A 56,946-nucleotide genomic window follows, 5' to 3' on the forward strand; every position below is an offset into this window, starting at 1 on the left:
AGCGGCGACAGCAGTCCCAGCACCGGCGCGGCCCAGCTCCACGGATGGGCCGCATAGTTGGCGAACCAGGCGCCGGCCGCCACTTCGGCCGTCTTGAACATGGGGTTCGACGGACCGGCCACGGCAATCGCGCTGGTAATGCGGTAGCCATCGACCCTGGCCCACAGCGCCACGCCGGCGGCCGCATACAGCGCCACGGTGGCGAGCGCGGCCACGCTGCCAAAGGCGCGCGCCCGCTCGGCCACGGCACCATCGGTTTTCAGCTGCAGCCAGGTGGCGCCGTGCATCACCAGCATCGCCACCGACACCAGGCCGGCCAGCAGGGCAAACGGATTGAGCAAGCCGAAGAAGCTGCCTTCATAAAAGATATGCATGTCGTCGGAAAAGCGGAAAGGCACGCCTTGCAGCACATTGCCCATCGCCACGCCGAAGATCAGGGCCGGCACGAAGCCGCCGATAAACAGGGCGATATCCCAGCGCGCGCGCCAGGCCGGGTCTTCGCGCTTGCTGCGGAATTTAAAGGCGACCGGGCGCAGGATCAGCGCCACCAGGATCACGAACATGGCCAGATAAAAGCCCGAGAACGACACCGCATACAGCTGCGGCCAGGCGGCGAAGATGGCGCCGCCGCCCAGGATCAGCCACACCTGGTTGCCTTCCCATACGGGGCCGATGCTGTTGATGATGACCCGGCGTTCCAGGTCGGTCTTGCCGGCAAACGGCAGCAGGATGCCGGTGCCGAGATCAAAGCCGTCGGTGACGGCAAAGCCGATCAGCAGCACGCCGATCAACAGCCACCAGATCAGGCGCAGGGTTTCATACGATAACAATTCATGCAGGATCACGATGCGGCTCCTCAGGCGGGTTGTATGGCGGCGGGTTGAACGGCGGGCGGCACCGGCGGCGCGGCAGGCGCATGCTGGTCCGGCCCTTTGCGGATGGTTTTGAGCATCAGCTTCATTTCGATGACCAGCAGCACCGTATAGATGGCGGCAAAGCCGGCGATGGTGATCAGCAAGGTCGTCACGCCCAGGTTCGACACCGCCACGGCGGTCGGCAGCACGCCTTCGATGACCCACGGCTGGCGGCCCAGCTCTGCCACGATCCAGCCCGCTTCAGCGGCCACCCATGGCAGCGGGATGGCGCACACGGCCACTTTCAGCAGCCAGCGATGGGCGTCCAGCCTGCGGCGCACGGACAGCACGAAAAACGTCCCCGTCAGCAGGATGAAGAACATGCCCAGGCCGACCATCACGCGGAAGGACCAGAACAGCGGCGCCACCGGTGGCACCGTGTCCAGCGCGGCCCTGGCGATCTGCTCTTGCGTGGCCAGGCGCGGATCGTCGACATAGCGTTTCAGCAGCAAGGCGTAGCCCAGCGACTGGCCTTTCGATTCGAACATGGCCGTCGCCGCTTCCGGCACCACGCCGCCGGGCGGCACGGCGCGGATGGTTTGCAGCGCGTCATAGGCCTTGATACCGTCGCGTATCAGCAATTGGCCGCGTTCGACCAGCTGCGCGATGCCGGGAATCTCGGTATCGAGCGAACGCGTGCCGATCAGGCCCATCACCATCGGAATATGCAGGGCATAATGGGTTTCGCGCGCGGCCTGGTCGGGAAAACCGATGGCCGTAAACGCCGCCGGCGCCGGTTCCGTTTCCCACATCGCTTCGATGGCGGCCAGTTTCATCTTCTGATGCTCGGACGCCAGGTAGCCGCTTTCATCGCCGAGCACCGCCACCGACAGCGACGCCGCCAGGCCGAAGGAAGCGGCCACTGTCATCGAGCGCTTGGCCAGCTGCACATGGCGCCCCTTGAGCAAGTACCAGGCCGACACGCCGAGCACGAAAATGGCGGCCACCGTATAGCCGGCCGACACCGTGTGCACGAACTTGGCCTGCGCCACCGGATTGGTCAGCACGGCGCCAAAATCCGTCACTTCCATGCGCATGGTTTGCGGATTGAAGGCCGCGCCGACCGGATTTTGCATCCAGCCGTTGGCGATCAAAATCCACAGGGCCGAGAAATTCGAGCCGATGGCGACCAGCCAGGTGGTCACCAGGTGGCCGCGCGCCGACAATTTATCCCAGCCAAAAAAGAACAGGCCGACAAAGGTCGCTTCGAGGAAGAAGGCCATCAAGCCTTCGATCGCCAGCGGTGCGCCGAAAATATCGCCCACATAATGGCTGTAATAGCTCCAGTTCATGCCGAACTGGAATTCCATCACGATGCCGGTGGCCACGCCCATGGCGAAGTTGATGCCGAACAGCACGCCCCAGAATTTGGTCATGTCGCGCCAGATGGTGCGGCCCGTCATCACGTACACGGTTTCCATGATGGCGAGGATCACCGACAAGCCGATGGTCAGCGGAATGAAAATGAAGTGGTAAAGCGCCGTCAGCGCAAATTGCAATCTTGATAGTGCAACAATATCGAGGTCCATGATGTTCCTGTTTGTTTCCTGTATTTACTTCGTTAAACCGCTTGTACTGCAAAAAAAATGCTCAATCGGCGCGCATGCCATCGAGCGCACGGTCGAATGCCGGCGTGCCGCGCCGCGCTTCGGCCACGATGCGCCCATGGCGCAGCGTCAGCAGCCGGTCCGCCAGTTGCGCCTCGCGCCGCAGATGCGTGGCGATCAGCAGGCTGCGCCCGCTGCTGCGCTCGGCGAGCCGGCGCAGCACATCGCTGGCGGTGGCGGCATTGAGCGCCTCGGTGGCTTCGTCGAGCAGCCACAGGGGAGCGTCGTGCAGGAACAGCCGCGCCAGCGCCAGGCGGCGCGACTGTCCACCCGACAAGCCCAGGCCGCCCTCGCCCAGCGGCGTGTCGAGGCCGTGGGTGAGTGCCCGCACCTCGTGTTCCAGGCCGGCCGCCTGCAAGGCTTCCCACAATTGGCCGTCCGTGGCGCCGGGGTCGGCCAGGCGCAGGTTGTCGCGCAGGCTGTCCTGGAACAGTTCGGTTCTTTGCGTAAACAAGCAGGCACGCGGCGCGCTGAGCGTGCCCGACAAGGGCGCGATCTCGCGCGCGGCCAGGGCCAGCAGGGTCGACTTGCCAGCGCCGCTGGGGCCGATCAGCGCGACTTTTTCGCCGGGCGCCACCACCAGGCTGACGCCATGCACGATGGCGGCCTGGCTGCCGGCGTGCGCCGCACTGACCGCTTCCAGGCGCAGGCCGCTGCTCGCCGGCGCCGCCGGCGGCAGCGCCGTTTCCGCCACGCGCGGATCGAGCCGGCGCAGCGCCAGCAGCATGCGTCCCGCTTCCAGCGCGCCACGGCGCAGGCCGGCAAACGGTTCCATGGCGGTCAAGGCCACCAGCACCGCCAGCGCCGCGGCCGGCACGCCGATCCGCTGGCCATCGACCAGGGCGGCGCTGGCCAGCACGACGCCAGCCAGGGTGATGCTGCCCAGCACGCCATAGGCGGCGCCGGCGCTGGCGTCCAGGCGCTGCAGCGCGATATCGGTGGCGGCCAGCGACTGGTCGGTCCGCGCCAGCAGCTGGCATTGCGCGCCCAGGCGCCCGGCCATCGCCAGGTCGGTCTGGCCGGCCACCAGGTCGATCGCGCCCGAGCGCAGCTGTTCGAGGGCGCGCGACCGTACCATGGCGTGGCGGCGCGCGCGGCGCAGCAACAGCGACGCGATGGCGCCGCCGCCAAGCAACAGCCAGGCGGCAAACACCAGGCCCAAAGCAAGGTCGAGAAACGCCAGCGCCAGGCCGGCCAGCAGGGCCGCGCAGATGGCGGCAAACACCGGCACCAGCAGGCGCAGATACAGCGCTTCGAGCGCGTCGATATCGGCCGTCAGGCGAAACAGCATTTTGGCCGGCTGGCGCAGCAGCCGGTGGCCGGCCGCCGGCAGCGACCAGCGGCGAAACAGCCGCACGCGCAAGGCGGCCAGCGCGGCAAACGTCGCGTCATGGGTAAGCAGGCGCTCCGCATAGCGAGTGCCGGTACGGCCGATCGCCAGCAGGCGGATGCCGGCCGATGGCGCAAATACATCGAACGCCAGCGCGGTGCTGGAAGCCAGCCCGGCGATCGAGGTGGCGCTGATAAACCAGCCGGACAGGCCCAGCAGCGCCATGCCGGCCACCACCGTGAGGGCCGACAGCGCGGCCCCCAGCAGCATCTTGCGCGGCTGGTCCAGCAACAGCTGGCGCAACACGGGATGGGATAGCAACCTGGTTTTCATGCCTGCAGCTCCTGCGTTTGCGCGCCCAGCAGCACACGGCGCGGCAGGCGCGCCGCCAGTACCGGGTCGTGGGTGGCGACGATCATGGTCTTGCCTTGGGCCAGCTTCAGCAGCGCGTCGGTCACGCGCGCCGCCGTTTCGCTGTCGAGGTGGGCGGTCGGCTCGTCGACCAGCAGCAGATCGGCCTGCGGGTGGATGGCCACGCGGGCCAGCGCCAGGCGCACAGCCTCGCCACCGGACAGGCCGTGGGCGCCGTCACCGAGCATTACACCGGGCTGCGCCTGGGACACCGTGGCCAGTTCGGCCAGGCGCAGCGCCGCACTCACCGCCGCCACGTCCGCCAGCTCCCGGCCCAGCGTGATGTTCTGGCTGACGGAGGCGGCAAACACGTGTGGCCGCTGCCCCATCCAGGCCATGCGCTGGCGCAGGCCGCCAACCGTGGCGTCGTCCAGCGCCACGCCGTCAATATGGATGATGCCGCTGCCTGCCGGCAGCAAGCCGGCGATCAGCGACAGCAAGGTGGACTTGCCGGCGCCGCTGGCGCCCAGCAGGGCCACGTGTTCACCGGGGCGCACCTGCAAGTCGAGACCGTCGAACAGCGGCGCTTCGCCGGGATGAGCAAACTGCACGTGCTGCAAGCGCACTGCCGGCGGTGCGGCGGGCGCCGCAGAGGACGCGATGGCGTCTGCTGCGGCATGGCCCGGCATGGCGACGCCGCCGTCGGCCAGGTCAGCCAGCGCGGCCAGGCCCGCCTCGCCGGCCGCCTTGTCGTGCCAGACGGCCGCCAGTTCGCGCAGCGGCTCGAAAAAGGCGGGCGCCAGCAGCAGGATGAACAGCCCTTCGTTCAAGCGCAGTTTGCCGCCCCAGCTGCCGAAATGGAAGGTGCCCAGCAAGGAAAAGCCGATATACGCCGCCACCATCGCCACGCCCAGGGCGGAAAACAGTTCCAGCACGGCGGAAGACAGAAAAGCGATGCGCAGCACGGCCATGGTGCGGCGGCGCAGCGATTGCGCGCTGGCGTCGAGCCGCCCGGCCGTGGCGTCGACGGCGCCGACGGCGCGCAAGGTGGCCAGGCCGCGCAGGCGGTCGAGCAAAAAGGCATTCATGCCGCCCATCTCCACCATCTGCGCGCGGCTGGCCGCCTGCGCCCCCATGCCAACCAAAGCCATAAAGACGGGAATCAGGGGCGCGGCGACCAGCAATATCAGGGCGGCAAGCCACGACAGCGGCGCAATGGCGGCCACGATCGTCAAAGGCACCAGCAGCACTTTCCAGCGCGTGGGCCGGTAGCGCACCAGATAGGGCACGATGGCTTCGGCCTGCTCGGCAATCACGCTGGCGGCCTGGCCGGACTGGGCGCGCTGGCGGTCCAGCGGCGAGCGCTGCGCCAGCGCCAGCGCCACCTGCGCGCGCAGGGCCGACAGATGGGTACGCGCGGCCGCATACACGGTGCACGCGCCCCACGCCTCGGCGCCGGCGCGCAGCAAGCCCAGCAAAACAATGCCGGCCGCCGGCGGCACTGCCCCATGCCAGCCGGTGCCCGCCGCCATGCTGGAAATGGCCGAGGCCAGCAGGGCAGCCTGGGGCAGCCACAACAGGGCGGCGCCGCCCTGGACCAGGCTGGCAAGACGGGGCAGGACGAAACGCGGCAAGGCAGGAAGCGGGGTGGCCATGAAAAATTCTCTCTTGCTTGTACTTATTGAGTTTTCAGTAATTTCTGTAAATTCGATTTTTTGTATAATACTGCGAAACCTGTCGAATATCAATTGACCCGCCGCAAATAGAGTGCAAAACTTCCAGTTAATTATGAAAACTCATCACATTGAAATGACGCCGCTGATCCTGACCTTCGTCAGTCACTTTGGCGAAATGGGCAGCCGCTGGGGTTTCAACCGCACGGTGGGCCAGGTCTATGCGCTGCTGTTCGTGTCCGAGCAGCCGCTGCATGCCGACGAGATCGCCGAGCACCTGAGTTTTTCGCGCTCGAACGTCAGCATCGGTCTGAAGGAATTGCAGGGCTGGGGCTTGATACGCCTGACGCGCATACCGGGCGACCGGCGCGAGTATTTCTCGTCCCTCGGCGACGTCTGGCAGATTTTCCGGGTGGTGGCGGCCGAACGGCGCCGCCGCGAAGTGGCGCCGACCTTGACGGTGCTGCGCGAATCGCTGATGGCGCCGGCCAATGAGCCGGGCGACAAGTATGCCCAGGAGCGCATGCGCGAAATGTATGAGCTGGTGGACCTGGCCAATACCTGGTTCGACGACCTGCAGCGGCTGTCGCCGGAATCGATGGCGCAGCTGATGAAGATGGGCGCCAAGGTGCAAAAACTGTTGAACGCCAAGGATCGCCTGTTTGGCGCGGGCAATAAAGAAGAATAGATGTGGATGCAAGAGCGCATCGAGGGCCAGCGATCGCTGGTCCGCCCAGAGGGAATCGAACCCCCATTCACGGTTTAGAAGACCGTTGTCCTATCCGTTGAACGATGGGCGGAAAGGTGCAGTATTTTAACTGATGCAGGAATGGCGGCAACTAACGCCATCCACAATTGAAAACGGGCTGTCATTTCTGACAGCCCGTTCATGACTTTGGTCGGAGTACAAGGATTCGAACCTTGGACCCCCTGGTCCCAAACCAGGTGCGCTACCGGGCTGCGCCACACTCCGAAGACAAGATAATAAGGCCTGGCAACAATTTCGTCAATTGCCAGAGGCAAATTAGATGAAAATAACTATCGCCAGGCCCTGGTGGCGGCAAATTATGCCGTCAACTTGTCGGCGATGCGGCGGGCCATGGCTTCCGCCTTCTCGTTGTCCTTCGCTTCGACCATCACGCGTATCAGCGGTTCCGTGCCCGAGGCGCGGATCAGCACGCGGCCGGTGTCGCCCAGTTCGGCTTCCACCTTGGCCGTCTCGGCCACCATGGCGGCGTTCTGCGTCCAGTCGGTGCCGGGCGCCACGCGCACATTGATCAGGGTCTGCGGGAACAGGACCAGCTCGCTGACGCACTGCTGCAGGCTCTGGCCGCTGCGCTTGAGGGCCGACAGCACTTGCAAGGCCGATACGATGCCATCGCCGGTGGTGTGCTTGTCCAGGCACAGCAGATGGCCGGAGCCTTCGCCGCCCAGGATCCAGCCCTTCTCTTTCATCACTTCCAGGACGTAGCGGTCGCCGACCTTGGCGCGCGCAAAACCGATGCCCTGCTGCCTGAACAGCACTTCGAGCGCCATATTGGTCATCAGGGTGCCGACGGCGCCCGCCACCGGGCCGGTGGCCAGGCGGTCCTTGACCATCACGTACAGCAGTTCGTCGCCGTTGTACAGGCGGCCAGTGGCGTCGCACATGATCAGGCGGTCGGCGTCGCCGTCGAGGGCGATGCCGAGATCGGCGCCGTGCTCGACCACGGCCGCGGCCATCGCCTTGGTGGCGGTGGCGCCGAAACCGTCGTTGATATTGAAGCCGTCAGGCTTGTTGCCGATGGCGATGACTTCCGCACCCAGCTCATGCAGCACATGGGGGGCGATATGGTAGGCCGCACCGTGTGCGCAATCGACGACGATCTTCAGGCCATGCAGGTCGAGCTCGTTTGGAAAGGTGCTCTTGCAAAACTCAATGTAGCGGCCCGACGCGTCATCGAGGCGCGTGGCGCGGCCGAGCTTTTCGGACGACACGCAATCCATCGGCTCATCTAGCGCCGCTTCGATTTCCTGCTCCAGGCTGTCGGGCAGCTTGGTGCCCTGGCCGGAAAAGAACTTGATGCCATTGTCATGGTAAGGGTTGTGCGAGGCGGAAATCACCACGCCGGCCGTCAGGCGCAGCGCGCGCGTCAGGTAGGCAATCGCCGGCGTCGGCACGGGGCCGGCCAGCATCACGTCCACGCCGGCGGCGGCCAGTCCCGCTTCGAGCGCCGCTTCCAGCATATAGCCGGAAATACGCGTGTCCTTGCCGATCAGCACGGTGGGATGCACCTTGCTGTTTTGCGCCTTGACCAGCACCTTGCCGGCCGCGTAGCCCAGGCGCATCACGAAATCAGGGGTAATCGGGGCCTTGCCCACCAGGCCGCGGATGCCATCGGTACCAAAATACTTGCGTGTCATATTCTTCTCTTTTATTGTATATAGTAAATTTTACAAACTCAATGTGCCGTGCGCCAGACCTGCAGCGCATCGACGGTTTCACCCACATCATGTACCCGCACGATCTGCGCACCGTGCGCGACCGCAGCGAGCGCGCCGGCGATACTGCCCGCCAGGCGCTGCTCGACCGGACGGCCGGTGACGGCTCCGATCATCGATTTGCGCGACAGGCCGGCCAGTACCGGCAGGCCCAGTTCACTGCGTAACTGCGCAGTTGCGCGCAGCAAAGCATAATTTTGCTCGACCGTCTTGCCGAAGCCAAAGCCGGGATCGATGCACAGGCGCTCGCGCTCGATGCCGGCCGCCACCATCGTGTCGACCCGCTCGCGCAAGAATTCCGTGACTTCGCGCACCACGTCCTCATAGTGCGGCTGGTCCTGCATGGTCTGCGGCACGCTTTGCATGTGCATGATGCACAGCGCACAGTCGCTGCCGCGCACGGCCTCGATGGCGCCCGGCGCGCGAAAACCGTTGATGTCGTTGATCATGTCGGCGCCGGCCAGGATGGCTTCGCGCATCACTTCAGGCTTGTAGGTATCGACCGAGAGCGGCTTGCCACAGTCGCGCAGCGCGTACAGCACCGGCATCACGCGCTGCAACTCGTCGGCCAGCGGCAGCGGCGGCGCGCCAGGGCGGCTCGACTCGCCGCCGATATCGATGATGTCGGCGCCGTCAACGATCATCTGCTCGGCGCGCGACAGGGCAAACTCCAGGTGCTGGAATTTGCCGGCGTCGGAAAAGGAATCGGGGGTGATATTCAGGATGCCCATCACCAGGGCGCTGCCGCCGGGCGCCTGCCCCTGCAGCTGGAAGCCGAAGCGGCCACATTGTAAATACTGTCGCATGTCACTTGAAAGGTGGAGGATGTGGAGTGGCAACGAAAAAGGGCAAGGATTGCTCCTTACCCTTTCCTGCCATTGCCGCCTGTTATCAGGCAGTCACAATCAGGCTGGCGCCGTCACGTTCGGCGAGATGCCGCCGGCGCCGCTGTCGCCCGCATTGCGGCGTGGTGGAATGACCTTCGGCGGACGCGGCTCCAGGCCGGCCATGATGTCGTTGATCTGCTCGGCATCGATGGTTTCCCATTCCAGCAGCGCCTTGGTCATCATTTCGACCTTGTCGCGATTGCTTTCCAGCAACTTGCGCGACAGTGCATATTGCGTGTCGAGGATGCTGCGGATTTCGGCGTCGACCTTTTGCTGGGTCGCTTCCGAGATCGTCTTGGTGGCGCCACCGAAGAAGCCTTCGTTTTCGCTGTCCTCGTAGACCATCACGCCCATGCTGTCGGACATGCCGAAGCGGGTGACCATCGAGCGGGCCAGCTTGGTGGCGCGCGAGAAGTCGTTCGAGGCGCCAGTCGACATCTGGCCGACGAAGATTTCTTCAGCGATACGGCCACCGAACAGGATGGAAATTTCTTCCAGCATCTTGTCCTTGTAGGCCGACAGGTTGTCGTGTTCCGGCAACTGCCAGGTCAGGCCCAGGGCCCAGCCGCGCGGCATGATCGTCACTTTATGGACCGGATCGGCTTTCGGCAGCAGCTTCGCCACCACCGCGTGGCCGGACTCGTGATACGCGGTATTGCGGCGCTCTTCCTCGCGGATGATCATCGACTTGCGCTCGGGACCCATGTAGATCTTGTCTTTTGCGTCTTCGAAGTCCGACATTTCCACCAGGCGCTTGCTGCGGCGCGCGGCGAACAGGGCTGCCTCGTTGACCAGGTTGGCCAGGTCCGCGCCCGAGAAACCAGGCGTGCCGCGGGCCAGGATATCGGCCTTGACATCGGTGCCGATAGGCACTTTGCGCATGTGCACGTTCAGGATCTGTTCACGGCCGCGGATATCGGGCAAGCCCACCGACACCTGGCGGTCGAAACGGCCAGGGCGCAACAGTGCTTTGTCGAGCACATCGGCACGGTTGGTGGCGGCCACGACGATCACGCCGGAGTTCGCTTCAAAACCGTCCATCTCGACCAGCAACTGGTTCAGGGTCTGTTCGCGCTCGTCGTTGCCGCCGCCGGTGCCGGCGCCACGGTGGCGGCCGACCGCATCGATCTCGTCGATGAAGATGATGCAAGGCGAGTGTTTCTTGGCGTTTTCAAACATGTCGCGCACGCGGGACGCACCCACGCCGACGAACATTTCCACGAAGTCGGAGCCCGAGATCGAGAAGAACGGCACCTTGGCTTCGCCGGCGATGGCGCGCGCCAGCAGGGTTTTACCGGTACCCGGAGGACCGACCATCAGCACGCCGCGCGGAATGCGGCCGCCCAGTTTCTGGAACTTGCTCGGATCCTTGAGGAAGTCGACCACTTCGTTGACTTCTTCTTTCGCTTCGTCGCAACCGGCGACGTCGGCGAAAGTGACCGTGTTGCTCGCTTCATCCATCATGCGGGCTTTCGACTTGCCGAACGAGAATGCCCCGCCCTTGCCGCCGCCCTGCATCTGGCGCATGAAGAAGACCCAGACGCCGATCAGCAACAGCATCGGGAACCAGGATACGAAAATTTGTTGCAGGAAAGATGCTTCCTCGGGCGGACGCACATCGAAATGCACGCCGTTGTCGCGCAGGTCGCCGATCAGACCCTTGTCGAGGCTGGTAGCAGTGGTGCGCACCTTGGTGTCATCCGACAGCTTGGCGGTGATCGAGGAACCTTCGATCACGACATCCTTGACGCGCTTGGCTTTGACTTCATCCAGCAAATCGGAATAAGCGATGGGCTTGCTGCCGCCCGTGGCGCCATGGCTGTCGAACTGCTTGAACAACATGAACAGCAGCAGCAAGACGACTACCCAGATGGCAGATTTGGAAAACATGTTATTCACGAAGACTCCTTGGATGCAGTGCGCATCTTTTTGCTATAGCTAGAAACACGATTTTACTCGCAATAAGCGGGCCGTGCCAAAGCCCGGCTATCCGTGTGCGGCAAAAAAACCGCGCTCACGTCAAGAAATGAAATGCAGTATAAACAATTTGGCTGCATTCACCAGTGTCAGTACCGCACTTCTCGCTCCCATGTGCGGGTTCCAGCTTAAATATCAAGAGCGGAATCGTCTTCTTCAGGGGCATTTTTCATGGGGTGTTTGATGCCCCGGCCCATCAGGAAGATTTCCGACGACTTGTCGCGGCTGGCCTTCGGTTTCTTCTGTACCACGACCTTGAATTCGGTGCGGAATTTTTCCACGATCTGGCTGAAGCCCATATCCTTGAAGCACTTGACCAGCAAGACGCCGGAAGGTTTCAGGTGCAGCTGAGAAAATTCGATGGCCAGGTCGATCAGATGCTCCATGCGCGCGGCGTCCGCCGTGGCGATGCCCGACAGATTGGGCGCCATGTCCGACAGCACCAGATCGACTTTGCGCCCCTGCAGCACCACTTCGAGCTGGCGCAGCACGCGCGCTTCGCGGAAGTCGCCCTGGATGAAATGGAAGTCGGCGATCGGCTCCATTTCCAGCATGTCCAGGCCAATCAGCGTACCATTGACGCCGCCGCCATCCTTGCCGGCCAGCTTGCGGCGCGTGTATTGCGCCCAGCTGCCGGGAGTGCAACCGAGGTCGACAATTACCTGACCAGGCTTGATCAGTTTCTCGTCTTCATCGATTTCCTTGAGCTTGTATGCGGCCCGGGCACGGTAGCCCTCTTTTTGCGCCAACTTCACATATGGGTCATTAATGTGGTCGTGCAACCAGTTTTTGTTTAATTTCTTCTTTGCCATTCGCGTAGAATACTGCTTTTAAGGGAATTACTAAAAATTATTATGCTAAAACTTACACCCGTTGAGCGCAGCGCACTGCGCGCCGAAGCACACGCGCTGAAGCCTATCGTCATTATCGGCGAAGCGGGCTTGACACCTGCTGTCCTCAAAGAGATCGACCTGGGCCTCGATTCACACGGCCTGATCAAAGTACGCGTGTTCGGCGACGACCGCGAAGCGCGCGTCGGAATGTACGAGACGATTTGCGGCAATCTCGGCGCCGCTCCCGTACAACACATAGGCAAACTGCTGGTAATCTACCGTCCGAAAAAAGAAGTGGTGAAGGAGAAGGTCAGTTCCGGCAAGGGCATGCGCGAAGTGACCATCGTCAAAGCCAGCGCCAGCGGCACCAAGCGCCCGAGCGTGACGAAAGTCATGATCAAGGGCAATGAGCGCGTCACCGAAGGCGGTTCGATCAAGCGTGCCAAGCCGCGCCAGAAGAGCGCCAAGAAAAGCGCCTTGGGCAGCAAGTAAGCCCAACCCCAGCCGCCGCCAGGCGGTTGAAACAGAAAGCGGAGCATGGAACTTCCATCGCTCCGCTTTTTTATTGCCATTCCTGCATGCAGATTGTCGGATTACGCGCTGCGCGCTAATCCTACCTACGGTATCGGCTGGTAGGTCGGATTAGCGCGGCCGCAGGCCAGGCGTAATCCGACAACACCGCCAACGCCTACCGCTGTTTCCAGATCAGCACACCCGCCAGCAAGCTCTGCACCCCAAACACCAGCGTCGACACCGCGTGCAGCATGCCGAAGCGGCTGCGCATGGCGTCGTCCATGATGCCCGACGGCGCTTGCGCCTTGAGTTCGCTCATCAGCGGCGTAATGCCGAAATGGCTGACCAGCGCGCACACCAGCATCGACAGCACCAGCGCGCCCAGCAGGCGGCGGCGCTTGGGCTCCAGTGCGCCGGGCGCCCATTGAAGCAAGGCCAGCAGAATCAGCGCGCAGGCGATCGACAGCCACGCTTCCACACGGAACAGACTGCCGGCTATATTGCCTGCCAGCACACGGTCGCTCAGGGTGCCGAACAGCGTCGGCGCCACCACAAAGCCGATGGTCCACAGGCTGCCGGCCCACAGGGTGGCAACCAGGATGCGCACGCGGCCCAGCATCAGATGTACAGCACTTCCAGGATTTCGTATTCGCGCGGGCCGGACGGCGCCTGCACTTCGACCACGTCGCCGGCGTATTTGCCGATCAATGCGCGCGCGATCGGTGAAGTGACGGAGACCTTGTTCAGCTTCAGGTCGGCTTCGTCGAGGCCGACGATCTGGTACGTCACTTTCTGGCCCGATTCCAGGTCTTCCAGGTTCACGGTCGAGGCGAACACCACGCGGCCTTCCGCGTCCAGGGTGGCCGGGTCGATGATCTGGGCCGCGCCCAGCTTGCCTTCGAGTTCGGCGATACGGCCTTCGACGAACGCCTGGCGCTCCTTGGCGGCGTCGTACTCGGCGTTTTCCGACAGGTCACCGTGCGAGCGCGCTTCGGCGATCGCATCGATGACGATACGGCGTTCCTTGGTCTTCAAATGATGCAGCTCTTCCTTCAGAAGTTCTGCGCCGAATTTGGTCAATGGGACTGAAGTCATGTTATCTCTACTATCTGCTAGTTATCGGTGTCGCTGTTAATGCCTGCACCAAGTGAAAACCACAGAGGCCGCGCGCTGCTCTGCACGGAACTCTGTGGTTGATAAGCATGCAGTGTACCGCCTAACGGCGGCCACTGCAAATAACACTCGATACGCTCTTAATGCAGGGTCTTGTGCAGGCCTTGCAGATCGTAGACGCGCAGTTCATCGATGTGACGGATGCCTTCGACGGCCGCTTCCGCGCCGGCGATGGTGGTGTAGGTCGTCACGCGCGAGGCCAGGGCCGAGGTGCGGATGGCCCGCGAATCGACGATGGCGCTGCGTTTTTCTTCGACAGTGTTAATCACCAGCACGATCTCGTGGTTCTTGATCATGTCGACCACGTGCGGACGGCCTTCGATCACCTTGTTCACTGGCGTGACGGCGATGCCGGCCGCCGCGATCACGGCAGCGGTGCCCTTGGTGGCGACCACCGTGAAACCGGACTCGACCAAGTCGCGCGCCACTTGCACGGCACGCGGCTTGTCCGACGATTTCACGCTGATGAAGACCTTGCCGGTCTTCGGCAGGTTCACGCCGGCGCCCAGCTGCGACTTGACGAACGCCTCGCCGAACGTCAGGCCCACGCCCATCACTTCGCCGGTCGACTTCATTTCAGGGCCGAGGATGGTGTCGACGCCAGGGAATTTGACGAACGGGAACACGGCTTCCTTGACGCTGTAATACGGCGGCACGACCTCCTGGGTGATGCCTTGCGAGGCCAGGCTCTGGCCAACCATGCAGCGGGCGGCAATCTTGGCCAGCTGCAAGCCGGTGGCTTTCGAGACGAAAGGCACGGTGCGCGAGGCGCGTGGATTGACTTCCAGCACGTAGACCACGTCTTTCATGACGCCATCGATCTCCTGCTTCTGGATCGCGAACTGCACGTTCATCAGGCCAACCACATTCAGTCCCTTGGCCATCAGCGCCGTCTGGCGTTTCAGCTCGTCGATCGTGTCGGCGGCCAGCGAGTACGGCGGCAGCGAGCAGGCCGAATCGCCCGAGTGCACGCCGGCTTGCTCGATGTGCTCCATCACGCCGCCGATAAAGGTGGTTTCGCCGTCGGAGATGCAGTCGACGTCGCATTCGATGGCGTCGTTCAGGAAGCGGTCCAGCAGCACCGGCGAGTCATGCGAGACCTTGACCGCTTCGCGCATGTAGCGCTCCAGGTCGCGCTGCTCGTGGACGATTTCCATCGCGCGGCCACCGAGCACGTAGGAAGGACGCACCACCAGCGGATAGCCGATTTCCTGCGCCAGCGCCAAAGCGTCGGCTTCGGTGCGCGCGGTGCGGTTCGGCGGCTGGCGCAGTTCCAGCTTGTGCAGCAGTTGCTGGAAGCGCTCGCGGTCTTCGGCCGCATCGATCATGTCGGGCGAGGTGCCGATGATCGGCACGCCGTTCGCTTCCAGGTCCAGCGCCAGTTTCAATGGCGTCTGGCCGCCGTACTGCACGATCACGCCGACCGGTTTTTCGATGGCGACGATTTCCAGCACGTCTTCCAGCGTCAGGGACTCGAAGTACAGGCGGTCCGAGGTATCGTAGTCGGTCGACACGGTTTCCGGGTTGCAGTTGACCATGATGGTCTCGTAGCCGTCTTCGCGCATGGCCAGCGCGGCGTGGACGCAGCAATAGTCGAACTCGATACCCTGGCCGATACGGTTCGGGCCACCGCCCAGCACCATGATCTTTTTCTTGTCGGTCGGATTCGATTCGCACTCTTCGTCGTACGTCGAATACATGTACGCCGTGTCGGTCGAGAACTCGGCCGCGCAGGTGTCGACGCGCTTGTAGACCGGGCGGATGTTCAGCGCATGGCGCTGCTGGCGCACGGCCGTGTCGGTCGTCTGCAGCAAAAAGCCCAGGCGACGGTCCGAGAAGCCTTTTTGTTTCAGCTTGTACAAGGTGGTTTTATCGAGGCTTTCCAGCTTCTGCGTGTCCAGCCACAGTTCCAGGTCAACGATTTCCTTGATCTGGATCAAGAACCATGGGTCGATCTTGGTCAGCTGGTGCACTTCTTCCAGGGTAAAGCCCTGGGCAAACGCGTCGCCCACGTACCAGATGCGCTCGGGACCAGGCTCGCCCAGTTCCTCTTCGATCTTCTCGCGATCCTTGGTTTTTTCGTTCATGCCGTCCACGCCCACTTCCAGGCCGCGCAAGGCTTTCTGGAACGATTCCTGGAAGGTACGGCCGATCGCCATCACTTCGCCGACCGACTTCATCTGCGTCGTCAGGTGGTGGTCGGCGGTCGGGAATTTCTCGAACGTAAAACGTGGAATCTTGGTGACGACGTAGTCGATCGACGGTTCGAACGAGGCCGGCGTGGCGCCGCCCGTGATTTCGTTGCGCAGCTCATCCAGGGTGAAACCGACCGCCAGCTTGGCGGCGATTTTGGCGATCGGGAAACCGGTGGCTTTCGACGCCAGGGCCGACGAACGCGACACGCGCGGGTTCATTTCGATGACGATCATGCGGCCATCGGCCGGGTTGATCGAGAACTGCACGTTCGAGCCGCCGGTGTCGACGCCGATCTCGCGCAAGACCGCCAACGAGGCGTTGCGCATGATCTGGTATTCCTTGTCGGTCAGCGTTTGCGCCGGCGCGACCGTGATCGAGTCGCCCGTGTGCACGCCCATCGGGTCGAGGTTTTCGATCGAGCAGATGATGATGCAGTTGTCCGCCTTGTCGCGCACCACTTCCATCTCGTACTCTTTCCAGCCCAGCAAGGATTCTTCGATCAGCAATTCCTTGGTCGGCGAGGCTTCCAGGCCGCGCTTGCAGATGGTTTCGAATTCTTCCTCGTTGTAGGCGATGCCCCCGCCACTGCCGCCCATGGTGAACGACGGACGGATAATGGTCGGGAAGCCGACCGTGCGCTGCACGGCCCACGATTCTTCCATCGAGTGCGCCACGCCGGAACGGGCCGAACCGAGGCCGATCCTGGTCATCGCGTCCTTGAACTTGGAACGGTCTTCGGCCTTGTCGATCGCTTCCGGCGACGCGCCGATCAGCTCGACGTTGTACTTTGCCAGCACGCCATTGTTGAACAGGTCCAGCGCGCAGTTCAGCGCCGTCTGACCGCCCATCGTCGGCAGGATCGCGTCAGGACGCTCCTTGGCAATGATGCGTTCGACCACCGACCAGGTAATCGGTTCGATATAGGTGACGTCGGCCATTTCCGGATCGGTCATGATGGTCGCAGGGTTGCTGTTGACCAGGATGACTTTGTAGCCCTCTTCGCGCAGGGCCTTGCACGCTTGCGCGCCGGAATAGTCGAACTCGCAGGCCTGGCCGATCACGATCGGGCCAGCGCCAATAATCAGAATACTTTTGATATCTAAACGTTTAGGCATTTTTCTTTTTCTCCTCCGCGTCCATCAGCTTGATGAAGCGGTCAAACAGGTAAGCAACATCCATCGGGCCCGGCGACGCTTCAGGGTGGCCCTGGAAGCAGAAGGCCGGCTTGTCCGTGCGGGCAAAGCCCTGCAGGGAGCCGTCGAACAGCGATTCATGGGTCACGCGGCAGTTGGCCGGCAAGGTGGCGGCATCCACGGCGAAACCGTGGTTTTGCGAGGTAATCAGAACCTGTTTCGTTTCCAGGTCCTGCACCGGGTGATTGGCGCCGTGGTGACCGAACTTCATCTTCAGCGTTTTTGCGCCCGAAGCGATCGCCATGATCTGGTGGCCGAGGCAGATGCCGAAGGTCGGGATGCCCTTCTCGATCAGCTCGCGGGTGGCGGCGATCGCGTAGTCGCATGGTTCCGGATCGCCGGGGCCGTTCGACAGGAAGATGCCGTCAGGATTCAAGGCCAGCGCATCGGCAGCGCTCGCTTGCGCCGGCAGCACTGTCACCTTGCAGCCGCGCGCCGTCAGCATGCGCAGGATATTGCGCTTGACGCCGTAGTCAAACGCGACCACGTGGTATTTCGCGTCGGCGTCGGCCAATTGGCCGTAGCCCTCGCCCAGCGTCCATTCCGTTTCGCGGTATTCGTAGGCGGTCTTGGTCGAGACGACCTTGGCCAGGTCCATGCCCGACAAGCCGGGGAAGGAGCGGGCCAGGTCCAGCGCTTGCGAAGCGGACGGTTCATTGCCTTGCGTGCCGACCAGGATGGCGCCGCCCTGCGCACCTTTTTCACGCAGGATGCGCGTGAGCTTGCGTGTATCGATGCCGGCGATGGCGACGATATTTTCAGCTTTCAGGTAATCGGACAGGGAAAGGGTGGAACGGAAATTGGATGCCAGCAAAGGCAGGTCACGAATGATGAGGCCGGAAGCATGAACCTTGGAAGATTCGACGTCTTCCGGATTGACGCCGGTATTGCCGATATGCGGATAGGTCAGGGTGACCATCTGGCGGCTATAGCTGGGGTCGGTGAGGATTTCCTGATACCCGGTCATCGAGGTATTGAAAACAACCTCGCCCGTGGTATGACCGGCGGCGCCGATCGAAAAACCTTTGAAGATCGTTCCATCAGCAAGCGCTAATATGGCTGGAACGGCAGGGCCAGAAAAAAATGGCGGCAAGGGCAACTCCTGATAAAGTTACCGTAGCTGCGCCACGTCAGACCGACCGCCAAGATACCCGAGCTGCCTGCGCTCAGGGTGTTTCAACGGTCATTTTGAATGATGGGATGGGTAGTCGCTACGGTATGTGTGTGATTGGCTAAACCTTTGAATTATAACCAAAAGGCAGCTTTTCCACAAGGAAGAAAATACAGCAATGCGCGGCGAACCATTTTCAAGCCGGCATAAAACCCTCGCCCAAGAAAAAAGCCGTTCGGCAGGCGCGAAACGGCTTTTCTGGCAATCGCGGCTACTACTTAAGCCGTCAGCGCGGCAATCCCTGCTTTCGCGATCTGCGCATCTTCGTTCGAGCGCACGCCCGACACGCCAACCGCGCCCACATAGTGGCCTTCATAAATGATCGGCACGCCGCCTTCGAGCAGGCCGTCGATTTCCGGCGCGCTCAGGAACGACACGCGCCCGCCATTGATCATCTCTTCATAGATGCGCGATTCGCGGCGGCCCAGCGCGGCCGTCTTGGCTTTCGATGGCGCGATATGCGAGGAAATCGGCGCCACGCCGTCCATGCGCTGCATCCACACCAGGTGGCCGCCATCGTCGACGATGGCGATCGCTACCGCCCAGTTGTTCCTGACCGCTTCCGCTTCGGCGGCGGCGGCGATTTTCCTGACGTCTTCCAGAGTCAAAATCGGTTTCGATTGCATGATGCTTCCTTGTGATGGTGTTTCGGTGGTTCAAAATTGTAGCTGAAGTGGCCGTACTACCAATAGTATTACTGCTCGCGCCTGGCTTTCAGTTTTTGCTTCAGTTGCGCCATCACCGCAAAAGTGGCCTGTTCGCCGGCCAGGATGGCCTGGTTGCGGCTGGCGAAATCGTTGCCTTTCATGGTGCCCAGGCTGGGCTGGATCACCACGTCGGCGTCCTTCAGTTCGAACTGGTTGATGCGCTGGCCCATGATGGCGAAGGTCTGCATGATCACTTCCATCGAGCTGATGGCTTTTTGCGTATCGGTTTGCGACGAGATATTGACGGCGATAATGAAGTCGGCGCCCATGTCGCGTGCGAAGCGCACCGGCACCGGCGCCACCAGGCCGCCGTCCACATAGGTGTGGCCGCCAATTGCCACCGGCTGGAACACGCCGGGCACGGCCGAGGACGCGCGCACGGCCATGCCGGTATTGCCGCGCTGGAACAGGATCGGCTGGCCATTTTTCAGGTCGGTCGCCACCACGCCAAACGGGATCTTGAGTTTTTCCAGCGGCACGCCGCCGACCGCCTTGTTGACATAGCTTTGCAGCGCCTCGCCCTTGAGCACGCCGGACGACTTGCCGAACAGCGGCAGGGCCCAGTCCGATATGGCGGCTTCGTCCATGTCAAACGCCATCTTCTGCAGCGCAAAACCGGAGTTGCCGGCCGCATACAAGGCGCCCACCACGCTGCCGGCGCTGGTGCCGGTGACGATGTCGGCATCGATGCCCTGCGATTCGAGCGCCTTGATCACGCCGATATGGGCAAAGCCGCGCGCGGCGCCGCCGCCCAGCGCCAGCCCGATCTTGATCTTGCGCGGCGCGGCGGCCACCGGCTCGGGCGGCGTCAGCACTTGTACGGGTTTGGTGGCGGTGGTATCGCAGCCGGCCAGCACAAAGGCGGCCAGGGCAAGCAGGGTCAGGCGTTTAGGGAGCATGGTAGACAGGAAAGACCGCGCACGGCGGTGACAGCAAAAGGAAGCGCCGATTGTAGCGCAAGCGGACCGAAGCGGGATGAGTCGGCGCTTAAAGAAAAGGCCAGGCATGGTTTGCAGCCGTCGACGCCCATCGATATTGCATGAATCAACTATGAATGCAAATGATTCTCATTTATAATTCTATTTTGTTACAATTCATGCCACTCAGCCGATGCCTATCAAGCAAACAGATCCAGGTTTTTCCCGCTCCACTCACACGCTGGCGCTGGCCGCCATGCTGGGCGCTTGCCTTGCCCCGCAGGCCCGGGCGCAAACCAGCGCCGAAGCACAGCCCGATCTGCCCATGGTGCGCGTCAATGGCCAGAGCGAGCCCGATTTGGGCGGACAGATCGCGAAAAGCGCACGCGCCGGCCTGCTGGGCGAGAAAAACCTGCTCGATACGCCCTTCAGTGTCAGCAGCTACACCAGCGAACGCATGCTCGACCAGCAAGCACTGACGCTGGCGGAGGTGCTCGGCGGCGATGCCTCGACGCGCTTTACCGGCCAGATCGGCGGCGTCACCGACTCCTTCTTCATCCGCGGATTTCCTCTGAACGAAGGCAATCTGAGCGAAGTGGCATTCGATGGCGTGTATGGCGTCTCGCCCAATTACCATTTGTTTACGGAGTACCTGGAGAGCGTGGAAGTGCTGAAAGGTCCGGCCGCCCTGCTCTACGGCATGTCGCCAAATGGCGGCGTGGGGGGCGTGGTCAATGCGGTACCCAAGCGCTCGTTGCCGCGCGACCTGACGCGGCTGACGCTGGACTATGGCTCGGATACCCAGCTGGGCGCCGCGCTTGATGTCAGCCGCCGGTTTGGCGCGGAGCGCCGCTTCGGTGTGCGCGTAAACGGCCTGCATCGCCAGGGGCGAACGCCACTCGATCACCAGCGCTCGCGGGCCGAAGTGGCTGCCGTGGCGCTCGACTACCGTGGTTCACGCCTGCGCGCCTCGTTCGACCTGATCGAACAATATCAATGGATAGACGCGCCGACGCGTCCGTTTCTGGTCGCCGCCAGGCTCCCGGTTCCGCAAGCGCCCGACGGCCGGCGCAATATCACGCAATCCTGGGGCTGGTGGAAATCCAGCGATCTGGCTGCGCTGGGCAAACTGGAATACGACCTCGACGATAATATCAGCGTGTTCCTGGACGCCGGGGGAACCCGCTCGGATGTGCTGCGCTACTCGGACCAGACACCGACCATCACGACCGCCGCCGGCGATATGACGGTCACCCCGATGAACTGGAAATTCCGCGTGCGACGCGCCAGCGGCGACACCGGCGTGCGTGCGCGCTTTCGCAGCGGCGAGATTCAGCATGCACTGGTGGTGATGGGCAATATCTATCGCGACGAGTTTGGCAGTATCAGCCAGGCCGGCAAGCTGATCACGTCGAATATCCATGCGCCCGTCGCCGTCGCCGATCCCGGCGTGCCGGCACCGGGCCGCACGCCGAAACTCTCCGCGTCGACGCTGTCGAGCCTGGCAGTGGCCGATACGCTCGGCATGCTGGACGGGCGTGTCCAGCTGACACTGGGCATGCGCCGCCAGCTGGTCGAATCGAAGAACTACAACGCCGCCAGCGGCGCTCTGCAGACGCGGTACAAGCAAGGCGCGCTGACACCGCTGGCGGGCCTGGTGGTCAAGCCCTGGCGCCATGTTTCGCTGTATGGAAATTATATCGAAGGCCTGAGCAAGGGCGATATCGCCCCCAATATCGCCAGCAACGCGGGGCAGGTATTTGCGCCGTACAAGAGCAGGCAACATGAGCTCGGCGCCAAGGCGGACATGGGCGAGGTACTGGCCACCATCGCGCTGTTCCAGGTCAGCAAACCCAGCGGCCAGCTCTACGGTTCGGTGTATCGCATGGACAGCGAGCAGCGTAACCGTGGCCTGGAGCTGAACCTGTCCGGGGCGGCCAGCAAAACGGTGCGCCTGCTTGCCGGCCTGACCGTGCTCGACGCGCGGCTGGTCAGGACCAATAGCGCCGCCACCATCGACAAGCGGCCGGTGGGTGTTCCCGCAGTCATGGCCAACCTGGGAGCACAATGGGATCTGCCGGCCCTGCCCGGCCTCACCGCAAGCGCCGCCATCAGCTACACCGGCAAACAGTATGTCGACCAGGGCAACGTGCAATCGGTGCCGTCGTGGGCCAAGGCCGACCTGGGCCTGCGCTACCGCACGGCCATTGCCGGCAAGGCCACCACGCTGCGCGCCGGACTGATGAACGCCTTTGACCGGCATTATTGGGCAGGCGTGGCGTCTTATGGCACCATCTCGCAATCGGCGCCGCGTACCGTGCAGCTGTCAGCGGCGTTCGATTTGTAAGCGGCGACGGCGGCATCCAGTTTCCGGAACAAGCTGCAAGAGCCGATATCGCTGTCAGTCCGGCTGCTAGAATCATTGCCATGAGCAAACCACAGCGATTTCCCGACTCGCGCGGCCTGCGCGCCGCGTTTGACGCACCATGGGCTGGCCATCCGCCCGACGGCGCGCTGGCCTGGCTGGCCGCGCATGGCACGCCGCGCGTACAGGCAGCGGTCCAGTCCCTCACTTTCCATGCCGACGAGATAGTGCGCGATCGGCCATGAATGGGAAGACCTGCATCCGCATCGACCTGTCGCAGGTGACCTCGGCGCGGCAACTGCACGCGGCGCTGGCCAGGGCCCTCGACTTTCCCACCCTTTACGGCAACAACTGGGATGCGTTCTGGGACGCCATCACTGGCCTGGTGAGCATGCCGCAACAGCTGGAACTGCTCGGCTGGCACGCACTGGAACAGCGTTTGCCGCACGATGCCGCCCTGCTGCTGCAATGCCTGGCGCGCATGGCGCAGCAGTTCCCGTCGCTGGCGCCGCATGTGACCTTGCGCCGAGGTTGAAATGTGGCGCCAGGAAACGCTTGACAGCCAAACACAAACTCCATTACATTGAGCACATGTCCTCCTTCAAACTTCCATCCCCTTCCCTGCTGTCGCTACCGCGACTACTACTAGCACGCGCTTGAGTTTGCCGCTTTGCTGCGCCTGGCCACACGCCGGCGTGTTTGAAAAAAAACCTGGAAGGTTTGATGATGTTTGCACCATCCCCAATACACACCGCAATCCCCGCAGCCACTGCCGCTGTGCTTGACCGTCTATTGCTACCGACCGCTTGCCTGGCCTAGCGTTGCGTGGCCGCCCGGCAAGCTTGCGCCACACCGAATTTCGACTTTCCCCTATCTTCAGGAGTACCCGATCATGATGTTGCAAAATCCAGCTGCCAAATACCGCGCCTTTCCGCCCGTTAAATTGACCGACCGTCAATGGCCGAACCAGATCATCGATAAACCACCGATCTGGATGAGCACCGACTTGCGCGACGGCAACCAATCGCTGATCGAGCCGATGAGCGCGGAAAAGAAGCTGCGCTTCTTCGAGATGCTGATCGCCATCGGCCTGAAGGAAATCGAAGTGGGCTTCCCGTCGGCCTCGCAGACCGACTTTGACTTCGTGCGCAAACTGGTCGATGAAAAGCGCATTCCCGACGATGTGACCATTATCGTGCTGACACAGTCGCGCGAAGAGCTGATACGCCGCACGGTCGAGTCCGTTGTCGGCGCCAAGCGCGCCATCGTGCACCTGTACAACTCGGTAGCGCCGGTGTTCCGCAAGGTGGTGTTCGGCATGTCGCGTGAAGAGATCACCAATATCGCCACCACCGGCACCACGCTGGTCAAGCAACTGGTGGCGCAGCACCCGGAAACGCAGTGGGGCTTCGAATACACGCCCGAATCGTTTTCCACCACCGAACTCGATTTCTCCAAGCATATCTGCGACGCCGTCAGCGCCATCTGGAAGCCGACCCCGGCCAACAAGATGATCATCAACCTGCCCTCGACGGTGGAATGCAGCACGCCGAACGTCTATGCCGACCAGATCGAATGGATGTCGCGCAAGCTGGCGCGCCGCGATTCCATCATCATCAGCGTGCACCCGCATAACGACCGCGGCACCGCCGTCGCCTCGGCCGAACTGGCCGTGATGGCCGGCGCCGACCGGGTCGAAGGCTGCTTGTTCGGCAATGGCGAGCGCACCGGCAACGTCGACCTGGTCACCCTGGCGATGAACTTGTACACGCAGGGCGTGCACCCTGGCCTCGATTTTTCCGATATCGACACCGTGCGCAAATGCGTGGAAGAGTGCAACCAGCTGCCGGTCCACCCGCGCCACCCATATGCGGGCGACCTGGTATTCACCGCGTTTTCCGGCTCGCACCAGGATGCGATCAAAAAAGGCTTCGCCAAGCAGCAGCCCGACAGCATCTGGGAAGTGCCGTACTTGCCGATCGACCCGGCCGACCTGGGCCGCAGCTATGACGCCGTGATCCGCGTCAACAGCCAGTCCGGCAAGGGCGGCATGGCGTATTTGCTGGAACAGGAATACGGCTTGGTCTTGCCGCGCCGCCTGCAGATCGAATTCTCGCGCGCCGTGCAAGCCGTGGCCGACGCCACCGGCCGCGAGATTGCCGCGCAGGACATCCACGAGATCTTCCAGAAAGAATACCTGGAGCAGACTGCACCTTACGCCTATGGCTCGCACCGCATGGTGGAAGACACCAGCAGCGATGAATCGGTGCAGATCGACATCAGCCTGTCGCACCGCCAGTCGCCACTGGCGCTGCAAGGCGGCGGCAACGGCCCGATCGATGCCTTCGTCAATGCGCTGGGCCTCGACATCAAGCTGATGGACTACCATGAGCATTCGATCGGTTCGGGTGCCAACGCCAAGGCCGCCTGCTATGTCGAACTGCGCCTCGACAACGGTCCGACCCTGTTCGGCGCAGCCATCGACAGCAATATCGTCACCGCCTCGTTCAAGGCCGTGCTGTCGGCCGTGAACCGCCGCATCGGGCAAACGGAAGGCGAAAAAACAACAGCCGCCAGCACATCCACGACCGCCGCGTAGGCGCATTCCTACAGGAGTGTCAGTCGCCTAAAAAGCGGAACGGCTTGATCGCCGTTCCGCTTTTTCATTTCCGCCTATCAATTATTGATGCGATCGAAGTATCGCAAACCGTATAATCAAATTACAAAAAGATTATCGGAGACGGAACTTTGCTACTGCTACCGAAGGAAGCATCATGAAATTGACAGACATGAAGATAGGCGCGCGGCTGGGCGCGGGTTTTGGCACGGTTTTGCTGCTGATGGTGGTGCTGATCGCCACCGGCCTGTTGCGCCTCGACAAGATCGGCGGCCTCAGCGAGGCCATCATCCAGAGTGACTGGGCCAAGGCCGACGCCATCGCCACCATCCGCAGCACCACCCGTTCGAATGCCGCGCTGGTGCTGGAACTGTTCATCCACGACGATGCGGCCCGCTCGAACGCCATCCATGGCGAGATCGACGCCAACAAAACCACCATCACCAAGGCGCTGGAAGTGCTCGACCAGCTGGTGCATACGCCCAGGGGCCTGGAACTGCTGGCCACCCTGAAACAGCAGCGCAAGGCCTATGTCGCCTCGTTCAGCGCAGCCGACAAATTACTCATGGCTGGCCAGCGCGAAGCGGCGGCCGACCATGTACGCAAGGATACCCTGCCCGCCCTGGCCAATCTGCAAGCGACGGTCAACACCCTGAACGACCTGCAGCGCGGCATGGTGCTGCAAGGTGGCGAGCTGATCCAGAAGAACATTTCCATGGCCAATATGCTGATGTCGGGGCTGGGCGCCGCCGCCGTGCTGCTGGGCGTGGCGTTTGCCTTCCTCGTCACGCGTTCGATCACCAGCCCGCTGGCCTATGCCTTGAGCGTGGCGCGCGCGGTGGCGGCGGGCGACCTGAGCAGCAAGATCGTGGCCGATGGCAAGGATGAAACGGGACAATTGCTGCAGGCGCTGCGCGAGATGAACGACAACCTGGCCGGGCTGGTGGGGCAAGTGCGCGGCGGCACCGGCGCCATCGCGGTGGCGTCGAGCGAAATTGCCAGCGGCAATGCCGACCTGTCGGCCCGCACCGAAGCGCAGGCCAGCGCACTGGAAGAGACCGCCTCGTCGATGATCGAGATGACGGGCACCGTGCGCAGCAACAGCGACAACGCGCGCCAGGCCGACCAGCTGGCGCGCTCGGCGGCCGAGGTGGCGCAGCGCGGCGGCACCGCCATGGCGCAGGTGGTCGGCACCATGGATGCGATCAATAGCTCATCGAAGAAAATTGTCGACATTATCGGCGTGATCGACGGCATCGCCTTCCAGACCAATATCCTGGCGCTCAATGCGGCGGTGGAAGCGGCGCGCGCCGGCGAGCAGGGGCGCGGCTTTGCCGTGGTCGCCACCGAAGTGCGCAACCTGGCGCAGCGCTCGAGCGCTGCGGCCAAGGAAATCAAGGACCTGATCGCCCACTCGGTCAGCCAGGTCGACCAGGGCGCACAGCTGGTCAGCCAGGCCGGCGCCACCATGGACGAGGTGGTGGCCAGCGTGGGCCGGGTCAGCGCCATCGTCGGCGAGATCAGCACGGCCAACCACGAACAGAGCGAAGGCATCGAGCAGATCAACGCCGCCATCATGCAGATGGACCAGACCACCCAGCAAAACGCGGCGCTGGTGGAACAAGCCGCGGCCGCCGCGGCCGCCATGCACGGCCAGGCCAGCGAACTGGAAAGCCTGGTCAGCCAGTTCAAGCTGGACCAGCGGCAAGCGGCTGGCCGCCAGCTGGCGCTGGCTTAATCGACCTCGCGCGCCAGGCGCAGGCCGGTGAACTGCCAGCGCGCGCCGGCAGGAAAGAAATTGCGGTAGCTGGCGCGCGCATGGCCGGCCGGCGTGGCGCACGACGAGCCGCGCAGCACATACTGGTTCAGCATGAACTTGCCGTTGTATTCACCGAGCGCGCCGGGCGCCGTGCGGTAGCCCGGATACGGCGCATAGCTGCTGCTGGTCCATTGCCAGCAGTGGCCGAACATCTGCCGCAAGCCGGCGCCTGAGACCGCCGCTGCCGGATGCAGCTGGCCGCACTGCAGCGGCACGCCGTGCGCCGCCAGTTCCCATTCCGCTTCCGTCGGCAGGCGCGCCCCGGCCCAGTGGGCGTAGGCGTCGGCCTCGAACAGCGACAGATGGCTGGCCGGCAGCTCCGGGTCCAGCGGCTGCAGGCCGTGCAGGGTGAACTCCAGCCAGTTGCCGGCATCATCTTGCCGCCAGTACAGCGGACATGCGAGCCCTTGGCTGCGCACCCAGTCCCAGCCTTCGGCCAGCCACAGGCTGGCGTTGCGATAGCCGCCGGCATCGATAAAGGCCAGGTACTCGCCATTGGTAACCAGGCTGGAAGCGAGTTCGAAGGGCGCGACGAACTGCTGGTGGCGCGGCAGTTCATTGTCGAAGCAAAAACCGTCGCCCGCGTAACCGATCTCGCTCAGGCCGCCGTCAAACGCGATCCAGCCCCCCTTGCCGGCCGGCGCCGCCACTGCGCGCGCGGCAGGCGCTTCCAGGTAAGCGGGAAACAGCGCGCTTTGCGCCAGCAAGTGCTTGACGTCGGTCAGCAGCAGCTCCTGGTGCTGCTGTTCGTGTTCCAGGCCCAGCGTCAGCAGGGTAGCCAATTGTTGCTGCTGCGCCGGCGCCAGGCCCGCTTCGAGCAGCCGCGCCATGCGCGCGTCCACATCGGCGCGGTAGGCGCGCACCTGGGCCATGCCGGGGCGCGTCAACAGGCCGCGCTGGGCCCGCGGGTGCTTGTCGCCGATGCCGTTGTAATAGGAATTGAACAGCACCCGGAAGGCCGGATGGAACGGCGCAAAGCCGTGTTCCAGCGTTTCAAGGATAAACGTTTCGAAAAACCAGGTGGTATGGGCCAGGTGCCATTTCACGGGGCTGGCGTCGGGCATCGACTGCGCGCCGCAATCCTCGTCGGACAGCGGCGCGGCCAGCTGCAGCGAGTGCTGGCGCACGCGCTGGTAATGGTGCAGCAAAGGGTGGCTGGCGGCATCGGTGTGGATGGCGTGCATGGCGGCTCCTTAATCGCGGATGGCGCGCGCGTGGATCACGGCAAACCACTGTTGTTCATCGGTCCAGACGTTGGCGGCGGCGAAGCCGGCCTGTTCCAGCAGGCCGACAAAACTGGCCCGCGTATATTTATAACTGTCTTCCGTGTGGATGCGTTCGCCTTTGGCAAAGCGCCGCTGGCCGCCCTGCCAGCGCACCAGCTGCTCGCTGCGCGCCTCCAGGTGCATCTCGACGCGGCTTTCATGAGGATTGAAAAAGCCGTGGTGGCGCCACTGGCGCACGTCGAAGTCGGCGCCCAGCAGCAGGTTCAGGTGGCGCAGCATGTTCAGGTTGAAGGCGGCCGTCACGCCCAGCGCGTCATCGTAGGCGGCGTCCAGCACGGCGCCATCCTTGATCAGGTCGACACCGATCAGCAGGCCGCCGTCGGCGTCGGTATTGGCGCGCACCTGGCGCAGGAAAGCAATCGCCTGGTCCGGCGAGAAGTTGCCGATCGAGGAGCCAGGGTAGAAAAACATGCGCTTGCTGTCACGCACCGTGCCGGGCAAGTCCAGGCCGCTGAAAAAATCCAGCCCCAGGCCCAGCATGTCGATCGCCGGAAAGCGCTGCTGCAGCCGGCCCAGCGATTCGCTGAGAAAGTCGTACGAAATATCGATCGCCACATACTGCGCCGGCTGCAGCAGCGGAAACAGGCTGGCGGCCTTGGCGCAATTGCCGGCCCCCAGGTCGACCAGGGTGCTGGCAGGGCCGACGGCGCGCGCGATATCGGCGCCGTGGCGCGCGAAGATGGCCGCCTCGGTGCGGGTCGGGTAGTACTCGGGCAAGGCGCAGATGGCTTCGAACAATTTGGAACCGAGCGCGTCATACAGGTACTTGGGCGAGGTCCAGGCGGACGGCGCCAGCAGGCCTTGCGACACCTCGGCTATCGTTGCAGTAGTTGCTGTCGCCTTCAAATGGGGCGTGGCGGCGGGCTGGCGGAGGTCGGTCGATGGCTGCGCGAAGATCATGGTCATGGGCTGGCGGTTGGCGTTAAAATTGGCAAACGATGGGGACAATACTGGCGGCGACGCCAGCAAACCGGCACGGCGCAGCCATCGTGTCACAGGAGAAACGGGAAAAGGCGCACCCGCTACGCACTGGCATACCGATGACGTTTTTCCATCATAGCCGAATATCCGCACCCCAGCCGTACGGCAGTTCACTTACCTGCGGCCTGCAATAAGTTGAATCCGATTTGCAGTTTGTTGCGTAAATGCAGTTGTGCAAGCAAAAGAAACAAGCCTGTCGTATACTCCACATTGCCGGCCGAACAATCCGCCGCGCTTCAATGTATGTCCCAGGCGCCCCTCCCCCCCGCGCGCCGCACTTTTTAGATCGTTGCCACCATGCTTGAATTACGCCATCTGTCCAAGTCCTATGCCAACGCGCGCCCCGTGCTGGCCAATCTGTCGTGCCGCTTCGAGGCAGGCGAGTTCATTGCCATCATGGGCGACTCGGGCGTCGGCAAGTCGACCCTGCTGAACCTGATCGCCGGCCTCGACACCCCCGATACGGGCGCCGAATCGCAGCCCATCCTGATCGATGGCATCGCCATGTCCAGCCTGGACGACGCCGCCGCCACGCGCTTGCGCCGCGCCCGCATGGGTTTCATTTTCCAGGCGTTTCACGTGCTGCCGCACCTGACCCTGCTGCAAAACGTGGCCCTGCCGCTGCTGCTCAACGGCCTGCCACAGGAACGCGCGGCCAGCATGCTCGAGGCGGTGGGACTGAGCGGGCGCGGCGGCGACTTCCCGCAGCAGTTGTCGGGCGGCGAGATGCAGCGCGTGGCAATCGCGCGCGCCCTGGTGCACAAGCCGGCGCTGGTGCTCGCTGACGAACCGACCGGCAATCTGGACCCGGAAACGGCGCACGGCATCTTGCAGCTGCTGCGCGCCGAGATCAAGGCCAACGGCAGCTGCGCCATCATGGTCACGCATTCGCTGGCGGCGGCCGAGATGGCCGACCGGACCATGATACTGACCCGCAACGGCTTGCAAAATACAACACCCGCCCCAAAAATGCGCGAAACACTCAGTTAATTTTATCGACTATCTATCACAAAATTTGTTATCGTAGTATTATGTTTAAAATTGCCTTGGTGCTAATGTTAATTAATAATATGTTCACCCAAGGCAGTACCGCAGTACGACGATAGCGACCACGGCGGAACCGGAACCGGTTCCGTCCCCACCCTGGCCTGAAGGAGAAGTATATGAACGTTCGGCAAAAGAAACAGGAAATGATCGAAGCGATGAACCGGGCGCGTGCGCTGGAACCATCGAGCTTCGTTCCCAACAAGCTGCTCGACACCCTGATCGAAAAGCTCAATTTGAAAAATGATGCGGAATTGTGCCGCGTGCTGGAAGTGCAGCCGCCCATCATCAGCAAGATACGCCACGGCAAGTTGGCCGTGGGCGCGACGATACTGTTGCGCATGCATGAGAAATCGGAGATCTCGATCCGCGAACTGAAAGAACTGTCGTCGACCGCGACCCACTGATCTTCATGTCCTTGCCTGGCCTGGCCCGCGCTGACCGCGCCGCCCGTTTCGGCCAATCCGGTTTGCAGTCCGCTCTTTGCAGAGCAACCCTGGCAACATCAAGGAAGCACAGCCCAAACCATGCTGTCTGTTTCTGCCACCAGGTTTTCCTTCGTCCTACCCCAACATTCAATCAGACCGGCGTGACTCCGTAGTGACGCGCATAGCGCTCGTCCAGGTTTGCCAGCGGCATCATCATGAACATGTCGGCACTCTCGAAATCAGGATCCCAGGCCGGTTCGCCGCAGATCCACGCGCCCGAACGCAGATAACCCTTGATCAGCGGTGGCACTTGCGGCTTGTGCGCCGCTTCCACCTTGTGGATCGGGAACGGCAGGTGCGGCGTGACGCGGTACTCGGCCGGCGCCAGGTGTTTTTCCGCCAGCGCCTGGTACACGGCGACCGCATTGTGGCCGCCGTCGGCCAGGCTGATGCTGGCGCAGCCGACCAGGTAGTCGCAGCGCTCGCGGCGCATGTATTCCGCCAGGCCCGACCACAGCAGCATGATCACGCTGCCGCCACGGTACTTCGGATGGATGCAGGCGCGCCCCGCTTCGACCATGCGCCCGCGCAAATGGTTCAAGCGGCTGAGGTCGAATTCATTCTCGGAATACAATCGCCCCAGCTTGGCCGCCTTCGATGCGCTCAGCACGCGGTACGTGCCGACCACTTTCAGGGTGTCGGCGTCGCGCACGATCAGGTGATCGCAGTGCGCGTCGAACTCGTCGCTGTCGAGGCCGTCGGCATTGGCCAGCGAGGTCAAGCCCATGGTTTCGATAAAGACCTTGTAGCGCAGGCGCTGGACTTCGCGCAGCTCTTCAGGCGTGCTGGCCTGGCTCAGTACCAGTTGTACCGGCCGTGACTTGGCGTCGTTGGTGGTGATTATGTTTTGCATGGTGTCATCCCTGGTGAACAAGACGACCCCAGCGTACTTGCCTAATATGTCAGGAAAATGACAGTGGAATGTCATTTCCGTGACGCAAGTCAAACGCCCATGGCGACGGCAGCATGGCTACAGGCTGATGTGTGGCGTGTAATCAACAAACGCATCCTGGCGGCAGAAACCCACCAGTTTCATGCCGGCCTCGGTGGCGATGCGGATCGCCAGCGAACTGGGCGCCGAGATGGTCGCCAGCAGCGGGACCCGCATGCGCGCCACCTTGCGCGCCAGCTCGTAACTGCCGCGGCTCGACAGGAACACGAAGCCGCGCCGCAGATCAACGCCCTGCAGGGCCAGGTGGCCAATCAGCTTGTCGAGGCCATTGTGGCGGCCGATATCCTCGAACACGTGCACGATTTCGCCTTGCGGCGTGCACCAGGCGGCCGCATGGACGCCGCCGGTGGCCGCCATCAGCGCCTGGTGCGCGCGCAGGCCGGCGGCCGCCTTCGCCAGCGCTTGCGGCAGGTCGACCGCGATCACCGGCGGCGGCAGCGCTTCGGGGCGCAGGTCGAGCAGCTCCAGGCTGTCGATGCCGCACACGCCGCAGCCGCTGCGGCCCGTCAGCGCGCGGCGCCGGTCTTTCAGGCGCACGAAGTCCTCCTGGGCGATGGTCATCGCCACTTCGGCGCTGTCGTCGCGCAGGAACACTTCACAGTCGAAAATGGCGGCGGCCGAGGCCACCACGCCTTCGGTCAGCGCAAAGCCATGGGCGAACGCTTCGAGGTCGCGCGGCGTGGCCATCATGACCACGTGGGAAATGCCGTTGAAGACCAGCGCGACCGGGATTTCCTCGGCCACCTGATCAAAGGCGGGGGTGCTGCTGTCGCCGCGATGGCGCACGATGGCGCGCTCGACGAAGCCGGCGCGCTCGATTTCAGGAACTTCAGTATCTGCTGACATGGCTACCATGGGATTTTGATGCAGGCCCCATGGTAAACCAGAATCGCCGCGCCGGCAGGACGGCCGAGCTTAATCCTTCTTTGGACGGCCGGTTTTCAGCTGTGGCAGGCCGGCCAGCACGTTTTGCAGGGTGGCCAGGTCGATCTGGCTGATCAGGGCCACGCCGATGCGCAGCAATTCGCTTTTCTTGATCTCGAAGCCGGCTTTCAGGCAGGCTTTTTTCACCTGACCCAGCACTTCATATTCGGCTTCCGGCATGGTGAAGCTGTCGCGCACCAGCTTGGGCTTGCGGGCTTTTTCCTTGGCCACGGCGGCGGCCTTGGCCGCTGGCGCTTTTTTCGCGGCCGCTGGCTTGGCAGCCGGCTTCGCCGCGGCTTTGGCAGCAGGTTTTGCGGCTGGCTTGGCCGCAGCCTTGGCGACCGGTTTCGTGGCGACCGGGGCTGGCTTGACAGCGGCTTTCACGGCTGGCTTGGCAGCGGCTGCGGCCTTGGCCACGGCAGGCTTGGCGGCAGGCTTGGCAGCTGCGGCCGCGGCTGCGGGGGCTGGAGCAGCCGCCGGCTTGGCCGCAGACCTGGCGCGCGGCTTGGCCGGCGCTTTGGCTGCTGGCGTGGCTGGCGTGGCGCTTGCTGGCGCGGCGTCAACGGCGGCTGCCGCCTTGATCGATTCGCTGGTGGGAAACATCGAAGCGGGAGCGGCGACGGGTTTTTTTACTGGCGCGGTTTTGGTCATGAGTCATCCAATCAAGTAAATAATATAAACAATATATACGGTTTTTAAAAATTTTGCTCGTGAAAAAAATTTGTGACAGTCGCGCAAGCGCTCAGGCACTGGCGCGTATGGTGAAATCGACGCCCACTTCATCCCAGAATTCCTGCTCTTTTTCGATCCAGAACGACACCGTCGGATGATGCGCCACCCAGCCGCGCTTGATATCGAGGTCGATGCGGTGCTTCATGCGCAAACGCAGTTCGCTGAAATCGGCTTCGATGCGCGCGTGCATCAGCAGGATTGACAAGCGCAGCGCCAGCACCGCCTTGGCAAAGTCGGCATCGGCCAGCACGTCGTCGATCTTGCGCAGGTTGCCCTTCTGCGCCAGGATCAGCCGGCTCATGGTCTTCTGCTCGCGCGTGGTAAAACCGGGCAGGTCGGCGTTTTCAATGATGTAGGCCGCATGCTTGTGGTAGCCGGTCTGAGACACCACCATGCCCGTCTCGTGCAGCAGGCTGGCCCAGCGCAGCGGCTTGACCAGCGCTTCGGAAGTCGGTTTCAATTGCGCGTACAGGGCCTGCGCCTGCTCGGCCACGCGCTGCGCGCGGCGCTGGTCGACATGGAATTTTTCCATGCAGGCCTGCACCGACTGCTCGCGCCGGTCGCGCTTGGTCGAGCGCAGGAACAGGTCCCACATCACGCCCATGCGCAGGCCGGCCTCGATCGGCGTCATGGACGGTATCGCCAGTTCGCGGAACAGGCCGATCAGGATCGCCAGGCCGCCGACGATGGTGCCGGCACGGTCGGGCCGCAAGCCGGGCAGGTCGATCTTGCTGGTGTGACCCAGTTCGATGAAGCGGCGCGCCAGCGCATCCAGGCTGGGCGCCGTCAACAGGCCGTCGCCCAGCTTGTTGCGGGCGATGATGTCGGCTATCGTGCGGATGGTGCCGGAAGAACCATAGGCGCTCTTCCAGTGCTGCGGCATGTACGGCGGCGCGCCATCCTCGAAATGGCTGCGCGCCGATAGTATCGCCGCCTCGAACGACGGCGCGTCGATGCGCCCGCCGATAAAGAACGACAGGCTCTGCTTGACCGTGCCGAGGCTGAACGATTCGACCCGCTCCACATCCTGGCCACGGCCCAGTATCAGCTCGGTCGAGCCGCCGCCGATATCCATCACCAGGCGCCGCTCGCCGGGAATCGCCAGCGAATTGGCCACCCCCATGTAGATCAGCCGCCCTTCTTCCTCGCCCGAAATGATCTCGATCGGGTAGCCGATGGCCTCTTCGGCCAGCGGCAGGAACACGGCGCCGTTGCGCGCCACGCGCATGGCCGAGGTGGCCACCACGCGCACGGCGTCGAGCTGATAGGTGCCGAGCACGGCGCGAAAGCGCTGCAGGCACGCCAGCGCGCCCTGCATGGCCACCTCGGTCAGGTCGCCATGGGCGTCCAGGCCGGCCGCCAGGCGGATCGGGTCGCGCACGCTCTTGATGACGCGGATGGTGTCGCCATCGTGCTTGCCGACGTGTAAACGAAAACTGTTGGACCCCAGGTCCACCGCTGCATACATACTGGCCTCTTGTCTGGTCACTGCCCTGCCGGCTGGCCCGCAACAGGCTGGCAGGCAGGGAAATTATATAAATCATTTAAACGATTTAAAAATCCTACCACACTACCGCCATGATATGACAGGGGCATGACAGGATCGTGACAGCCAGCGGCGCGTTTTTACGGCACGATGGTAGTGAACAGGTAGACCGCGAAGATCACCAGGTGCACCGTGCCCTGCATCACCGTGGTGCGCCCCGTGCCCAGCGACAGGGTGGCCACCATCAGCGACAGCAGCAGCAGCACGGTCGACTTGATGTCCAGCCCCAGGGTGATCGTCAGGCCGGTCGCCAGCGACACCACCACCACCGCCGGTATCGTCAGGCCGATGCTGGCCAGGGCCGAGCCGAGCGCCAGGTTCAAACTGGTCTGCAGGCGATTGGCGCGCGCGGCGCGCACCGCCGCCAGGCCTTCGGGCAGCAGCACGATGGCGGCGATCACGATGCCGACCAGGGTTTTCGGCGCGCCCATGGCGGCAATCGCCGTCTCCAGCGCCGGTGCCAGCGACTTGGCCAGCAGCACCACGGCGCCCAGGCACACCAGCAGCGCCACGGCGCTGATCCAGGCGACCTTCGGCGTGGGCGGCTCGGCATGCACTTCTTCGTCGCCGACGGCTTCCCTGGGCAGGAAGTAATCGCGGTGGCGCACCGTCTGCACCAGCACGAACGTGCCGTACAACACCAGCGAAATGACGGCAATGAAGATCAGCTGGCTCGAATTGTAGTACGGCCCGGCCGCGCTCGACGTATAGTTCGGCAGCACCAGGGTCAATATCGCGATCGCCGCGAGGGTAGCCAGCGACGCGCTCACGCCCAGGAGGCCAAAGGTCTGCTCCCTGTGGCGGCCGGCGCCCAGCAGCAGGCAGATGCCGACGATGCCGTTCAGGATGATCATGATGGCGGCAAATACCGTGTCGCGCGCCAGGCCCGTCGTTTCGGGTCCGCCGGCCAGCATCAGCGAGACGATCAGCGCCACCTCGATCAGGGTCACGGCCAGCGCCAGCACCAGGGTGCCGTACGGTTCGCCGATGCGGTGCGCCACCACTTCGGCGTGATAGACGGCGGCCAGCACGCTGGCGATCAGGCCGAGCACCAGCAGGATCTGGTAGGCGCCGCCGAAGCCGAAACTGGCGCCGCCCAGGAGCAGCCAGCCCGCGATCGGGGCGGCCAATGGCCATACAGGCAGGGAAGTGGGACTTTTCATGGATAGGCCTGGCAAGAGTGGAAAATGAATGCAAAAGACAATGTCTTTCGCATCATAACTTGCTTGGCTTAAATATAAGTTAGACGATCAAAGGTCCAGTGCGGCGCTCTCCGGTGCCGCCATCACCCGGTTGCGCCCTGCTTCCTTGGCCGCCTGCAGCGCCTCGTCGGCGCGCTTGAACAGGGCCACCGTGCTGTCTTCCGCGCGGATGGTGGTCACGCCCATGCTGGCCGTCAGGCTGAGCACGGCTTTTTCCGTCTTGACAGGCAAGGCGGCGACGGCGGCACGGATGCGTTCGGCCACCATCAGCGCGTCCGCCAGGCTGGTGCGGGGCAGCTGGATGGCGAATTCGGCGCCGCCCAGGCGCCCCATCAGGTCGCTGTCGCGCAGCTGCTGGCGACAGACGTCGACCACGCTTTTCAACACCGCGTCGCCGACCGGATGGCCGTAGCTGTCGTTGACGCGCTTGAAGTCGTCGAGGTTGAGCACCACCAGCGCGGTGGGCAGGCCGGGCCGGCGCGCCAGCGCCATCCACGGCGCCAGTGCCTGGTAAAATCCGCGCCGGTTCGGCACGCCGGTGGCAGGATCGACCACTTCCAGGCGCGCCAGTTCGCCGCCGAGTTTTTCACGCGACAGCAGCAGGTAGCCGAAGGCGTTGGTCAGCATCATCAGGTACAGCGCGCCGAAGCCGGCCAGCTGCATCCGTTCCGCATCGAATTCGGGCACGAAGGCGGCCAGCACGCCGCGCGCGGCGATCAGCAGCGACAGCACACCCATGGCGACGGCCAGGAAGCGGCGCAGCATGCTCGCCTCGCGCCACTGCAGCGACAGGGCGGCCACGCCGGACAGGAAAAAGCCGGCCACGATCAGCGAGCCGCCGGCGCTGCGCAGCAGCGGCGCCACCTCGAACAGGTAGCACAGCGCGAACAGCGCCAGCGCCACGCCCAGCGCCGGCAGCAACCGCCGGCGCCAGCCGCTCTTGCCGGCCGCCTGCCACAGGGCGCCGGCGTCGAGCGCCATGCCGGCGAACAGCAGGCTGTTGCCGAGCAAAATCGACAGGAAATCGGGCACCACGCCGCGCAGGTACAGCAGACACCAGGCGATGGCCTGGCACTGCTTGGCCAGCGCCCAGGTCGACATGGCAAACGATTTCTTGCGCTCGTATTCGAAGAAGAACAGCGCCGCGCACAGGCTCAGGTTGCCCAGCGCCAGCGCCAGGACCAGGGTCTTGATATCCATGCTTCAGTCCAGCCCGCGCGCGCGCGCCAATTCAGATCTCGTGTTCGACATTGGTGCTGCCATCGCCCACCTTGCTGGCCCAGGCCTGCACGAAATAGTGTTTTTCATCCTCGGTCGGCGCGTCGTACCAGAACACGATCAGGGTGCCCTTGTGGTCGTGGATCTGCGCCACTTTTTCGATAAAGTGTGCGTTGCCGGCCTGGTCGGCCATGGCCGCCGCATAACCGTAGACGCGCGTCAGCCGTTCGATACGGTCGGGTTCGGTAAAACTGTTGGTGGCGGTGATGGTGGGGTGATCCAAAAACATGCTTGTCTCCATGGTGCCCGATGGTGCGGCTGTGCGGCAGGAACCGGAGCACCGCAGCCCTATGGGGATGATAAATCGGGTATGCTGTCGGCAGCTTATCAGATTTCTTTGATTGCAACAAAACCTGGCCTCTTCCATCCACTTGTCCATGCCCCTCGACACCCAGGCCACCGACCACCCTCCCCGCGTGCATACCGATGGCGACCGGCGCCGGCTGGAATTTTGTCCCGGCATGATCCAGAGCGAAATGCTGCTGTCGCGCCCCGACCATTTGCTGCTGCGCTATGCGCGCGCCATGATGTGCTTTACCCTGTTCGTGCCGCGCCCGCGCCATATCCTGATGGTGGGACTGGGCGGCGGCTCGCTGCTCAAATTCTGCCACCGCTACCTGCCCGCGGCGCGCATCACGGTGCTCGAACTGCGCGCCGACGTGATCGCCCTGCGCGAGCAATTCATGGTGCCGCCCGACGATGCACGCTTGCGTATCATCGAGACCGATGCCGTCAGCTATATCCGCCGGCATCCTGGCAGCGCCGACGTGCTGCTGCTCGACGGCTTCGACGACAGCGGCCTGCCGCCGGCGCTGGGCAGCGCGCGCTTCTATGCCGACTGCCTGCGCGCGCTGGTGCCGGGCGGCGTGCTGGTGGCCAACCTGTTCAACTACGACCCGCACTACGCGGCCATGCTGGCGCGATTGATGCTGACGTTTCGCGGCCAGGTCTGCCACTTCGACGGCATTGCCGGCAACAACCGCATCATCTTCGCCGCCCGGCATGAAGCGTCGCAGCCCGGCCGCGCCGTACGCACGGTGGCGCTGGTACGCTGGCGCGCCCTGTTCGGGCTGGGTTTCCTGAACCGGCTGCTGCCAGGCTGGCAGCTGTGGCGCCTGCGGCGCCGGCGCCAGTAGGAAGGCAGCGGATTGTTGTTGCATATTGGCACCGAGCCGGTGCAAAATCAGCACGCCAGACAGCGTTTATGACACACTACCGGCTCTGCCGGCCCGCTGTCTGCGTGGGCCATGGTTATCCTGAACGAGATCCCCTTTCATGCTGCCTGGCCGCCTGCCCTATTCCATCTCCGCCGCGGCTGCGCTGACGTTTGCCTGCGGCCTGGCGGTGACCATCGTGCTGTTTGCCGCCATCAGCCAGCTCGAATACGACAAGATGAGTCTGAGCCTGCAACAGCGCGCCGGCGCGCGCGTGGCCGCCATCGAGCAGGGCCTGGACGACGCGGTCGAAGTGCTGACCACCACCAACCAGCTGTTTTCCGCCATCGTGCCCGTCACGCGCCAGCAATTCCACGATTTCACCACGCCGCTGCTGCAGCGCCACCCGTTTATCCAGGCCTTCAATTTCCACCGCCGCGTGCCGCATGCCGGGCGCGCCGCACTGGAGGCCGAATTGCGCACCATCGTGCCCGGCTACCGCATGCTTGAAATGCATGACGGCGCCATGCTGCCGGCGCCGGAGCGCCCGACCTACCTGGTGGTCGACTACCTCGAACCGATGCAGGGCAACCTGCCCGCTTTCGGCCTGAACGTGCGGCCCGACGGCTTGCTGGCCGGCGCCCTCGAGCAGGCCGTGACGGGCAACCTGACGGTGGCGACCAGCCTGCTGAAGCTGGCGCAGGGGCAGGGGCAGGAAAAAGGCTTCGTCATCCTGCGCCCCGTCTACCGTCACGGCGTGCCGCTCGATACACCCATGCAGCGCCGCGCGGCGGTGATCGGCGACACGGCGGCCGTCATCCGCGCGCGCGAACTGGTGCAGAAAATCCTGTCCGGCGCCGAACTGCTCGACGACCCGCAGCTGGAAATCAGTGTCTACGCCGGTCCTGCCGCCGATGCGGCCACGCGCATCTTCCAGCACGGCGCGGTGGCCGAGGAAGACCTGGCCAGGGGCTGGCACAAACTGCCGCGCTGGCTGCACTTCGCCTATCACAGCCACTATGACAGCGGCTTTGCCGCCGCCGGGCGCTCCTGGCACGTGCGCGTGGTGGCGCACCCGCGCCCCTTCCTCGCCGACCACCTGGGCTCCCTGTTTACACTGGTCACGGGTCTCTTGTTCAGCCTGTTGACGGCGGCCTTCGTGCAATCGCTGACGCAGCGCTCGCGCCGCGTGCAGCTGCTGGTCGAACAGCGCACGGCCGACCTGAAACGCAGCAACGAGCTGCTCAGCGAAGATGTGCGCGCGCGCCAGCGCACCGAACGCGCGCTGCAGGAAAGCGAAAAGCGCTTTCGCCGCCTGCTGGCGCTGTCCTCGGACTGGTACTGGGAGCAGGACGCGAACTTCTGCTTCACGCATATCACCAGCGGTTTTGCCGACAAGTCGAACATGCCGCTCGAACGCTTTATCGGCGCCACGCGCTGGGACCACAATCCCGAGATGCGCAATGCGCGCTGGGGCAAGCAGCATATTGCCACCCTGCAGGCCCACCTGCCCTTCTTCCACCTCGAATACGCGATGGAAGACCGCGACGGCAAGCTGCGCTGGTTCAGCATCAATGGCGAGCCGCTATTCGATGACCTGGGCGACTTCAAGGGCTATCGCGGCACCGGTTCCGAGATCACCGAGCGCAAGCTGGCCGAACAGCAGATCCAGCATATCGCCCACCACGATGTGCTGACCGGCCTGCCCAACCGCGGCCTGCTGCGCGACCGGCTGGCGCAGGCGATGGCGCTGGCGCGCCGCAAGAACCGCGCGCTGTGGGTGCTGCTGATCGACCTGGACCGCTTCAAGTTCGTCAACGACAGCCTCGGCCACAAGGCCGGCGACCTGCTGCTGAAAACCATCGCCGCCCGTCTGCAGGCGAGCTTGCGCGACAGCGATACCGTGGCGCGCCTGTCAGGCGACGAATTTGTCGCCATCCTGTGCGAGCAGCCCGGCGAAGTGCTGAGCCAGGCGGTGGTGCAGCGCATCATGGACGCCGTGGCGCAGCCGGTGTTGCTCGACGGAAAGGAGTTCTTTGTCACCTGCAGCATCGGCGTGGCCGTCTACGACATCGCGCGCTTCGACGCGCCCGGCGACGTGACGCTCAACGGCGAGACGCAGAATCTGATCGAGCAGGCCGACATCGCCATGTACAGCGCCAAGAAACAGGGGCGCAACAGCATCAAGTTCTATACCAAGGCAATGAACCAGGCCACGCTGGAGCGGCTGCGCATCGAAACGGCGCTGCGCAACGCGCTCGAACGCGAGCAGTTCGTGCTGCACTACCAGCCGCAGCTGGACCTCGGCAGCGGGCGCATCGTCGGCGTCGAAGCGTTGCTGCGCTGGCGCCACCCGGAACTGGGCATGGTCGCGCCGCACCGCTTTATCGCGCTGGCCGAAGACACCGGCCTGATCGTGCCGATCGGCGCCTGGGTAATGCGCCAGGCCTGCGCGCAGATGCAGGCCTGGCATGCGGCGGGCCTGGGTCCGCTGCGCCTGGCGGTGAACCTGTCGGCGCGCCAGTTCAATGAACCGAACCTGGTGGCCTCGATCGCCGAAGTGCTGGCCGAAACGGGCCTGGCGCCGGCCTGCCTGGAACTGGAACTGACGGAAAGCCTGTTCATGCACGACGTGGCGCTGGCGGTGAGCCAGCTGCACGACATGAAGGCGCTGGGGGTGCAGCTGTCGATCGACGATTTCGGCACCGGCTACTCCAGTTTCGCCTACCTGCGCACCTTCCCGATCGACGTGCTGAAAATCGACCGCAGCTTTGTCGGCGACGTCGCCAGCGATGCCGACGACGCGGCCATCGTGGTGTCGATCATCGCCCTGGCGCACAACCTGAAACTGCGCGTGGTAGCCGAAGGCGTGGAAACGGCGGAGCAGCTGGACTATCTGCGCCGCCACGGCTGCGACGAGGCGCAGGGCTTTTACTTCAGCCACCCGCTGCCGGCGCAGGAGGTGGAACTGCTGCTGCGCGGCGAAGCCGCAGGCTGAACAGCCAGTCATACAGCACCGGTATCAGGCCCAGTGTCACCAGCGTGCCCAGCGCCAGGCCGCCGATCATGCAGATCGCCATGCCGGTCCATAATGGTCCGCCAAACAGCATCAGCGGCACCAGGCCCACGATGCATGTCAGCTTGGTCATCACGATCGGGCGCAAGCGCATCACGGCCGCCGAAATGACCGCCTCGCGCCGCGCCAGCCCGGTCGCCAGTTCGGCTTCGATGCGTTCGAGCAGCAGCACCGCGTTGTTGACAATGATGCCGGCCAGCGCCAGCAGGCCAAAGGTCGGCATGAAGCCGAACGGATGGCCCGTCAGCACCAGCGCCAGCGCGGCGCCGATCAGCACGAACGGAATGCTGCCGACGATGATCACCAGCTTGCGGAAGGAATCGAACTGCCAGATGAACAGCAGCAGGATCGCCACCAGCGCATGCGGCATGAATTCCATCAGCGCGTCGTTGGCGGCGGCCGTGTCTTCCAGCTCGCCACCGAGCTCGATGCGGTAGCCGGGCGGCAGCGGCAAGGCGGCGATATCGGGCGCCAGCTTTTGCACGATCTCGGCCGCCGTCAGGTGCGCATTATGGCCGCTGACGCTGATGGCGCGCGTCAGTTTGCGCCGCACGATCTTCGACGGCTCGCTGTCGCGCAGCACCGTGGCGATCGCACCCAGCGGCAGCGGCGCGGCGCCCGAGGCCGGATAAACCATGGTGTCGGCCGGGTTGCCCGCCGGCTGGCGCTCGGCGGCGTCGCCGCGCAGCACGATGGGCACCTGCTGGCCATCGTCGCGCACCTGCGACACGGCCACGCCGCTGTAGCGCAGCTGCAGCGCCTGCGCCACGTCCGCGCTGCTCGCCTGCGCACGCCGCGCCTTGAGCTGGTCCACCGCCACCGTGTAGCGCGGTATCCTGGCCTGCCAGTCATCCTGCACATCCTCGGTGCCGGGCAGCCGCTGCAGCAGCTTGCCGATCGCCGCGGCGCTCTCGCGCAGCACGGTTTCATCAGGACCCAGCACGCGGTAGACCGCCACGCCGGCCTCGGTGGCGCCCAGCGAAAAACGCTTCGGTTCGGCGCGCACGGCAGGATAGTTCGCCAGCAGGTAGGCACGGGCCCGGCCGATCACCGCGTCGATGTCCGTATCGGGGCGCACGCTGACGGTAAAGTAGGCGATATTGGGACCGGGCAGCGGCGGATTGAGGCCCAGCAAAATACGCGGACCGCCGTCGGCCACGTAGCCGATGCTGCTGTCGACTTCCGGATTGACCTTGCGGTCGGCCAGCCAGCGACTGAGCGACCGCACCGTGCGCAGGGTCTCGCGCGCGTCGCTGCCCGGCTGCAGGGTGACGGGAATCTGGAACTGCAGCCGGTCGGACTTGGGCAGGAAGTCGTACGGCAGCTGCATCAGCACCGCCAGCGCGCCGGCCAGCAGCAGCGACATGACGCCCAGGTACAGCGCCTTGTGTTCGAGCAGCGCCTTGATCACGGTGCGGTATGCGCGATAGAAGCGGCTGTCGTAATGGGCGCCGCCATCGGCTGCGCCATGGGCGCGGGCGAAATACACGCACAGCAAGGGCGTCACGGTCACGCTCAGCAGCCAGGAGCCCAGCAGCGCGGTGGCCAGCACCAGCGCCAGCGAACGCAGGTATTCATTGGTGCTGGTCTGGCCGAAAAAGAACGGCGAAAAGGTCAGCACGATCACCAGCGAGGACGTCAGCAGCGGGATCGCCAGAGTGCGGCCCGCCTCTTCGCAGGCCAGGCTGCGCTCCTCGCCGGCAGCCAGCCGGCGCTCGATATCCTCGGCGATCACGATGCCATTGTCGACCAGCAGGCCCAGCGCCAGGATGATGGCGGCGATCGATACCGTCTGCAGCTCGATGCCCAGCACGCGCATGGTGATCAAGGTGCCGAGGATGGTCAGCGGCACGATGGCGCCAACGATCAGCCCGGTGCGCCAGCCCAGGAACAGCATCACCACCGCCATCACGATCACGATGGTCTCGCCCATCACGTGGTGCATGCGGCCCATCTGGCGCTCGACGACGTCGGCCTGGAACGTCACCACATGCTGCTGGTAGCCCACCGGCAGCAATTGCGCCGTTTCGCCCAGTTTGGCGCGCAGCGCCTTGCCGAAACGCTCGATGCTGTAACCGGGCATCATCGACACGGCCACCACCACCGCCGGCTGGCCCTGGTAGATGGCGGCGCTGTCGGGCGGATCGGCCGGCAGCACGCGCACCTGCGCCAGTTGCGCCAGCGGCACTGCGCGGCTGGCGCCTGCGGCACCTGGAATACTGACCATGAAGCGCTCCAGGTCGGCCGCGCTGCGCACTTCACCGCTGGCCTCCACCGTCAGCGCCAGGCCGGCGGCCGCCACCAGGCCGCCCGGCTCGACCATGTTCTGGCTGCGCAGCTGCGCCGCAATGGCCTCGGGCGAAATGCCGGCCTCGGCCAGCCTGGCCCGCTCGAACGACACATAGACCCTTTCCTCCTGGGCGCCCGTCAGGCTGACCTTTTGCGTGCCGGGCAAGGCATACAGCTGTTCGCGCAGACGGCGCAGCGGCGCGCGCATCTCGCTCATGGAAAAGCCGGGCGCGGTGACGGCGATGGTGGCCACCGCCACCCTGCCGAAATCATCGTCGACAAACGGTCCGATGCTGCCGGCCGGCAAAGCCGCGCTGGCCTCGGCGGCCTTGGCACGCACGCGCTGCCACAAGGCCGGCAAATCCTGCACGTCATCGTACGCAGTCAGCTGGATGATGGCGCTGCCGGGGCGCACCACGGTCGAGAGGGTCTTGATGCCGGCGATCTCGCGCAGGCTTTCCTCGACCGGACGGGCGACCAGCGCTTCGATGCGCTCGCTGCCCATGCCCGGATTGGCGATCGACACCAGTGCCTCGCGCACCGTGATCGACGGTTCTTCCTGCGATGGAAAATTGAGAAAGGCGGCGATGCCGCCCAGCAGCACCAGCACCGCGCCGAACAGGGTCAGGCGGCGGTGGCCCAGTGCGAAACGGGTCAGGTTCAGGCTCATGGCCGGCTTGATATTGTGCTTCAGATTCATTGCGCCTCCTTTTCATTGAGCCGTGACGCGCCCTGGTATGGCGTGACCTTCTGGCCGTCGCCGAGGAAGGCGGCGCCGGCGGCCGCCACCTGCTCGCCCGCCACCAGGCCGGCGGTGACCTGTATCCGGTCGCCGTCGATACGGCCCAGGCTGACCTGGCGCTGACGCACCATGGCGCCGGCAGGCTGATACACAAACACCTTGCCAGCGGCTCCCTGCACGGCGGGCAAGACTGCCGCCAATGGCACGCTCAGGCCGGGCGCCGCCGCTGCCGGCAAGTCCAGCAGCAGGTTTTCACCGCTGCGCAGCGCGGCCGGCCGCCGCTCGACATTGAAAATCACCTGCACTGCGGCGCCGCTTTCCAGGCGGCTCGCGATCGCATCCGTACGCAGCGGCCAAGGCCGGCCTGCGCTGTCGCGCGCCTCGACCCTGGCGCCGGGGCGCAGCAGCGCCGCCTGCGCCGGCGGCAGCAGCGCCACCGCCTGGGCCTGGCCTGCGCCTTCGAGCTGCAGCACGGCCTGGCCGGGCGCCGCCTCGGCCTGCGGCTGTATCAAACGTGCCACCACGCTGGCGTCGAACGGCGCGCGCAACTCGGTCAGCCGCTGCGTGCGCGCAGCCAGCGCGCGTTCCGAGCGTGCCACCTGCAACTGCGCCTGCGCCGCTTCGAGCGCCGTACGGGCGGTGCTCAAGCCCGCTTGCGCAATGGCGCCATCATCGAACATGGCCTGCTGCTGGCGCATGTGCGCCTGGCGCTCCTGCAGCTGGACCTCGGCGGCGCTGACATTGGCGGCCGCCTGGACGGCGCGCTGGCGCGGCGCTTCGGCGTCCAGCCGCGCCAGCAGCTGGCCTTTGCGCACGCTGCTGCCCACGTCGACCAGGATGGCGGTGACGCGGCCGCCCGCTTCGAACCCGAGCTCGGCGCGCTCGCGCTGGCGCACCACGGCGCTGTAGCGTAGCTGGGCCGACGGCGCATCGGCGCCCACGGTTTCAAGCTTGACGGCGCGCATGGGCGCAGCCGTTGGTGCGGCGTCACCGCCGCAGGCGCACAGGGCGCTGGCCAGCAGCAGGCTGCCGGCGAGGGAATGGAGTGTATTGACTTGCATGGGCTGGTCTTGCGGCCGCTTGCGCGCCGCATTCATGGATTAATAGGTGTAAGTGATGGCAGCCGTCGACGCCACCCCCGAATGACGGGCGATGGGGCCATCGCTGACCTTGCCCGGGTACCGCGTGGCCGTGAGCTGCAGCGAACTGCCCCAGTGGGCATCGAAGACATGCTCCCAGGTGGCGCCGACCGACCAGGCATGCAGGCCGCTGCCGGGCGCAAACGGCGCAAAGCCGGTGCGCGCCGCCTGCTGCGCCGTCACGCCGAAATACGCCTGGTTGTAGCGCGCGTCGCCCCACCAGGTATCGGCATTGATCACCACCGCATCCGCGGCGGCCTTGAACACATTCTGCTCCAGGCCAAGCCGGTAGCGGTTGCGGCGCGCGCCATCGCGCAGCGCCAGTTCGGCTTCGGCGCTGGCCGACAGCGAGGGCGTGAGCTGGGCCATGACCAGGGTCCTGGCCGTCACAGAGCCGGGCACCTCGCCCATGCCGGCCAGGCGCGCACTGCCCGGCCGGCTGTCGCTGTCGCGCTCGAGCCGCCCGAGGTCGTACCAGATGGACTGCGACAGATACAAGTTCTGATGCAAGGGGAACTGCAGGCCCACGCCGCGCGCCGTATCGGCGAACAGCACGCCCTTTTGATACGACAGCACCGGCAGCGGCTGCACGCGCCCGCTTGCCGCGCCCTGGTAGCGCGGGCCGTAGCCCACGCCCACGCCGAGCACCAGTTCGGATGGCGTGCCGAACAGGTCGCGCCAGCGGCTGGCGCCAGCATCGGCAGAGGACGGGGCGGCGTCCGACCATGGCGCAGCGTGGGCGGCCGGCAGCGCCATGGTCGACGCGAACAAATATGCCAAATACTTCGGGGTGTGTTTCATGATCGGTTTCGTCCTGTCAAAGTGCTGTGGGTAGAGCAACGCCATAAAAAGCCTGGAACAACGCGATGCGGCTGACCATGAGGTCGCGCCGCGCCTGCTGGTAGTCGAGCGCCAGCTGGCCGGCGTCGATGCGTTCGGCCAGCAGGTCCTGGCGCGCAGCCAGGCCCTGCGCCGTGCGGCGTGTCGCGCGTTCGATGCGCACGCCTGCCAGGCGGTGCTGCTCGCGCAGGCGCTGCTCGCCGAGCAGCGCGGTTGCATGCGTATCGAGGGCGTCGCCCACTTCGCGAAACGCCGCTTCGATGGTTTTTTCGTAGGCGATGACGCCGGCCTGCTTGCGGGTTATGGCCAGGTCCAGGTTGGCCTGGTTGCGGCCGGCGTCGAATACCGGCAGCAGCAGTTCGGGCGCGAACGACCACATGCCGCTGCCGGCCTTGAACAGGCCATCGAGGGCGCTGCTGGCGCTGCCGATCGAGGTACTGAGCCGTATCATCGGAAAAAAGGCGGCGCGCGCGGCGCCGATATCGGCGTTGGCGGCGCGCAGGTCGGCTTCGGCCTGGCGGATATCGGGCCGCTGCAGCAGCAGCTGCGACGGCAGCTCGGCGATGCCTGGCAGCGGCTGACCGGCCGCGAGCGCCATGGCCGCCGCCTCGGGCGCCTGCTCGCCAGCCAGCAGCCGCAGCGCGCGGCGCACCGCCCGCACCTGGTCGCCCGCCTGCCGCGCCGCCAGGTTGGCCTGTTCGGCGCGCAGGCGCTGCAGCTGCAGCTGGTCTGGCGAGATCAGGCCGACTTGCGCCTGGCGCGTGGCGAACGCCAGCAGGGCCGCGGTGTCGGCGTCGATCGCCTGCCACTGCGCGTGCGCCTGGGCCGCAAAGCCGTACAAGGCCCAGGTACGCAGCACTTCGGCCAGCAGCGCGCCGCGCGCCGCTTCGCGCCCGGCGTCGCTGGCCAGCAGGCGCTCGCTGGCGGCGCCCGACAAGGATTTGAGGCGGCCGAAAAAATCGAGCTCATGGCTGTTCACGCCAACGCCGGCGCTGTAGATATTCTGCCCGTAGCGTTCCTGCATGGCCGCATTGTCGAAGTGCTGTCGGTTGGCCTGCGCCTGCACGCCGATGGACGGCAGGCGCGCGGCGCGCTCGATGCGGTACTGGGCGCGCGCCTGCTCGACCTGCAAGGCGGCCAGCCGGTAGTCGGCGTTGTGCGCAAGTGCGCGCCGCAGCAGCGGCGCGAGATCCTGGCCAGGCGACAGCCCGCCGATAAAGCTGCGCTCCTGGCCGTTCAAGGCAGGCAGCTGCCCGTCCGGCGGGAGCTCTGGCGCGGTGCCCAGGGGCTGGGCCAGGGTCGCCGGCAGCGCGACCACCGGGCGCTCGTAAGCCGGCGCCATGGAGCAGCCGCCGATGCCGCAGGCAACTGCCATCGAAAGCGTCAGCCGCAAGCTGAAATTGTGCGAAAATTGAAAAGACATGCTGGTCACCGGGTTGTTACATCAACGGCGGCCATCTTCGCTCCCGTTCATCAAGAGACGTTTCGGGTTTTATTTGGATTTGATTAAGAAGCCTGCCTTGAACTACGCCCGACAAAAAATTCTCGTCGTCGAGGATCACCTCGACAGCGCCAGCGTGCTCGAAGGCTATCTGCTGAAAGACGGCTTCGAGGTGCGCATTGCGGCCGATGGCGCGCTGGCGCTGGAGATGCACGCGCAGTGGCAGCCGGACCTGATCCTGCTCGACGTGATGCTGCCCAGGATCAGCGGCACCGACGTGCTGGCGGCCGTGCGCCGTATCGGCGATACGCCCATCATCATGGTCACCGCAGTGGGCGACGAGTCGGACAAGCTCGGTGCGCTGCGCTATGGCGCCGACGACTATGTGGTCAAGCCCTACAGCCCGAAAGAGGTGGTGGTGCGCGTGCACGCCGTGCTGCGCCGCAGCCGCCCGACGCAACTGGCCGGCAAGCTGCTGCGCCATGGCCTGCTGACGGTCGATACCGACGCCGTGCAGGCCAGCGTCAGCGATGGCGAAGGCCAGGCCAGCATGCTGACCTTGACGCCAGCCGAATTCAACCTGCTGGCCAGGTTCGTGCGCACGCCATCGAAAGCGTTTACGCGCCAGGAACTGCTGGACGTGTGCAACCCGGACAGCGATGCGCTCGAACGGGTGGTCGACGTGCATATCTTCAATTTGCGGCGCAAGCTGGGGCAGCACGGCATCGACGGCGTGCTGCTGACGGTGCGCGGCTTTGGCTACCGCTACCAATGAAGGCCGGCACTTCCGGGCGCGGCGAGCCGATCAGCGCGCCGCTGTGGTGGTGGGTGGGCCTGCGCATGAGCGCACTGGCGGTCGGCGCCGTGCTGGCCATCGCGGCCGGCATGTGGCTGTATTTCCAGCTCGACGACGAGCGCCTGCTGCGCAAGATGCCGGTGGCCGAGCGCCAGGAGTTCGAACAGCTGCGCCTGCATCCGAAGCAGAATGAAGCGCGCCTGTGGCAGCTGATCCAGAAGCAGGGCCCGGCCAACCGCTTCCTGCCGGGCCTGGCCAATCCGGACTGGATCGCGCTGCTGGTGATGGTGGCAGCGACGGTGCCGGTGCTGGTGCTGCTGGGACTATGGACGGCGCGCCCGCTGTCGCGCCAGTTCACCCGTGTTGCCGACGCGGCGCGCAGTGTCAGCCATGGCGACTTCGCCACGCGCGTGGGCGTCACAAAGGCCGCGCCGCAGGAGCTGACGGAACTGGCCAACAACTTCAACGACATGACGATGCGGCTGCAGCAGTATGAACGCGAAGTGCGCGCCTCGAGCGCCGTGCTGGCGCATGAATTGCGCACGCCGCTGAACGCCGCCATGGGCCGCGTGCAGGGCATGCTCGACGGCGTGTTTCCGCTGGAAGCGGCGCAATTGCAGGCCGTGCACCGGCAGCTCGACGAAATCAACCGCCTGATCAGCGACCTGTACCTGGTATCGCTGGCGCGCGCCGGGCAGCTGGTGCTCGAACGCGAAGTATTTTGCCTGCGCGAGCTGCTGGCCGAGCGCCTGGGCTGGATTGCGCCGCGCCTGCAGCAGGCCGGCATGCTGCTGCTCTGGCCCGAGGCGACCGCCCTCACCGTCCATGCCGACCGTGGCCGCATCGGCCAGCTGCTGTCCGTCCTGCTCGACAATGTGCTGCGCTACGCGGCCGATGGCAAGCTGATGGAGATTACCGCACGGCGCGTCGGAACCATGGTGGAAATCTGCGTCGGCGATCGTGGCGCAGGCGTGGCTGAAGACCAGCTACCAGCCATGCTGGACCGCTTCTGGCGCGCCGAACGCTCGCGCGCGCGCGATTGCGGCGGCAGCGGCCTGGGGCTGGCGATCGCCGCCGCCATCTGCCAGGCGCATGGCGGCGACCTGGCCTGCCGCAACCGGCAAGGCGGCGGCCTGGCGGTAACGGCGCGCCTGCCTACAGCTTTTGCTGCAGGAACTCCAGGAAGCAGCTGATGCGCTGCGCCAGCTGCGTGTTGCGGTAGTAGACGGCGTGGATCTGCTGGCGGTAGCCGGTGTAGTACGGCTGCAGCACTTTCACCAGCCGCCCGGCGGCGATATCGCCCTTCGTCATGAAGTCCGACAAACACACGATGCCCTGGTCGCGCAGCGCCAGTTGGCGCAGGGTTTCGCCGCTGGAGGCGGCCAGCGCCGGCACGATCTGCAGGCTGTTGCCGGCCTCGTGGCGCAGCGGCCAGCAGTTGCCCAGGTCGTATTGGGCAAAACCGAGCAGTGCGTGATGCGCCAGGTCTTCCGGCGTGGCCGGTTCTCCGTGGCGCGCCAGGTAGGCCGGCGTGGCCAGCAGGTGCAGCGGGCTGGCGCTCAAGGCGCGCGCATGCAGGGTGGAGTCGGCCAGCGCGCCGATGCGAATGGCGATGTCGGTGCGGTGTTCGAGCAGGTCGGCGATCTGGTCGTTGCTGGTCAGCTCCAGGCGAATTTCCGGGTAGATGGCGCGAAACTCGGCCACGTGCGGCACCACGCAGTGCAGCATGAACGGCGAGGCCGCATCGACGCACAGGCGCCCGGCCGGCTTCTGGCGGCGGATGCGGATCGATTCTTCCACCTCTTCCATCGAGGCCAGGATGGCGCGCGCGCGGGCCAGGAACAACTGCCCTTCTTCCGTCAGCTCCATGCGCCGCGTGGTACGTGTGAGCAAGGACGTGGCCAGCTTGTCTTCCAGCCGCGACAGCGCCCGGCTCACGCCCGAGGTGGTTTGCCCCAGGTGCACGGCGGCGGCGCTCAGGGTGCCGCTGTCGATGACGGTGACGAAGATTTTCAGGTCGTCCGAGTTGATGTCCATTCTTGCCCTTGTTTCACAGATCAGGGCATTATAATGGAATGGTGGCAATAGTCCGGCCAGATGCCGGGTTTGCCTTCTACATCAGGCAACGTAGAACAAAATGGCGACAAAATGGCAGATACTGCCGGCCAGCACGAACAGATGCCAGATGCCGTGGCCATGGCGCAGCTTGTGGTCGGTGGCGTAAAAACCGATGCCGCCCGTGTAGCACAGGCCGCCCGCGGCCAGCCACAGGAAACCGTTCCACTCCAGCGCCGCCAGCAAGGGTTGGATGCCGATCACGATCAGCCAGCCCATCATCACGTAGATCACCAGCGACAGGATGCGCGCGCCTTTGGCATACAGGTATTCCTGCACGATGCCGACCAGCGCCAGGCCCCACACCACGCCGAACAGCGACCAGCCCCACGGTCCGCGCAGGGTCACCAGCATGAAGGGCGTGTAGGTGCCCGCTATCAGCAGGTAGATGGCGCAATGGTCGAGCCGCTGCAGCACGGCCTTGACCCTGGCGCTGCGTATGCTGTGATACAGCGAGGAAGTGACATACAAGGTCAGCAGCATGGCCGCATACACGCTGCAGCTGACGATTTTCCAGGCGTCGCCCGTCAGCGCCGCCACCACGATCAGCACCACGCCACCGACGGCGGCCAGCGCCGCGCCGACCACGTGGGAGATGCTGTTGAAGCGTTCGCCGGGGTACATGATTAAGCCTGATTCGCCGCCTCAATCAAGCTTCTTCAGCCTTCTTGCGCGCAGGACGTCGCGCCGGCGTCTTGCGCGGCGGCTTGGCCGGCTGTTCTTCCACCACCGGCACGACTTCAACCACCGGCGCAACTTCCACCACCGCTTCCACCGCCGTCTTGGCCGGCTTCTTGGCAGCCGCCGCCTTGCGGGCCGGCGTACGCTTCGGTTTAGGCTTGGCTTCGTCCGGCGTTTCAATCACCGGCTCAACGACCACCTCGTCCACCGGCTCTGGCACGAATTCAACCACCGGCGCAGCTTCCACTATCTCCGGCACCGCGGCGCGCGCCTCGCGGTTGTTGCGCCCGCCACGGCCATTGCGGCGCGAGCCGCGCTTGGCGTTGTTCTCTTCGGCGGCGACCTCGGTCACGGCATCGATCACCACCGGCGCGTCCTCGGCCACGTCCATCACCGCGACCGGTGTTTCCGCCTCGGCTTCGGCCACCGGTACAAAGGCCGGCTGGGCGTTCTCGCCACGGCGCTGCTCATTCTGCTTGCGCCCGCCCCGGCCATTGCGGCGCGAATCGCGGCGGCTGCCATTCTCGCGGCTGTTCTCTTCGGCCGTGACGGCGACCTCTGTCACCACGCTGTCGATGGTGGCGTCCGCATTGGCAGAGACGGGCGCGGCGGCCGCCACCTGGCCGCTGCTGCGGTAAACATAAGCGCCCGATTTTTCATCGCGGCCAAATTCCAGCAGGCCGCGCGCCTGTGCTTCTTCCAGCAAGTTGCCGAAGGTGCGGAAACCGTAGAACGATTCGCTGAAGTCGGGCTTGCGGCGCTTGATCGCTTCTTTCAGCATCGAGGCCCAGATCTTGCCGCTGTCGCCGCGTTCGGACACCAGCGCATCGAAGGTGGCCACGGCCATCTCGATCGCCTCGGTCTTGCGCGACTCGTATTTTTCCTTGCGGCGCACTTCCTCGTCGGGCGTGCGCTTCGGCGCCGGCGTGTCGCGCTCGTCGCGCGCGTCGCCGCGCTTGGCGGCCGTGCGGCGGCTTTCGCGCACCAGGTCGTCGTAAAAGATGAATTCGTCGCAGTTGGCCACCAGCAGGTCGGAGGTCGACTGCTTGACGCCGACGCCGATCACCTGCTTGGCGTTCTCGCGCAGTTTCGACACCAGCGGCGAAAAGTCGGAGTCGCCGCTGATGATGACGAAGGTGTTCACATGGGCCTTGGTGTAGCACAGGTCGAGCGCGTCGACCACCAGGCGGATGTCGGCCGAATTCTTGCCGGACTGGCGCACATGGGGGATTTCGATCAGCTCGAAGTTCGCTTCGTGCATGGTGCCCTTGAAGCTTTTGTAGCGGTCCCAGTCGCAATAGGCCTTCTTGACAACGATGCTGCCCTTGAGCAGCAAGCGCTCGAGGATGGGTTTGATGTCGAATTTTTCGTAGTTTGCATCGCGCACGCCGAGGGCGACGTTTTCAAAGTCGCAAAACACGGCCATGCTGAGGTTTTCTGGGGATGACGCCATAGTGATTTGTTCTCAAGTGATGGGTAGGCTTGCCCCGATTATACCGAAGCGGGCAGTCGCGGCAGGTCTTATCGTACGCGCAATCCTATTGCCCGCCCGCCGGCCACACCACATTGTCATCGACCACATAGAGCTGACAGGGTGCGCTGCTGCCCTGCTGGCATGAGTCCAGCGCCCGAACGTCCGGGCTTTCGCCCTCCTCGGCCCAGCCCCAGGCGCCGCTGGACGACACGGCAAAGGCGCGCGGCCGCAGCTTGTTCAAAAAGGCGCGGTAGGCGGCGCGGCCACTCTCGGCCAGGTAGGGCACGGCGCCGATATCGGCGCGGCTGGCAAATTGGGTGGCCGCCAGCGGCGCAGGTTCGGCCAGGGCAACCACCGGCGCGGCCGGCATGCCGATGCGGCGCAGGAAGCGCTCGGTGGGCGCCAGCCACACGGCCACGCCGTCGCGGCTGCCCAGGGTCAGGTGCGCGTCGCGCTTGAAGGCGCCATAGGCGAGCAGCTCGGCCTGGCCACCGGCCGCCGTATAAGCCTGGTACAGGCGCCGCACCAGCGGTGGCGCGAAATAGGCGTCGTTCTCGCCATACAGCCACAGGCTGGGCACCTGGCTGGCCGCGCCCAGCGCGGCAAACGCCTGTGTCAACGCCGCCTGCCAGTCGCACGCGCCGTCATCGATGCGCAGGCCGCCGGCAAAATTGAGCACGCCGCGCACGCCAGGCAGCCGCTGAGTCGCCAGCGACAGCGCCGCCAGGCCGCCATACGACTGGCCGGCGAGCACGATGCGGCTGGCATCGACCCAGCTCTGGCGCCGCGCATAGGCCAGCGCGTCGCGCACGTCGCGCGCCTGGCCGGCGGCGTTGGCCGCCATGTCGCAGCCATGGTCACGGTAGCTGCCGCTCGAGCCGGCATAGCCGGCGCGCATCGGCAGCATCACGGCATAGCCGCGCCGGACGAATTCGGTCGCCATATAAATAAAACGTTCGCGCGGCTGCCGCCGTGCCGGCCCCGGCTGCTTGCCGTGATTCATCAGCAGCAGCGGGAACGGCCCGGCGCCCGGCGGGCGAAATACGGTGGTTTCCAGCGATTCATGGCCGCCGTCGCCGGATGCCAGCATGATGACTTCTTCGCGCAAGCCTGCATCCAGAGGCAACGGCGATGCGTGAACAAGCATGGGCAAGCTGAACAGGAGACCGAGCGGGAGACTGAGCGACAGGCGGCAGGCAGGCGGGAAAATAAGCAACTCCATGGAGCGGAAAAAAACACCAGCGTCGAGTCTAGTTCAAGGATTACTCAAAGCAATATTAAAGAATTATCGACAGCAAGTTTTTTCTCGGCAGCCATTTACTTTCCCACAAGGTGAGGTACTTAACACCGTGTCAATCTTGTCTGTTCTATGCTGAAGTTCTCGGCACAACAACCGCCGGTACCTACAAGGAGCATGGAATGCGTAACGCAATAAAACTCATCAGCCTGACGCTGGCACTGGCGTGCAGCGCCTCGATCGCCACGGCGCAAACGGCGCCGCATGCCAACGATCAAAGCAAGCCTGGCGTCGCCAGCCCGGCGGCCGACAATTCGGACATGAACGAACGCGACAAGGGCACCGCCAGCCAGACGCCACAGAAGCAGTCGAACGCCAAAACCGACCGCACGCTGCTGGCCGAAGCGCGCAAGGCCGTGGTCAAGGACGAGTCGCTGTCGACCACCGCCCATAACGTGAAGATCCTCGTGAAAAACGGCGTCGTGACGCTGCGCGGCCCGGTCAAATCGGCCGAGGAAAAAACCAGAATTGAAGAACTGATCAAGCCGCTGGCCGGCGTGAACCGCATCGACAACAAACTCGATATCAAAACCAATTAAACAACACCCATCAAGGAGTATCACCATGAGCAAGAACGCCGTTTATTGCATCGCCCAGGAACACACCCAGGCCGAAGTCATCGTCAACTCGCTGAAAGACGCCGGCTTCTCGAACAACGATATCTCGGTGCTGTTCCCGGACAAGACCGGCACCCGCGATTTCGCCCATGAGCAAAACACCAAGATGCCGGAAGGCGCGGCCACCGGCGGCGTGGCCGGCATGGGTACCGGCGCCGTGCTGGGCTGGCTGGTGGGCATCGGCTCGCTGGCGATCCCAGGCGTCGGCCCGTTCATCGCGGCCGGCCCGATCATGGCGGCCCTCGGCGGCGCGGCCATCGGCGGCGCGGCGGGCGGGATTGTCGGCGGCCTGGTCGGCATGGGCATTCCCGAACTGGAAGCCAAGCAGTACGACGACAAGGTTCGCAACGGCAATATCCTGATCTCGGTGCATACCGAGTCGTCGGACCAGATCAAGGTCGTCAAGGAAATTTTCGAGCGCGCCAACGCGCACGACATCAAGTCGACCTCGGAATCGCACGCACCTACCTGATGCGCCGCTGATTTCTGATGCAAGCATGCCACCTTCGGGTGGCATTTTTTATCGGCAACAGCAGACAGGAGTAAACTGGCAGTCTACTTCAGGGAGCCATCATGTCCATCTCCGCCCTCACCACCGGCACCTCGGGCCTGAGCGCCAACCAGCGCGCGCTGGACGTGGCCGCCAACAATGTCGCCAACGCCAATACGCCCGGCTTCCAGCCACAGCGCACCCAGTTCCGGGAAAGCAGCCCGGCAGGCAGCGGCGTGACCCTGTCCGCCGAGGGACGCCGGCTGTCGGCCAGCGAAAACACTGCCGCCCCATCCGAGGCAGCTGCTGCCAGCCGTACGAACGGCGTGGGCCTGGCGTCCGAACTGAGCGACACCCTGGTCTACCAGGCCGGCTTCAACCTGTCGGCCAATGTGGTAAAAGCCGCTGGCCAGGCGCTGGGCAGCCTGATCGACGTGAAAAGCTGACGCCAGCGCCGGCGGCTATCGTGATGCAAGCCTGCGCCAGGGCTGGCACGCCCGCTCTACAATAAGCGGCATGAACAAACACCTCGCCGCCCTGCTGCTCGCTGGCGCCAGCATGCTTCCCCTCGCGGCGCACAGCGCCGATTTTTATGTCGCGCCGCAAGGCAATGACCAGGCCGATGGCAGCCAGGCCGCGCCCTGGGCCTCGTTCATGCATGCGCAGTCGCAGGCGCACCCGGGCGACACCGTGTATTTTCGCGGCGGACGCTACCCCATCATGGCCGGCGTGAACACCTGCGCCAGCCGCACGGCGGTGGTTGACGCCATCCGCGTCGACAAGAGCGGCCGCGACGGCCAGCCGATACGCTACTGGGCCTACCCGGGCGAAAAGCCCGTGTTCGACTTCAGCGCCATGAAAGACGATTGCCGGGTCAAGGGGCTGGCGGTCACCGCCAGCTGGGTGCACCTGAAGGGGCTGGAAATCACGGGCGCGCCGCAGCAGCCGCAAAATCGCCTCAATCACGAATCATGGGGCGTATGGATCAATGGCAGCCACGATATTTTCGAGCAGTTCGACCTGCACCACAATATGGGACCGGGCCTGTTCATCCAGAACGGCAGCCATAACCTGGTGCTCAACAGCGACTCGCACCACAACTACGACCCGTACACCTCGAATGGCGCCGGGCAAAGCGCCGACGGCTTCGGCGCCCATATCAAGGCCAACCAGCCCGGCAATGTGTTTCGCGGCTGCCGCGCGTGGGCCAACAGCGACGACGGCTTCGACCTGATCAACGCCTATTCTCCCGTCACCATCGAATCGTCCTGGGCCTGGCGCCAGGGCTATCTGCCGGGCACCACCACGCCGCTGGCGGCCGGCAATGGCAACGGCATCAAGGCCGGCGGCTACGGCGGCGTGTATGTGGCCAACGGCGTCAGGCACACGGTGCGCTTTTCGGTGGCCTTCCTGAACAAGGCGGCGGGCTTCTATGCCAACCACCATCCGCTGGCGATCGACTTCTTCAACAATACGGCGTTTGGCAACGGCAGCAACTTCGACCTGCTCGGCATCGCGCCCGATGGCTCGCCCATCAGCGTTGGCAATCTGCGCAACAACCTGGCCTACAAGGGCCGGCTGCTGGTCCATGCCGAGGGCCTCGACATGAACCACAATTCGTGGACCTTGCCGGCGACG

General features: G+C 64.4%; 48 protein-coding genes and 2 tRNA genes (2 of these 50 running past the window's edge). 17 read left to right on the plus strand and 33 right to left on the minus strand.

Going from position 1 to position 56,946, the window contains the following annotated elements:
* From cydB to cydD, 4 genes are all read right to left on the minus strand, one after another.
* Positions 1-845: the 5' portion of a cytochrome d ubiquinol oxidase subunit II gene (gene cydB, locus ASR47_RS10085; RefSeq protein ID WP_065307643.1), read on the minus strand. The gene continues 310 nt to the left of window position 1, outside the view; 845 of the gene's 1,155 nt are visible here — the first part of the coding sequence; its start codon is at positions 843-845; its stop codon lies off the left edge, out of view.
* 11 nt (positions 846-856) lie between these two features.
* Positions 857-2,443, minus strand: coding sequence for a cytochrome ubiquinol oxidase subunit I (locus ASR47_RS10090; protein ID WP_065307644.1), 1,587 nt, complete (start codon positions 2,441-2,443; stop codon positions 857-859).
* A gap of 61 nt (positions 2,444-2,504) precedes the next feature.
* Positions 2,505-4,184 (minus strand): amino acid ABC transporter ATP-binding/permease protein, encoded by a 1,680-nt coding sequence (locus ASR47_RS10095; RefSeq protein ID WP_065307645.1) that lies wholly within the window; start codon positions 4,182-4,184, stop codon positions 2,505-2,507.
* Positions 4,181-5,857, minus strand: coding sequence for a thiol reductant ABC exporter subunit CydD (cydD, locus tag ASR47_RS10100; protein WP_065307646.1), 1,677 nt, complete (start codon positions 5,855-5,857; stop codon positions 4,181-4,183). The genes ASR47_RS10095 and cydD overlap by 4 nt, the downstream gene beginning before the upstream one ends.
* 154 nt (positions 5,858-6,011) lie before the next feature.
* Between cydD and ASR47_RS10105 the strand changes: the two genes are divergently transcribed.
* Positions 6,012-6,563, plus strand: a complete 552-nt coding sequence (locus ASR47_RS10105; protein WP_065307647.1) for a GbsR/MarR family transcriptional regulator — start codon at positions 6,012-6,014, stop codon at positions 6,561-6,563.
* 37 nt (positions 6,564-6,600) lie between these two features.
* On the opposite strand, the gene ASR47_RS10110 is transcribed toward ASR47_RS10105, so the two are convergent.
* From ASR47_RS10110 to ASR47_RS10135, 6 genes are all read right to left on the minus strand, one after another.
* A tRNA-Arg gene (locus ASR47_RS10110) sits at positions 6,601-6,675 on the minus strand.
* A 96-nt stretch (positions 6,676-6,771) separates the two neighbouring features.
* Positions 6,772-6,848, minus strand: a tRNA-Pro gene (locus tag ASR47_RS10115).
* Between the two features lie 92 nt (positions 6,849-6,940).
* On the minus strand, positions 6,941-8,278 hold the full coding sequence (gene glmM / locus ASR47_RS10120; protein ID WP_065307648.1) for a phosphoglucosamine mutase: 1,338 nt from the start codon (positions 8,276-8,278) through the stop codon (positions 6,941-6,943).
* 38 nt (positions 8,279-8,316) lie between these two features.
* On the minus strand, positions 8,317-9,162 hold the full coding sequence (gene folP / locus ASR47_RS10125) for a dihydropteroate synthase (RefSeq protein ID WP_065307649.1): 846 nt from the start codon (positions 9,160-9,162) through the stop codon (positions 8,317-8,319).
* 99 nt (positions 9,163-9,261) lie between these two features.
* The gene (gene ftsH / locus ASR47_RS10130) at positions 9,262-11,142 is read right to left on the minus strand and encodes an ATP-dependent zinc metalloprotease FtsH (protein ID WP_065307650.1); all 1,881 of its coding nucleotides are present in this window, start codon (positions 11,140-11,142) and stop codon (positions 9,262-9,264) included.
* A gap of 206 nt (positions 11,143-11,348) precedes the next feature.
* Complete coding sequence (locus ASR47_RS10135; protein WP_065307651.1) at positions 11,349-12,032, minus strand: RlmE family RNA methyltransferase; 684 nt, start codon at positions 12,030-12,032, stop codon at positions 11,349-11,351.
* A gap of 42 nt (positions 12,033-12,074) precedes the next feature.
* Between ASR47_RS10135 and ASR47_RS10140 the strand changes: the two genes are divergently transcribed.
* Positions 12,075-12,545, plus strand: a complete 471-nt coding sequence (locus ASR47_RS10140; RefSeq protein WP_065307652.1) for a YhbY family RNA-binding protein — start codon at positions 12,075-12,077, stop codon at positions 12,543-12,545.
* Between the two features lie 196 nt (positions 12,546-12,741).
* Here ASR47_RS10140 and ASR47_RS10145 read toward each other — a convergent pair whose 3' ends face one another.
* The 6 genes from ASR47_RS10145 to ASR47_RS10170 form a co-directional block, all read right to left on the minus strand.
* Positions 12,742-13,185, minus strand: a complete 444-nt coding sequence (locus ASR47_RS10145) for a DUF4149 domain-containing protein (RefSeq protein ID WP_171898924.1) — start codon at positions 13,183-13,185, stop codon at positions 12,742-12,744.
* Complete coding sequence (gene greA, locus ASR47_RS10150) at positions 13,185-13,661, minus strand: transcription elongation factor GreA (RefSeq protein WP_065307654.1); 477 nt, start codon at positions 13,659-13,661, stop codon at positions 13,185-13,187. Before greA ends, ASR47_RS10145 begins: the two co-directional genes overlap by 1 nt.
* A gap of 158 nt (positions 13,662-13,819) precedes the next feature.
* Positions 13,820-17,050: a carbamoyl-phosphate synthase large subunit gene (gene carB / locus ASR47_RS10155; protein ID WP_065307655.1), complete on the minus strand. Its 3,231-nt coding sequence runs from the start codon at positions 17,048-17,050 to the stop codon at positions 13,820-13,822.
* Positions 17,043-18,221 (minus strand): glutamine-hydrolyzing carbamoyl-phosphate synthase small subunit, encoded by a 1,179-nt coding sequence (carA, locus tag ASR47_RS10160; RefSeq protein ID WP_065307656.1) that lies wholly within the window; start codon positions 18,219-18,221, stop codon positions 17,043-17,045. Before carA ends, carB begins: the two co-directional genes overlap by 8 nt.
* A gap of 296 nt (positions 18,222-18,517) precedes the next feature.
* Positions 18,518-18,925 (minus strand): GlcG/HbpS family heme-binding protein, encoded by a 408-nt coding sequence (locus tag ASR47_RS10165; protein ID WP_065307657.1) that lies wholly within the window; start codon positions 18,923-18,925, stop codon positions 18,518-18,520.
* Positions 18,926-18,993: 68 nt separating this feature from the next.
* Positions 18,994-19,905: a patatin-like phospholipase family protein gene (locus tag ASR47_RS10170; RefSeq protein WP_065307658.1), complete on the minus strand. Its 912-nt coding sequence runs from the start codon at positions 19,903-19,905 to the stop codon at positions 18,994-18,996.
* 211 nt (positions 19,906-20,116) lie between these two features.
* Between ASR47_RS10170 and ASR47_RS10175 the strand changes: the two genes are divergently transcribed.
* The 5 genes from ASR47_RS10175 (at position 20,117) to ASR47_RS10195 (ending at position 26,643) form a co-directional block, all read left to right on the plus strand.
* Positions 20,117-22,270: a TonB-dependent receptor gene (locus tag ASR47_RS10175; protein WP_065307659.1), complete on the plus strand. Its 2,154-nt coding sequence runs from the start codon at positions 20,117-20,119 to the stop codon at positions 22,268-22,270.
* An 80-nt stretch (positions 22,271-22,350) separates the two neighbouring features.
* Entirely contained in the window at positions 22,351-22,533 is a 183-nt protein-coding gene (locus tag ASR47_RS10180; RefSeq protein WP_065307660.1) for a hypothetical protein, read from the plus strand.
* The gene (locus ASR47_RS10185) at positions 22,530-22,823 is read left to right on the plus strand and encodes a barstar family protein (RefSeq protein ID WP_065307661.1); all 294 of its coding nucleotides are present in this window, start codon (positions 22,530-22,532) and stop codon (positions 22,821-22,823) included. The genes ASR47_RS10180 and ASR47_RS10185 overlap by 4 nt, the downstream gene beginning before the upstream one ends.
* A 357-nt stretch (positions 22,824-23,180) precedes the next feature.
* Positions 23,181-24,887 (plus strand): 2-isopropylmalate synthase, encoded by a 1,707-nt coding sequence (leuA, locus tag ASR47_RS10190; RefSeq protein ID WP_065307662.1) that lies wholly within the window; start codon positions 23,181-23,183, stop codon positions 24,885-24,887.
* A gap of 175 nt (positions 24,888-25,062) precedes the next feature.
* The gene (locus tag ASR47_RS10195) at positions 25,063-26,643 is read left to right on the plus strand and encodes a methyl-accepting chemotaxis protein (protein ID WP_065307663.1); all 1,581 of its coding nucleotides are present in this window, start codon (positions 25,063-25,065) and stop codon (positions 26,641-26,643) included.
* On the opposite strand, the gene egtB is transcribed toward ASR47_RS10195, so the two are convergent.
* Together egtB and egtD are read right to left on the minus strand one after the other, a co-directional pair.
* Entirely contained in the window at positions 26,640-27,908 is a 1,269-nt protein-coding gene (egtB, locus tag ASR47_RS10200) for an ergothioneine biosynthesis protein EgtB (RefSeq protein WP_065307664.1), read from the minus strand. The genes ASR47_RS10195 and egtB overlap by 4 nt on opposite strands.
* Positions 27,909-27,917: 9 nt before the next feature.
* Positions 27,918-28,916, minus strand: coding sequence for an L-histidine N(alpha)-methyltransferase (egtD, locus tag ASR47_RS10205; RefSeq protein WP_082988864.1), 999 nt, complete (start codon positions 28,914-28,916; stop codon positions 27,918-27,920).
* A 372-nt stretch (positions 28,917-29,288) separates the two neighbouring features.
* On the opposite strand from egtD, the gene ASR47_RS10210 reads away from it, so the two are divergent.
* Both ASR47_RS10210 and ASR47_RS10215 read left to right on the plus strand, forming a co-directional pair.
* Positions 29,289-29,981 carry an ABC transporter ATP-binding protein gene (locus ASR47_RS10210; RefSeq protein ID WP_065307665.1) on the plus strand — a complete coding sequence of 231 codons (693 nt, stop codon included), beginning with the start codon at positions 29,289-29,291 and terminating at the stop codon, positions 29,979-29,981.
* Positions 29,982-30,154: 173 nt separating this feature from the next.
* Positions 30,155-30,442: a hypothetical protein gene (locus tag ASR47_RS10215; protein WP_065307666.1), complete on the plus strand. Its 288-nt coding sequence runs from the start codon at positions 30,155-30,157 to the stop codon at positions 30,440-30,442.
* Between the two features lie 172 nt (positions 30,443-30,614).
* On the opposite strand, the gene ASR47_RS10220 is transcribed toward ASR47_RS10215, so the two are convergent.
* The 7 genes from ASR47_RS10220 to ASR47_RS10250 all read right to left on the minus strand — a co-directional run bounded on the left by ASR47_RS10220 (position 30,615) and on the right by ASR47_RS10250 (position 37,386).
* Positions 30,615-31,376, minus strand: a complete 762-nt coding sequence (locus tag ASR47_RS10220; RefSeq protein WP_065307667.1) for a GNAT family N-acetyltransferase — start codon at positions 31,374-31,376, stop codon at positions 30,615-30,617.
* 117 nt (positions 31,377-31,493) lie between these two features.
* Positions 31,494-32,330: a formate dehydrogenase accessory sulfurtransferase FdhD gene (gene fdhD / locus ASR47_RS10225; RefSeq protein ID WP_082988850.1), complete on the minus strand. Its 837-nt coding sequence runs from the start codon at positions 32,328-32,330 to the stop codon at positions 31,494-31,496.
* Positions 32,331-32,390: 60 nt separating this feature from the next.
* Positions 32,391-33,050: a hypothetical protein gene (locus ASR47_RS10230; RefSeq protein WP_065307668.1), complete on the minus strand. Its 660-nt coding sequence runs from the start codon at positions 33,048-33,050 to the stop codon at positions 32,391-32,393.
* A 91-nt stretch (positions 33,051-33,141) separates the two neighbouring features.
* On the minus strand, positions 33,142-34,599 hold the full coding sequence (locus ASR47_RS10235; RefSeq protein WP_065307669.1) for a Ppx/GppA phosphatase family protein: 1,458 nt from the start codon (positions 34,597-34,599) through the stop codon (positions 33,142-33,144).
* Positions 34,600-34,757: 158 nt separating this feature from the next.
* Positions 34,758-35,840, minus strand: coding sequence for a calcium:cation antiporter (locus ASR47_RS10240; protein ID WP_065307670.1), 1,083 nt, complete (start codon positions 35,838-35,840; stop codon positions 34,758-34,760).
* Positions 35,841-35,927: 87 nt separating this feature from the next.
* Entirely contained in the window at positions 35,928-37,079 is a 1,152-nt protein-coding gene (locus ASR47_RS10245; protein WP_065307671.1) for a GGDEF domain-containing protein, read from the minus strand.
* A gap of 31 nt (positions 37,080-37,110) precedes the next feature.
* On the minus strand, positions 37,111-37,386 hold the full coding sequence (locus tag ASR47_RS10250) for a hypothetical protein (protein ID WP_065307672.1): 276 nt from the start codon (positions 37,384-37,386) through the stop codon (positions 37,111-37,113).
* Between the two features lie 148 nt (positions 37,387-37,534).
* Here ASR47_RS10250 and ASR47_RS10255 point away from each other — a divergent pair, with 148 nt between their 5' ends.
* Entirely contained in the window at positions 37,535-38,293 is a 759-nt protein-coding gene (locus tag ASR47_RS10255) for a spermine/spermidine synthase domain-containing protein (protein WP_065307673.1), read from the plus strand.
* Positions 38,294-38,432: 139 nt separating this feature from the next.
* Positions 38,433-41,309, plus strand: a complete 2,877-nt coding sequence (locus tag ASR47_RS10260; protein WP_065307674.1) for a bifunctional diguanylate cyclase/phosphodiesterase — start codon at positions 38,433-38,435, stop codon at positions 41,307-41,309.
* Here ASR47_RS10260 and ASR47_RS10265 read toward each other — a convergent pair.
* The 4 genes from ASR47_RS10265 to ASR47_RS10280 are packed head-to-tail and all read right to left on the minus strand — an operon-like array spanning position 41,248 to position 47,820.
* Positions 41,248-44,376 carry an efflux RND transporter permease subunit gene (locus ASR47_RS10265; protein WP_245714314.1) on the minus strand — a complete coding sequence of 1,043 codons (3,129 nt, stop codon included), beginning with the start codon at positions 44,374-44,376 and terminating at the stop codon, positions 41,248-41,250. The genes ASR47_RS10260 and ASR47_RS10265 overlap by 62 nt on opposite strands.
* Complete coding sequence (locus tag ASR47_RS10270; RefSeq protein WP_065307756.1) at positions 44,373-45,479, minus strand: efflux RND transporter periplasmic adaptor subunit; 1,107 nt, start codon at positions 45,477-45,479, stop codon at positions 44,373-44,375. Before ASR47_RS10270 ends, ASR47_RS10265 begins: the two co-directional genes overlap by 4 nt.
* 39 nt (positions 45,480-45,518) lie before the next feature.
* The gene (locus tag ASR47_RS10275) at positions 45,519-46,358 is read right to left on the minus strand and encodes a MipA/OmpV family protein (RefSeq protein ID WP_065307675.1); all 840 of its coding nucleotides are present in this window, start codon (positions 46,356-46,358) and stop codon (positions 45,519-45,521) included.
* A gap of 16 nt (positions 46,359-46,374) precedes the next feature.
* Positions 46,375-47,820, minus strand: coding sequence for an efflux transporter outer membrane subunit (locus tag ASR47_RS10280; protein ID WP_150127751.1), 1,446 nt, complete (start codon positions 47,818-47,820; stop codon positions 46,375-46,377).
* Between the two features lie 97 nt (positions 47,821-47,917).
* Here ASR47_RS10280 and ASR47_RS10285 point away from each other — a divergent pair, with 97 nt between their 5' ends.
* Together ASR47_RS10285 and ASR47_RS10290 are read left to right on the plus strand one after the other, a co-directional pair.
* On the plus strand, positions 47,918-48,613 hold the full coding sequence (locus ASR47_RS10285; RefSeq protein ID WP_065307758.1) for a response regulator transcription factor: 696 nt from the start codon (positions 47,918-47,920) through the stop codon (positions 48,611-48,613).
* Positions 48,610-49,827 carry a sensor histidine kinase gene (locus ASR47_RS10290; protein ID WP_065307676.1) on the plus strand — a complete coding sequence of 406 codons (1,218 nt, stop codon included), beginning with the start codon at positions 48,610-48,612 and terminating at the stop codon, positions 49,825-49,827. Before ASR47_RS10285 ends, ASR47_RS10290 begins: the two co-directional genes overlap by 4 nt.
* Here the strand turns inward: ASR47_RS10290 and ASR47_RS10295 are convergent.
* The 4 genes from ASR47_RS10295 to ASR47_RS10310 all read right to left on the minus strand — a co-directional run bounded on the left by ASR47_RS10295 (position 49,790) and on the right by ASR47_RS10310 (position 53,994).
* On the minus strand, positions 49,790-50,671 hold the full coding sequence (locus tag ASR47_RS10295) for a LysR family transcriptional regulator (RefSeq protein ID WP_065307677.1): 882 nt from the start codon (positions 50,669-50,671) through the stop codon (positions 49,790-49,792). The genes ASR47_RS10290 and ASR47_RS10295 overlap by 38 nt on opposite strands.
* A gap of 81 nt (positions 50,672-50,752) precedes the next feature.
* Positions 50,753-51,373: a PAQR family membrane homeostasis protein TrhA gene (trhA, locus tag ASR47_RS10300; protein WP_065307678.1), complete on the minus strand. Its 621-nt coding sequence runs from the start codon at positions 51,371-51,373 to the stop codon at positions 50,753-50,755.
* Between the two features lie 25 nt (positions 51,374-51,398).
* Positions 51,399-52,883, minus strand: a complete 1,485-nt coding sequence (locus ASR47_RS10305) for an NYN domain-containing protein (RefSeq protein ID WP_082988852.1) — start codon at positions 52,881-52,883, stop codon at positions 51,399-51,401.
* 85 nt (positions 52,884-52,968) lie between these two features.
* The gene (locus ASR47_RS10310) at positions 52,969-53,994 is read right to left on the minus strand and encodes a dienelactone hydrolase family protein (protein ID WP_245714315.1); all 1,026 of its coding nucleotides are present in this window, start codon (positions 53,992-53,994) and stop codon (positions 52,969-52,971) included.
* Positions 53,995-54,323: 329 nt separating this feature from the next.
* On the opposite strand from ASR47_RS10310, the gene ASR47_RS10315 reads away from it, so the two are divergent.
* The 4 genes from ASR47_RS10315 to ASR47_RS10330 all read left to right on the plus strand — a co-directional run.
* Positions 54,324-54,740, plus strand: a complete 417-nt coding sequence (locus tag ASR47_RS10315; RefSeq protein ID WP_082988853.1) for a BON domain-containing protein — start codon at positions 54,324-54,326, stop codon at positions 54,738-54,740.
* A gap of 25 nt (positions 54,741-54,765) precedes the next feature.
* Positions 54,766-55,290 (plus strand): hypothetical protein, encoded by a 525-nt coding sequence (locus tag ASR47_RS10320; RefSeq protein WP_065307680.1) that lies wholly within the window; start codon positions 54,766-54,768, stop codon positions 55,288-55,290.
* Positions 55,291-55,391: 101 nt separating this feature from the next.
* Positions 55,392-55,754 (plus strand): flagellar basal body protein, encoded by a 363-nt coding sequence (locus ASR47_RS10325; protein WP_065307681.1) that lies wholly within the window; start codon positions 55,392-55,394, stop codon positions 55,752-55,754.
* 70 nt (positions 55,755-55,824) lie between these two features.
* On the plus strand, positions 55,825-56,946 hold the 5' portion of the coding sequence (locus ASR47_RS10330; protein WP_065307682.1) for a right-handed parallel beta-helix repeat-containing protein. It continues 189 nt past the right edge of the window; the window shows 1,122 of its 1,311 coding nt (coding positions 1-1,122); its start codon is at positions 55,825-55,827; the stop codon falls past the right edge of the window.

Origin of the sequence: Janthinobacterium psychrotolerans (assembly GCF_001677885.1) — a bacterium.
In the GTDB taxonomy this organism is placed as follows: Bacteria; Pseudomonadota; Gammaproteobacteria; order Burkholderiales; family Burkholderiaceae_D; genus Janthinobacterium; species Janthinobacterium psychrotolerans.

What these genes read in the sequence shown, in the direction of transcription:
- ASR47_RS10090 (WP_065307644.1), bottom strand. Translation starts at nt 2,443, where the DNA reads ATGGACCTCGATATTGTTGCACTATCAAGATTGCAATTTGCGCTGACG.
- ASR47_RS10095 (WP_065307645.1), bottom strand. Translation starts at nt 4,184, where the DNA reads ATGAAAACCAGGTTGCTATCCCATCCCGTGTTGCGCCAGCTGTTGCTG.
- cydD (WP_065307646.1), bottom strand. Translation starts at nt 5,857, where the DNA reads ATGGCCACCCCGCTTCCTGCCTTGCCGCGTTTCGTCCTGCCCCGTCTT.
- ASR47_RS10105 (WP_065307647.1), top strand. Translation starts at nt 6,012, where the DNA reads ATGACGCCGCTGATCCTGACCTTCGTCAGTCACTTTGGCGAAATGGGC.
- glmM (WP_065307648.1), bottom strand. Translation starts at nt 8,278, where the DNA reads ATGACACGCAAGTATTTTGGTACCGATGGCATCCGCGGCCTGGTGGGC.
- folP (WP_065307649.1), bottom strand. Translation starts at nt 9,162, where the DNA reads ATGCGACAGTATTTACAATGTGGCCGCTTCGGCTTCCAGCTGCAGGGG.
- ASR47_RS10135 (WP_065307651.1), bottom strand. Translation starts at nt 12,032, where the DNA reads ATGGCAAAGAAGAAATTAAACAAAAACTGGTTGCACGACCACATTAAT.
- ASR47_RS10140 (WP_065307652.1), top strand. Translation starts at nt 12,075, where the DNA reads ATGCTAAAACTTACACCCGTTGAGCGCAGCGCACTGCGCGCCGAAGCA.
- ASR47_RS10145 (WP_171898924.1), bottom strand. Translation starts at nt 13,185, where the DNA reads ATGCTGGGCCGCGTGCGCATCCTGGTTGCCACCCTGTGGGCCGGCAGC.
- greA (WP_065307654.1), bottom strand. Translation starts at nt 13,661, where the DNA reads ATGACTTCAGTCCCATTGACCAAATTCGGCGCAGAACTTCTGAAGGAA.
- carB (WP_065307655.1), bottom strand. Translation starts at nt 17,050, where the DNA reads ATGCCTAAACGTTTAGATATCAAAAGTATTCTGATTATTGGCGCTGGC.
- ASR47_RS10165 (WP_065307657.1), bottom strand. Translation starts at nt 18,925, where the DNA reads ATGCAATCGAAACCGATTTTGACTCTGGAAGACGTCAGGAAAATCGCC.
- ASR47_RS10170 (WP_065307658.1), bottom strand. Translation starts at nt 19,905, where the DNA reads ATGCTCCCTAAACGCCTGACCCTGCTTGCCCTGGCCGCCTTTGTGCTG.
- ASR47_RS10175 (WP_065307659.1), top strand. Translation starts at nt 20,117, where the DNA reads ATGCCTATCAAGCAAACAGATCCAGGTTTTTCCCGCTCCACTCACACG.
- ASR47_RS10180 (WP_065307660.1), top strand. Translation starts at nt 22,351, where the DNA reads ATGAGCAAACCACAGCGATTTCCCGACTCGCGCGGCCTGCGCGCCGCG.
- ASR47_RS10185 (WP_065307661.1), top strand. Translation starts at nt 22,530, where the DNA reads ATGAATGGGAAGACCTGCATCCGCATCGACCTGTCGCAGGTGACCTCG.
- leuA (WP_065307662.1), top strand. Translation starts at nt 23,181, where the DNA reads ATGATGTTGCAAAATCCAGCTGCCAAATACCGCGCCTTTCCGCCCGTT.
- ASR47_RS10195 (WP_065307663.1), top strand. Translation starts at nt 25,063, where the DNA reads ATGAAATTGACAGACATGAAGATAGGCGCGCGGCTGGGCGCGGGTTTT.
- egtB (WP_065307664.1), bottom strand. Translation starts at nt 27,908, where the DNA reads ATGCACGCCATCCACACCGATGCCGCCAGCCACCCTTTGCTGCACCAT.
- egtD (WP_082988864.1), bottom strand. Translation starts at nt 28,916, where the DNA reads ATGACCATGATCTTCGCGCAGCCATCGACCGACCTCCGCCAGCCCGCC.
- ASR47_RS10210 (WP_065307665.1), top strand. Translation starts at nt 29,289, where the DNA reads ATGCTTGAATTACGCCATCTGTCCAAGTCCTATGCCAACGCGCGCCCC.
- ASR47_RS10215 (WP_065307666.1), top strand. Translation starts at nt 30,155, where the DNA reads ATGAACGTTCGGCAAAAGAAACAGGAAATGATCGAAGCGATGAACCGG.
- ASR47_RS10220 (WP_065307667.1), bottom strand. Translation starts at nt 31,376, where the DNA reads ATGCAAAACATAATCACCACCAACGACGCCAAGTCACGGCCGGTACAA.
- fdhD (WP_082988850.1), bottom strand. Translation starts at nt 32,330, where the DNA reads ATGGTAGCCATGTCAGCAGATACTGAAGTTCCTGAAATCGAGCGCGCC.
- ASR47_RS10230 (WP_065307668.1), bottom strand. Translation starts at nt 33,050, where the DNA reads ATGACCAAAACCGCGCCAGTAAAAAAACCCGTCGCCGCTCCCGCTTCG.
- ASR47_RS10235 (WP_065307669.1), bottom strand. Translation starts at nt 34,599, where the DNA reads ATGTATGCAGCGGTGGACCTGGGGTCCAACAGTTTTCGTTTACACGTC.
- ASR47_RS10240 (WP_065307670.1), bottom strand. Translation starts at nt 35,840, where the DNA reads ATGAAAAGTCCCACTTCCCTGCCTGTATGGCCATTGGCCGCCCCGATC.
- ASR47_RS10245 (WP_065307671.1), bottom strand. Translation starts at nt 37,079, where the DNA reads ATGGATATCAAGACCCTGGTCCTGGCGCTGGCGCTGGGCAACCTGAGC.
- ASR47_RS10250 (WP_065307672.1), bottom strand. Translation starts at nt 37,386, where the DNA reads ATGTTTTTGGATCACCCCACCATCACCGCCACCAACAGTTTTACCGAA.
- ASR47_RS10255 (WP_065307673.1), top strand. Translation starts at nt 37,535, where the DNA reads ATGCCCCTCGACACCCAGGCCACCGACCACCCTCCCCGCGTGCATACC.
- ASR47_RS10260 (WP_065307674.1), top strand. Translation starts at nt 38,433, where the DNA reads ATGCTGCCTGGCCGCCTGCCCTATTCCATCTCCGCCGCGGCTGCGCTG.
- ASR47_RS10265 (WP_245714314.1), bottom strand. Translation starts at nt 44,376, where the DNA reads ATGAATCTGAAGCACAATATCAAGCCGGCCATGAGCCTGAACCTGACC.
- ASR47_RS10270 (WP_065307756.1), bottom strand. Translation starts at nt 45,479, where the DNA reads ATGCAAGTCAATACACTCCATTCCCTCGCCGGCAGCCTGCTGCTGGCC.
- ASR47_RS10275 (WP_065307675.1), bottom strand. Translation starts at nt 46,358, where the DNA reads ATGAAACACACCCCGAAGTATTTGGCATATTTGTTCGCGTCGACCATG.
- ASR47_RS10280 (WP_150127751.1), bottom strand. Translation starts at nt 47,820, where the DNA reads ATGTCTTTTCAATTTTCGCACAATTTCAGCTTGCGGCTGACGCTTTCG.
- ASR47_RS10290 (WP_065307676.1), top strand. Translation starts at nt 48,610, where the DNA reads ATGAAGGCCGGCACTTCCGGGCGCGGCGAGCCGATCAGCGCGCCGCTG.
- ASR47_RS10295 (WP_065307677.1), bottom strand. Translation starts at nt 50,671, where the DNA reads ATGGACATCAACTCGGACGACCTGAAAATCTTCGTCACCGTCATCGAC.
- trhA (WP_065307678.1), bottom strand. Translation starts at nt 51,373, where the DNA reads ATGTACCCCGGCGAACGCTTCAACAGCATCTCCCACGTGGTCGGCGCG.
- ASR47_RS10305 (WP_082988852.1), bottom strand. Translation starts at nt 52,883, where the DNA reads ATGGCGTCATCCCCAGAAAACCTCAGCATGGCCGTGTTTTGCGACTTT.
- ASR47_RS10310 (WP_245714315.1), bottom strand. Translation starts at nt 53,994, where the DNA reads ATGCTGGCATCCGGCGACGGCGGCCATGAATCGCTGGAAACCACCGTA.
- ASR47_RS10315 (WP_082988853.1), top strand. Translation starts at nt 54,324, where the DNA reads ATGCGTAACGCAATAAAACTCATCAGCCTGACGCTGGCACTGGCGTGC.
- ASR47_RS10320 (WP_065307680.1), top strand. Translation starts at nt 54,766, where the DNA reads ATGAGCAAGAACGCCGTTTATTGCATCGCCCAGGAACACACCCAGGCC.
- ASR47_RS10325 (WP_065307681.1), top strand. Translation starts at nt 55,392, where the DNA reads ATGTCCATCTCCGCCCTCACCACCGGCACCTCGGGCCTGAGCGCCAAC.